The organism is Paracoccus contaminans (assembly GCF_002105555.1).
Taxonomy (GTDB): Bacteria; Pseudomonadota; Alphaproteobacteria; order Rhodobacterales; family Rhodobacteraceae; genus Paracoccus; species Paracoccus contaminans.
This window is the reverse complement of the sequence record NZ_CP020612.1, coordinates 2,398,025-2,454,306: the sequence shown is the minus strand read 5'-3', so window position 1 is coordinate 2,454,306 and position 56,282 is coordinate 2,398,025. Positions and strand designations below refer to the sequence as shown.

General features: G+C 69.6%; 48 protein-coding genes, 1 tRNA gene, 3 pseudogenes and 2 riboswitches (2 of these 54 running past the window's edge). Of the genes and pseudogenes, 33 read left to right on the top strand and 19 right to left on the bottom strand.

All coding sequences use genetic code 11. The features are described from left to right. A protein-coding gene (glmU, locus tag B0A89_RS11680) for a bifunctional UDP-N-acetylglucosamine diphosphorylase/glucosamine-1-phosphate N-acetyltransferase GlmU (RefSeq protein WP_085378300.1) crosses the window boundary here: on the bottom strand, positions 1–869 show its 5' portion. The gene continues 472 nt to the left of window position 1, outside the view; 869 of the gene's 1,341 nt are visible here — the first part of the coding sequence; the start codon lies at positions 867–869; the stop codon falls past the left edge of the window. 99 nt (positions 870–968) lie between these two features. Here glmU and B0A89_RS11675 point away from each other — a divergent pair, with 99 nt between their 5' ends. After that, positions 969–1,664: an HAD-IA family hydrolase gene (locus B0A89_RS11675; RefSeq protein ID WP_085378299.1), complete on the top strand. Its 696-nt coding sequence runs from the start codon at positions 969–971 to the stop codon at positions 1,662–1,664. Here B0A89_RS11675 and nagZ read toward each other — a convergent pair. Together nagZ and B0A89_RS14715 are read right to left on the bottom strand one after the other, a co-directional pair. After that, the gene (gene nagZ, locus B0A89_RS11670; protein WP_240558704.1) at positions 1,648–2,679 is read right to left on the bottom strand and encodes a beta-N-acetylhexosaminidase; all 1,032 of its coding nucleotides are present in this window, start codon (positions 2,677–2,679) and stop codon (positions 1,648–1,650) included. The genes B0A89_RS11675 and nagZ overlap by 17 nt on opposite strands. 2 nt (positions 2,680–2,681) lie before the next feature. After that, the gene (locus B0A89_RS14715) at positions 2,682–3,218 is read right to left on the bottom strand and encodes an SPOR domain-containing protein (RefSeq protein ID WP_157115332.1); all 537 of its coding nucleotides are present in this window, start codon (positions 3,216–3,218) and stop codon (positions 2,682–2,684) included. A 57-nt stretch (positions 3,219–3,275) separates the two neighbouring features. On the opposite strand from B0A89_RS14715, the gene B0A89_RS14710 reads away from it, so the two are divergent. Then, entirely contained in the window at positions 3,276–3,569 is a 294-nt protein-coding gene (locus B0A89_RS14710) for a hypothetical protein (protein ID WP_157115331.1), read from the top strand. A 371-nt stretch (positions 3,570–3,940) separates the two neighbouring features. Here B0A89_RS14710 and argS read toward each other — a convergent pair whose 3' ends face one another. After that, positions 3,941–5,689: an arginine--tRNA ligase gene (gene argS, locus B0A89_RS11660; protein ID WP_085378298.1), complete on the bottom strand. Its 1,749-nt coding sequence runs from the start codon at positions 5,687–5,689 to the stop codon at positions 3,941–3,943. Positions 5,690–5,916: 227 nt separating this feature from the next. Between argS and B0A89_RS15465 the strand changes: the two are divergent. The 3 genes and pseudogenes from B0A89_RS15465 to metK form a co-directional block, all read left to right on the top strand. Continuing rightward, positions 5,917–7,575 (top strand): annotated as a pseudogene (locus B0A89_RS15465) (DEAD/DEAH box helicase); the annotation flags it as partial. A gap of 1,020 nt (positions 7,576–8,595) precedes the next feature. Next, entirely contained in the window at positions 8,596–10,167 is a 1,572-nt protein-coding gene (gene lnt / locus B0A89_RS11650) for an apolipoprotein N-acyltransferase (protein ID WP_085378297.1), read from the top strand. 36 nt (positions 10,168–10,203) lie between these two features. After that, a riboswitch (SAM-SAH riboswitch) is annotated at positions 10,204–10,255 on the top strand. A 3-nt stretch (positions 10,256–10,258) separates the two neighbouring features. Continuing rightward, positions 10,259–11,425: a methionine adenosyltransferase gene (gene metK, locus B0A89_RS11645; protein ID WP_085378296.1), complete on the top strand. Its 1,167-nt coding sequence runs from the start codon at positions 10,259–10,261 to the stop codon at positions 11,423–11,425. Positions 11,426–11,675: 250 nt separating this feature from the next. Here the strand turns inward: metK and B0A89_RS11640 are convergent, their stop codons facing one another. Further along, positions 11,676–14,183, bottom strand: a complete 2,508-nt coding sequence (locus B0A89_RS11640; RefSeq protein WP_085378295.1) for a penicillin acylase family protein — start codon at positions 14,181–14,183, stop codon at positions 11,676–11,678. 120 nt (positions 14,184–14,303) lie between these two features. Here B0A89_RS11640 and B0A89_RS11635 point away from each other — a divergent pair, with 120 nt between their 5' ends. Continuing rightward, positions 14,304–15,170: an NAD(P)-dependent oxidoreductase gene (locus tag B0A89_RS11635; RefSeq protein WP_085378294.1), complete on the top strand. Its 867-nt coding sequence runs from the start codon at positions 14,304–14,306 to the stop codon at positions 15,168–15,170. A gap of 426 nt (positions 15,171–15,596) precedes the next feature. Here B0A89_RS11635 and B0A89_RS11630 read toward each other — a convergent pair. Next, positions 15,597–15,673, bottom strand: a tRNA-Arg gene (locus B0A89_RS11630). A 383-nt stretch (positions 15,674–16,056) separates the two neighbouring features. Between B0A89_RS11630 and rpsB the strand changes: the two genes are divergently transcribed. Both rpsB and tsf read left to right on the top strand, forming a co-directional pair. Further along, entirely contained in the window at positions 16,057–16,839 is a 783-nt protein-coding gene (gene rpsB / locus B0A89_RS11625; RefSeq protein WP_085378293.1) for a 30S ribosomal protein S2, read from the top strand. A 73-nt stretch (positions 16,840–16,912) separates the two neighbouring features. Then, the gene (gene tsf, locus B0A89_RS11620) at positions 16,913–17,800 is read left to right on the top strand and encodes a translation elongation factor Ts (RefSeq protein WP_085378292.1); all 888 of its coding nucleotides are present in this window, start codon (positions 16,913–16,915) and stop codon (positions 17,798–17,800) included. 677 nt (positions 17,801–18,477) lie between these two features. Here the strand turns inward: tsf and phoB are convergent. From phoB to B0A89_RS11590, 6 genes are all read right to left on the bottom strand, one after another. Continuing rightward, positions 18,478–19,167 (bottom strand): phosphate regulon transcriptional regulator PhoB, encoded by a 690-nt coding sequence (gene phoB / locus B0A89_RS11615; protein WP_085378291.1) that lies wholly within the window; start codon positions 19,165–19,167, stop codon positions 18,478–18,480. Then, positions 19,164–19,919, bottom strand: coding sequence for a phosphate signaling complex protein PhoU (phoU, locus tag B0A89_RS11610; protein WP_085378290.1), 756 nt, complete (start codon positions 19,917–19,919; stop codon positions 19,164–19,166). The genes phoB and phoU overlap by 4 nt, the downstream gene beginning before the upstream one ends. Positions 19,920–19,945: 26 nt before the next feature. Next, entirely contained in the window at positions 19,946–20,749 is an 804-nt protein-coding gene (gene pstB / locus B0A89_RS11605) for a phosphate ABC transporter ATP-binding protein PstB (protein ID WP_085378289.1), read from the bottom strand. 20 nt (positions 20,750–20,769) lie between these two features. Then, positions 20,770–22,149 carry a phosphate ABC transporter permease PstA gene (gene pstA, locus B0A89_RS11600; RefSeq protein ID WP_085378288.1) on the bottom strand — a complete coding sequence of 460 codons (1,380 nt, stop codon included), beginning with the start codon at positions 22,147–22,149 and terminating at the stop codon, positions 20,770–20,772. Then, complete coding sequence (gene pstC, locus B0A89_RS11595; RefSeq protein ID WP_085378287.1) at positions 22,146–23,600, bottom strand: phosphate ABC transporter permease subunit PstC; 1,455 nt, start codon at positions 23,598–23,600, stop codon at positions 22,146–22,148. The genes pstA and pstC overlap by 4 nt, the downstream gene beginning before the upstream one ends. A gap of 96 nt (positions 23,601–23,696) precedes the next feature. Next, a complete protein-coding gene (locus tag B0A89_RS11590; protein WP_085378286.1) occupies positions 23,697–24,734 on the bottom strand; it encodes a substrate-binding domain-containing protein in 1,038 nt (345 codons plus the stop codon). 174 nt (positions 24,735–24,908) lie between these two features. Here B0A89_RS11590 and B0A89_RS11585 point away from each other — a divergent pair, with 174 nt between their 5' ends. The 4 genes from B0A89_RS11585 to B0A89_RS11570 all read left to right on the top strand — a co-directional run bounded on the left by B0A89_RS11585 (position 24,909) and on the right by B0A89_RS11570 (position 28,647). After that, entirely contained in the window at positions 24,909–25,571 is a 663-nt protein-coding gene (locus tag B0A89_RS11585) for a glutathione S-transferase family protein (RefSeq protein ID WP_085378911.1), read from the top strand. Between the two features lie 87 nt (positions 25,572–25,658). Beyond that, entirely contained in the window at positions 25,659–27,623 is a 1,965-nt protein-coding gene (gene parE, locus B0A89_RS11580; protein ID WP_085378285.1) for a DNA topoisomerase IV subunit B, read from the top strand. Further along, a complete protein-coding gene (locus B0A89_RS11575) occupies positions 27,616–28,308 on the top strand; it encodes a gamma-glutamylcyclotransferase (RefSeq protein ID WP_085378284.1) in 693 nt (230 codons plus the stop codon). The genes parE and B0A89_RS11575 overlap by 8 nt, the downstream gene beginning before the upstream one ends. 63 nt (positions 28,309–28,371) lie before the next feature. After that, the gene (locus B0A89_RS11570; RefSeq protein WP_085378283.1) at positions 28,372–28,647 is read left to right on the top strand and encodes a hypothetical protein; all 276 of its coding nucleotides are present in this window, start codon (positions 28,372–28,374) and stop codon (positions 28,645–28,647) included. Positions 28,648–28,922: 275 nt separating this feature from the next. Here the strand turns inward: B0A89_RS11570 and B0A89_RS11565 are convergent. Together B0A89_RS11565 and B0A89_RS11560 are read right to left on the bottom strand one after the other, a co-directional pair. After that, positions 28,923–29,453 (bottom strand): annotated as a pseudogene (locus B0A89_RS11565) (ABC transporter ATP-binding protein); the annotation flags it as partial. Continuing rightward, a complete protein-coding gene (locus tag B0A89_RS11560) occupies positions 29,446–30,744 on the bottom strand; it encodes an ABC transporter permease (protein ID WP_085378281.1) in 1,299 nt (432 codons plus the stop codon). The pseudogene B0A89_RS11565 and the gene B0A89_RS11560, both read right to left, overlap by 8 nt. Before the next feature lie 194 nt (positions 30,745–30,938). Between B0A89_RS11560 and radA the strand changes: the two genes are divergently transcribed. From radA to B0A89_RS11540, 4 genes and pseudogenes are all read left to right on the top strand, one after another. Further along, positions 30,939–32,303: a DNA repair protein RadA gene (radA, locus tag B0A89_RS11555; protein WP_085378280.1), complete on the top strand. Its 1,365-nt coding sequence runs from the start codon at positions 30,939–30,941 to the stop codon at positions 32,301–32,303. 76 nt (positions 32,304–32,379) lie between these two features. After that, complete coding sequence (locus B0A89_RS11550; RefSeq protein ID WP_085378279.1) at positions 32,380–32,994, top strand: CvpA family protein; 615 nt, start codon at positions 32,380–32,382, stop codon at positions 32,992–32,994. Between the two features lie 138 nt (positions 32,995–33,132). After that, a pseudogene (gene purF, locus B0A89_RS11545) lies at positions 33,133–34,581 on the top strand (amidophosphoribosyltransferase); the annotation flags it as partial. Between the two features lie 512 nt (positions 34,582–35,093). Then, positions 35,094–35,810: a VIT1/CCC1 transporter family protein gene (locus B0A89_RS11540; protein ID WP_085378278.1), complete on the top strand. Its 717-nt coding sequence runs from the start codon at positions 35,094–35,096 to the stop codon at positions 35,808–35,810. A 72-nt stretch (positions 35,811–35,882) separates the two neighbouring features. Here B0A89_RS11540 and B0A89_RS11535 read toward each other — a convergent pair whose 3' ends face one another. Continuing rightward, positions 35,883–36,854, bottom strand: coding sequence for a glycosyltransferase family 2 protein (locus B0A89_RS11535; protein WP_169712165.1), 972 nt, complete (start codon positions 36,852–36,854; stop codon positions 35,883–35,885). Positions 36,855–36,864: 10 nt separating this feature from the next. Then, positions 36,865–37,353: an ureidoglycolate lyase gene (locus B0A89_RS11530; protein WP_085378276.1), complete on the bottom strand. Its 489-nt coding sequence runs from the start codon at positions 37,351–37,353 to the stop codon at positions 36,865–36,867. A gap of 119 nt (positions 37,354–37,472) precedes the next feature. Here B0A89_RS11530 and uraH point away from each other — a divergent pair, with 119 nt between their 5' ends. Together uraH and B0A89_RS11520 are read left to right on the top strand one after the other, a co-directional pair. Further along, complete coding sequence (uraH, locus tag B0A89_RS11525) at positions 37,473–37,829, top strand: hydroxyisourate hydrolase (protein WP_085378275.1); 357 nt, start codon at positions 37,473–37,475, stop codon at positions 37,827–37,829. Positions 37,830–37,832: 3 nt separating this feature from the next. Beyond that, positions 37,833–39,053, top strand: a complete 1,221-nt coding sequence (locus B0A89_RS11520; RefSeq protein ID WP_085378274.1) for a urate hydroxylase PuuD — start codon at positions 37,833–37,835, stop codon at positions 39,051–39,053. Here B0A89_RS11520 and B0A89_RS11515 read toward each other — a convergent pair. Then, the gene (locus B0A89_RS11515; RefSeq protein WP_085378273.1) at positions 39,050–39,946 is read right to left on the bottom strand and encodes a LysR family transcriptional regulator; all 897 of its coding nucleotides are present in this window, start codon (positions 39,944–39,946) and stop codon (positions 39,050–39,052) included. The two genes, B0A89_RS11520 and B0A89_RS11515, sit on opposite strands and share 4 nt — an antisense overlap. 96 nt (positions 39,947–40,042) lie before the next feature. Here B0A89_RS11515 and xdhA point away from each other — a divergent pair, with 96 nt between their 5' ends. The 15 genes from xdhA (at position 40,043) to B0A89_RS11440 (ending at position 55,244) form a co-directional block, all read left to right on the top strand. Further along, positions 40,043–41,494 (top strand): xanthine dehydrogenase small subunit, encoded by a 1,452-nt coding sequence (xdhA, locus tag B0A89_RS11510; protein ID WP_085378272.1) that lies wholly within the window; start codon positions 40,043–40,045, stop codon positions 41,492–41,494. 1 nt (position 41,495) lies between these two features. Continuing rightward, a complete protein-coding gene (gene xdhB, locus B0A89_RS11505; RefSeq protein WP_085378271.1) occupies positions 41,496–43,820 on the top strand; it encodes a xanthine dehydrogenase molybdopterin binding subunit in 2,325 nt (774 codons plus the stop codon). 38 nt (positions 43,821–43,858) lie between these two features. Beyond that, positions 43,859–44,602 carry a xanthine dehydrogenase accessory protein XdhC gene (gene xdhC / locus B0A89_RS11500; RefSeq protein WP_240558537.1) on the top strand — a complete coding sequence of 248 codons (744 nt, stop codon included), beginning with the start codon at positions 43,859–43,861 and terminating at the stop codon, positions 44,600–44,602. Next, complete coding sequence (gene guaD / locus B0A89_RS11495) at positions 44,599–45,903, top strand: guanine deaminase (RefSeq protein ID WP_085378269.1); 1,305 nt, start codon at positions 44,599–44,601, stop codon at positions 45,901–45,903. Before xdhC ends, guaD begins: the two co-directional genes overlap by 4 nt. A gap of 136 nt (positions 45,904–46,039) precedes the next feature. Then, positions 46,040–47,512 (top strand): Glu/Leu/Phe/Val family dehydrogenase, encoded by a 1,473-nt coding sequence (locus B0A89_RS11490; protein ID WP_420814389.1) that lies wholly within the window; start codon positions 46,040–46,042, stop codon positions 47,510–47,512. An 81-nt stretch (positions 47,513–47,593) separates the two neighbouring features. Next, positions 47,594–47,698: riboswitch (TPP riboswitch) on the top strand. 54 nt (positions 47,699–47,752) lie between these two features. Continuing rightward, positions 47,753–48,547 carry a bifunctional hydroxymethylpyrimidine kinase/phosphomethylpyrimidine kinase gene (gene thiD, locus B0A89_RS11485; RefSeq protein ID WP_085378268.1) on the top strand — a complete coding sequence of 265 codons (795 nt, stop codon included), beginning with the start codon at positions 47,753–47,755 and terminating at the stop codon, positions 48,545–48,547. Further along, entirely contained in the window at positions 48,544–49,530 is a 987-nt protein-coding gene (locus B0A89_RS11480) for an FAD-dependent oxidoreductase (RefSeq protein WP_085378909.1), read from the top strand. Before thiD ends, B0A89_RS11480 begins: the two co-directional genes overlap by 4 nt. Next, entirely contained in the window at positions 49,508–49,705 is a 198-nt protein-coding gene (gene thiS / locus B0A89_RS11475; RefSeq protein ID WP_085378267.1) for a sulfur carrier protein ThiS, read from the top strand. The genes B0A89_RS11480 and thiS overlap by 23 nt, the downstream gene beginning before the upstream one ends. 1 nt (position 49,706) lies before the next feature. Further along, a complete protein-coding gene (locus B0A89_RS11470) occupies positions 49,707–50,471 on the top strand; it encodes a thiazole synthase (protein ID WP_085378266.1) in 765 nt (254 codons plus the stop codon). Between the two features lie 82 nt (positions 50,472–50,553). Further along, complete coding sequence (locus B0A89_RS11465) at positions 50,554–51,189, top strand: thiamine phosphate synthase (RefSeq protein WP_085378265.1); 636 nt, start codon at positions 50,554–50,556, stop codon at positions 51,187–51,189. A gap of 27 nt (positions 51,190–51,216) precedes the next feature. Continuing rightward, on the top strand, positions 51,217–52,176 hold the full coding sequence (locus B0A89_RS11460) for a HesA/MoeB/ThiF family protein (protein ID WP_085378264.1): 960 nt from the start codon (positions 51,217–51,219) through the stop codon (positions 52,174–52,176). Further along, entirely contained in the window at positions 52,173–53,126 is a 954-nt protein-coding gene (locus tag B0A89_RS11455) for an ABC transporter substrate-binding protein (RefSeq protein WP_085378263.1), read from the top strand. The genes B0A89_RS11460 and B0A89_RS11455 overlap by 4 nt, the downstream gene beginning before the upstream one ends. After that, a complete protein-coding gene (gene tenA / locus B0A89_RS11450) occupies positions 53,123–53,803 on the top strand; it encodes a thiaminase II (RefSeq protein WP_085378262.1) in 681 nt (226 codons plus the stop codon). Before B0A89_RS11455 ends, tenA begins: the two co-directional genes overlap by 4 nt. After that, a complete protein-coding gene (locus tag B0A89_RS11445; protein ID WP_085378261.1) occupies positions 53,800–54,516 on the top strand; it encodes an ABC transporter ATP-binding protein in 717 nt (238 codons plus the stop codon). Before tenA ends, B0A89_RS11445 begins: the two co-directional genes overlap by 4 nt. Further along, positions 54,516–55,244 carry an ABC transporter permease gene (locus tag B0A89_RS11440; RefSeq protein ID WP_085378908.1) on the top strand — a complete coding sequence of 243 codons (729 nt, stop codon included), beginning with the start codon at positions 54,516–54,518 and terminating at the stop codon, positions 55,242–55,244. The genes B0A89_RS11445 and B0A89_RS11440 overlap by 1 nt, the downstream gene beginning before the upstream one ends. Here B0A89_RS11440 and B0A89_RS11435 read toward each other — a convergent pair. Then, entirely contained in the window at positions 55,241–55,957 is a 717-nt protein-coding gene (locus B0A89_RS11435) for a hypothetical protein (protein ID WP_085378260.1), read from the bottom strand. The two genes, B0A89_RS11440 and B0A89_RS11435, sit on opposite strands and share 4 nt — an antisense overlap. Then, positions 55,954–56,282 carry the 3' portion of a DUF4202 domain-containing protein gene (locus B0A89_RS11430; protein WP_085378259.1) on the bottom strand. It continues 244 nt past the right edge of the window, so 329 of the gene's 573 nt are visible here — the last part of the coding sequence; the start codon falls outside the window, past its right edge; it ends in the stop codon at positions 55,954–55,956. The genes B0A89_RS11435 and B0A89_RS11430 overlap by 4 nt, the downstream gene beginning before the upstream one ends.

The following is a 56,282-nucleotide window of genomic DNA, read 5'->3' as shown; positions in this document are numbered from 1 at the left end:
GCCCCGCTTTCGATCGTGACCCCCGGCCCGAAAACGACATTTTGCCCGATCACCGCATCGCGGCCGATCACGGTATCGGGGGCGAACCAGACGGTTGCGGGGTCGGCCAGCGTCACGCCCGCCTCGACCGCCTCGGCGCGGCGGCGGGCCTGAAAGGCGGCCTCGGCGGCGGCAAGCTCGGCGCGGGTGTTGATGCCCAGCGTCTCGGCCTCGGCGCATGTCACCACGGCGGCGCGCCGCCCCGCAGCCCGCGCAAGGGCCACCACGTCGGTCAGATAGTATTCGCCCGCCGCATTGTCGTTGCCCAGCCGCCCCACCAGATCGCGCAGCAGCCCCGCATCGACGGCCATCACGCCCGAATTGCAAAGCGTGATGGCCTGCGTCGCCTCGTCGGCGTCCTTGAACTCGACGATGCGGTCCAGATCGTCCCCCTTGACGACCAGACGGCCGTAACGGCCCGGGTCCGCGGCCTCAAAGCCCAGCACCGCCACATCGGCCGGATGCGCGGCCAGGGCCGCGAGCGTTTCGGCCGCCACGAAGGGGGTATCGCCGTAAAGCACGACGACCCGGCCCTCGAACCCGTCCAGCAGGGGCAGCGCCTGCGCAACCGCGTGCCCCGTGCCGAGCTGACGCTCCTGGATGGCGATCCGCGCCTCGGGGTCCAGACGGGCGACGGCACGGGTCACCGCCTCGGCCCCGTGGCCCGCGACGACGATCACCCGGCATGGCTCCAGCCCGCGGCCGGCCAGCAAGGCATGGCCGACCAGCGGCACGCCGCCCAGCCGGTGCAGCACCTTGGGCAGGTCGGACTGCATCCGACTGCCCTGCCCGGCGGCCAGCACCACCAGCGCCACCCCCTGTTTCGTCATCGCTCGGCCCCGCCTCGTTGATTTTTCCAAGCCTTCTAGCTAGGCGCCGGGTGCGGCGAAAGAGGCGGCGGGATCACAAGGTTTGACGGAAGGTTACGGATGATGAAGAACGATCCCGGCACGGTGGTGTTCGATCTGGACGGAACGCTGGCCGATACGGCGGCAGACCTGATCGCGGCGGCCAATGCCTGCTTCCGGGCGCGGGGCCTGGGCGACCTGCTGGATGCCAGGCATGACACCGGGATCGCCTTTCACGGCGGGCGGGCCATGCTGCGCGCGGGATACGGGCGGGCGGGCGCAGACAGGCTGATCCCCCCGGGCGCCGAGGATGAGGATTATCCGCGCCTGCTGGCCTTCTATGACGGCTGCATCGCCCGGTCCACGACGCTTTATCCCGGCGTGACCGCCGCGCTTGAGGCGCTGGCGGCGGATGGCTTCATCCTGTCGGTCTGCACGAACAAGCCGGGCGCGCTTGCCGAAAAGCTGCTGAGGGCGCTGGGTATCCGCGACCGCTTTGCGGCGATGGTCGCGGCCGATACGCTGCCCGTGCGCAAGCCCGACCCTCGATGCTATGCCGCGGCGGTGGAACGGGCCGGCGGGACGGTCGCCCGCTCGTTCCTGGTGGGCGATACGGAAACCGACCTGAGGACCGCGCGGGCCAGCGGGGTGCGGGTCGCGCTGGTCGGCTTCGGCCCCGAAGGGGATGGCGTTGCCCGGCTCGCGCCTGATGCGGTGCTGGCGGGGTTCGAGGCGCTGCCCGCGCTGGCGCGGGGGTGGCTCAGGCCCTTGGGGTAAGGGCGGCCAGCATGGCGCGCAGCTCGGCCGGCGGGCATGGGTCGGGGGGGCCGCGGCGCGCCAGCGCCGCCTCGCCCCGCGCCATCGCCGCGGGGGACATCCGGCCCGCCGCCCCGGCGACCGCTTCGAACTCTGCGCGCGTCAGGTTGCAGGCCAGCACCAGATCGCAGCCCGCCCCCAGCGCCGCCGCGGCCCGCTCGGCCGGCGTGCCGGTCAGCGCGTTCATCCCGATGTCGTCGGTCATCAGCAGCCCACCAAAGCCGATCCGGTCACGGATCAGCGCGATGGCCGCGGGCGAAGCGGTCGCAGGCCGCTGGTCCAGGGCCGTCAGGCGGATATGCGCCGTCATCCCCATGGGCAGGTCGGCAAGCGCGCGGAAGGGGGCGAAATCCGTCCTGTCCAGGGCTTCCAGGTCGATGTCCAGCACCGGCAGGTCGTGATGGCTGTCCACCCGCGTGCGGCCATGCCCAGGCATGTGCTTGACGATGGGCAGCACGCCCGCCGCCAGCAGCCCCCGTGCCGCCGCCCGGCCCATCTGCGCCACGCTGGCCGCATCGGTGCCAAAGCAACGATCCCGCAGAAACGGGTGGGTGGCCGCATCGGCGATGTCGAGGCAGGGGGCGGCATCGGCGTCGATTCCCACGGCGCGCAATTCCTGGCCCATCAGGCGGTGACGCAACTCGACCGCACGCGCGCCGTCTGCCGCCCCGTCAAGCGCCGGGGGCCAGTCGGTCCAGTGCGGGGCGCGCAGGCGCTGAACACGCCCGCCTTCCTGGTCGGTCATCACCACGGCGTCGCGCCCGACGGCATCGCGCAGATCGCCGGTCAGGCGGCGAAGCTGGTCGGGGCTGTCGACGTTGCGGGCGAAGAGGATGAAACCCCAGGGATCGGCCTCGCGCAGAAAGGACCGCTCATCCGCGCCCAGCGTCAGGCCCTCGACCCCCAGGATGGTGGCGCCGGGGGACGAGAAGGCCCCGCCCGTGGCGGGCAGGGCCGAGCCCGCAGAGGACGGCAGGCTCACTTGGCGACGGCCGGGATGCAGTCGGTTCCTGCGGCGATGAGGGCGGCGCAGAACTTGCGCGCATCCTCGCGTGATCCGAAGCCGGCGATGCGCAGGCGATAGAAGGTGCGCCCACCCGCCTTGTGTTCCTGCACGACCGGCGCCTTGCCCGCGAAAAGGTCGCTGTAGCGGCCGGAAACCCGGCTCCATTCGCTTTCGGCGATGGCGCCCGAATCAAAGGCCCCGATCTGAACAAGGGGTGCGCCCGTTTCCACAGGCGCCGTTTTGGCGAGGACGGCTGCGGGGGCGGGCACCGCCGCGGCATCCGGGGCAGCCGCTGCATCGGCGCTTGCGGCCATGGGGGCGAGGGCGGGCGGCGCGCTTGCCGCGGCCGCCGGCGCGGCGTTCGAGGCCGCGATGCGGCGCGGCCGCGGCAGGGGACGCGTCGGCGTCGTGACCGCCGGGGCGGCGCCCGCCTCGGCCAGCGCGGCGGTGATGGCCAGATCCTGGCTGCCTGCATCCGCCTGCCGGTCCGCCGGGGCGATCTGCGCCACCGGGGGGTGGCCGCGCGTGCCGCTTCGGCCGCCCGTTCGGCTGCCTGGCGATCTGTCATGGCGATGACCGGGGCCTGCGATTCGTCAGCCGGCGCCTCGTCGGCGATGACGGGCGGCTGGGCAGAGGCGCCCAGTTCACCCATGGCCACGTCCTGTCCGTCAAGGGCGGTCGGGGCCGGCGCGATCGCCACCCGTTCGGCGGGCGGGGCCTTTTCGCCCGCGGCGACATTGTTGACGGCAAGGCCGGTGCGGTCGGTCAGCTCTCCGCCCGGTTCCTCGGGGGCCACGCGGGCATCGCCCTCGACCGCGCGGATCACCGGAACGCCCGAGACATCGCGCACGACCAGTTGATAGCCCCAGATGGCCAGCGCCGCCATCAGCGCCACCGATACCAGCGCGCCGACATAATGGGTCAGCCGCGCCACGCCCGCCAGCATGCCGGGGCGGTCGGTCAGGCGGGCCGCATAGGCGCCGGCATGGCGCGAGTCGTCCCATTCGTCCTCGTCCTGCCAGTCCGGCGCGGCGGCGCGGCGAGAGGTCCAGTGGGCCGCATGCGCGTCATCGCCTTGCGCAGCATAGCCCTCGTGCGGGTCCGCATAGCGGCCAGAACGGAAGTCCAGCACCGTCATCGTTGTTTTCCTGCCTGTCCACCGGGTTGTCCCGGCTGTCATTGACCGCTCGTTCCTGCCGGCAGGCCGCGCCTTGTCACGCCTTGCGGCCCGTCAGCGCATTTCCGTTGCCGGAGTCACGCCCAAGATACCCAAACCCGCCGAAATGACAACGCCGACGGCCCGCGCCAGCGCGATTTTCGCCGCTGTTGCTGCCGGGTCATCCCCTTCGGTGACAAAGCGCAGCGCCGGCTCGTCATTGCCGCGATTCCAGAACCCGTGCCATTCCGAAGCAAGCTCGTACAGATAGAAGGCGATCCTGTGCGGCTCATGGGCGCGGGCGGCGATCTCGACGGTGCGGGGCCATTCGCCGAGCTTGCGGATCAGCGCCGCCTGGGCAGGATGGTCAAGGCCCGTCAGATCCGCCCTGCCCAGCGCCTCGTCGGACAGATCCAGCCCCGCCTCGCCCGCCCGGCGCAGGACAGAATGGATGCGCGCGCTGGCATACTGGACATACCAGACCGGGTTGTCCTTGGACTGTTCCAGCACCTTGTCGAAATCAAAATCCAGCGCCGCGTCGTTCTTGCGCGTCAGCATGTGAAAGCGCGTCACGTCGCGGCCGGCCTGTTCCACCACGTCGCGCAGCGTGACGAAGGTGCCCGCGCGCTTGGACATCTTGAACGGCTCGCCGTTCTTGAACAGCCGCACCAGCTGCACAAGCTTGATGTCCAGCGGCACCCGGCCGCCCGACAGCGCCTGCACCACCGCCGTCAGCCGCTTGACATAGCCCCCGTGGTCCGCACCGAAGATGTTGATGAGCTGGTCGAACCCGCGGTCGATCTTGTCCCAGTGATAGGCGATGTCGGGCGCGAAATAGGTCCAGCTGCCATCCGATTTCTTGACCGGGCGGTCAACATCGTCGCCGAAGGCGGTGGAACGGAACAGCGTCTGCTCGCGCGCTTCCCAGTCGTCGGGCAGCTTGCCCTTGGGCGGCTCGAGGGTGCCCTCGTAGATCAGGCCGGCCTCTTGCAGGCGGGCGATCCCGGCCTCGATCCGGCCGGTGCCATAGAGGGCCTTTTCCGAGGAATAGACATCCATCGTCACGCCCAGCAGGGCCAGGTCGTCGCGGATCATGTCCATCATCGCGGCGGCGGCGAAATCGCGCACCTGGGCCAGCCATTCGGATTCGGGCCGCTCCAGCAGGCTGTCGCCGTAACGCGCCTTGAGCGCCTGCCCGACCGGAATCAGATAGTCGCCCGGATACAGCCCCTCGGCGATCTGCGGATCGAAGCCATGGGCCTCGCGGTAGCGTTCATAGGCCGAGCGCGCCAGCACATCGACCTGCGCGCCGCCGTCGTTGACATAGTATTCGCGCGTCACCTCGTTGCCGGCAAAGGCCAGCAGGTTGGCCAGCGCGTCGCCAAAGACCGCGCCGCGCATATGGCCGACATGCATCGGCCCGGTGGGGTTGGCGCTGACGAACTCGACATTGATGCGCGCGCCCTGTCCTGCCGGAATGCGGCCGTAATCGGCGCCGGCGGCCAATGCCGCCCCGACCACCCCGCGCCAGAAATCACCGGCCAGGCGCAGGTTCAGAAAGCCCGGACCAGCCACCTCGGCAGAGGTGACGCGCGGATCGGCCGCCAGCCGCCCGGCCAGATCCTCGGCGATGTCGCGCGGCTTCATCCCGGCGGGCCGGGCCAGCACCATCGCCGCATTCGTCGCCATGTCGCCATGGGCCGCATCGCGGGGCGGCTCGACCGCGACGGCGGCGAAATCCAGCCCGCCGGGCAGGCTGCCGGCAGCGGTCATGGCGTTGAGCGCATCGAGGACGAGCGCGCGGATGTCGGCGAAAGGGTTCATGGCTCACTCTGTCAGCGGATGGCCCTGCGATAGCGAAGCGGGGCGCGCGCCGCAACCGCGGCGAATGGCGCGCCGGGCAAGCCGAATTGACGCCATCGTCATTTCGCGCTAGGGGCGCTGAGCCCGCATTCGGCGGGCAGCCGAGGGGCGCTTGGATCAGCTGCGTCCCGTGACCGCGCCCGGCCGGGCGCATCGGACCGCTACGTTCCCTGATGCGAAAGACCCTCATGACGAAATTCTCCGATCTCAAGCTCGACCCCAAGGTGCTGCAGGCCATCGCCGAGGCGGGCTATGAGAACCCGACGCCGATTCAGGCCGGCGCGATCCCCCCGGCGCTGGAAGGACGGGACGTGCTGGGCATCGCCCAGACCGGAACGGGCAAGACCGCCAGCTTCACCCTGCCGATGATCACCCTGCTGGGCCGTGGCCGGGCGCGGGCGCGCATGCCGCGCAGCCTTGTGCTGTGCCCCACGCGCGAACTGGCCGCCCAGGTGGCCGAAAACTTCGATGTCTATGCCAAGCACACCCGGCTGACCAAGGCGCTGCTGATCGGCGGGGTCAGCTTTGGCGAGCAGGACAAGCTGATCGACCGCGGCGTCGATGTGCTGATCGCCACGCCCGGCCGGCTGCTGGACCATTTCGAACGCGGCAAGCTGCTGCTGACCGGCGTGCAGATCATGGTCGTGGACGAGGCGGACCGGATGCTCGACATGGGTTTCATCCCCGATATCGAACGTATCTTCCAGCTGACACCCTTCACGCGCCAGACGCTGTTCTTTTCCGCCACCATGGCGCCCGAGATCGAGCGCATCACCAATACCTTCCTGCACGCCCCCGAACGGATCGAGGTCGCCCGCCAGGCCACCACCTCCGAGACGATCACGCAGAAGCTCGTCGAGCTGACCCCCACCCGCAAGGACCAGACCGCCAAGCAAAAGCGCGAGCTGCTGCGCGCGCTGATCGACGCCGAAGGCCCGGAGACGGAATCGGGGGGGCTGAAGAACGCTATCATCTTCTGCAACCGCAAGACCGAGGTGGACATCGTCGCCAAGTCGCTCAAGGCGCATGGCTATGACGCGGCGCCGATCCACGGCGATCTGGACCAGCGCGTGCGCATGCAGACGCTGGACGGGTTCCGCGAAGGCACGCTGCGGTTCCTGGTCGCCTCGGACGTGGCGGCGCGCGGGCTCGACATCCCGGCGGTCAGCCATGTGTTCAACTTCGATCTGCCCAGCCATGCCGAGGATTACGTCCACCGCATCGGCCGCACAGGGCGGGCCGGACGCCAGGGCACCGCATTCTCGATCGCGACCCCGTCGGACGAGAAATATCTCGCGGCCATCGAGGCTCTGGTCAAGCAGACCTTGCCCCGTGTCCCCCTGCCCGAGGGCTTCAGCCTGTCCGAGGCCGCCCGGTCGGCCCCGAGCGAGCGCGAAGGCCGGGGCGCGGAACGCGGCGGGCGCGAGCGCAGCCTCAGCCGGACCCGTTCGCGCAATCGCCGCGCCGATGCGGCGGCCCCTCCGGCCGCAACCGCGCCCACCGCTGCCGCCCAGACCGAGCCGGCCCCCCGCGCCGAACGGCCCACCCCCGAGGCGCGCCGCGATGATGGCGCAGCCGAGCGCCGCGACAGCCGCCGCGCAAGCGAACCGGCGATCCGCGCAGAACAGACCGCCCGTCCTGAACAGGCCGGCCGCGCCGAACAGGGCGCCGAGCGCCGTGAACGGGGCCGTGACCGCGACCGCGGCCCGGCCGTGGTCGGCTTTGGCGAGATGGTGCCCGACTTCATGACCAGCAGCTTTGCCCAGGCGCTTGCGGTGACCGAGGCGCGCGCCTCTGCGGCCGCGGCGCGGCCCGCGGGCGATGCCTCAAGCACCGATGGGGCGCCGGCCGAGGAAGGCACCGCCCCCCGCGGCCGCACGCGTCGCGGCCGGGGGCGCAGGTCCGGCGAGGGTCCTGCCGCCGAGGCAGGGCTTCGCCCCGCCAATGCGGATGATGCGGCATTGCCCCTGCAGGAGGCCGAGGGCGGCGGTGATGCCGATGCGACCGACGCACAGCCCGCCCGCCCCGACCCTGCCGATGCGCGCGGCGATGGCGCGATCGGCGACATGGCCGAAGCCCGGGATGAAGGCGGCGAAGCGGAAACGGAAGCAGCCGCAACGGGGCAGGCCTCGACCGATGCGCCTTTGGCGGGCGACAAGCCTTCCAAGTCGCGCGGTCCGCGCCGGCGCAGGAAGGAACCTGCCGCTTCCCTGCCCGAGGAAGCCGAGGCAGCACAGCCCGACATGACCCTGTCCCCCGCTGCCGAACCTGCGGTGCCGACAGAAGCCCTGCCGGCCGATGCCCTGCCCGAGGAACGTGACGCGGCTGCCGCGATCGAGGATGGCAGCCTTGGGCCCCTGCCCGACGCCGCCGAAGCAGAGGACAGCGCCGAAGGCGCGGCTGCCAAGCAGGCTCCCGCCAAGGGCCGCCGGGCGGCCAAGGGCGCGGCATCCCGCAAGGGGCCTGCCAAGGGCCGGGCAGCCAAGGCCGGAACGGCCAAGGCAGCCGCAGATGGGGCGGCTGCGGACATGGCGACGGCAGATGGCGCGGCGCTGGCCGCCGTGCCGCCAGCGGATGAGGGCGCCGCCCCCGCCCCCGCGCCCCGCCGCGCGCGCGCCCCGCGCAAGCCGCGCGCCGCTGCCGGCAACGCCCCGGATGCGCCCGCCCCGGATGCATCCGCGCAGGGCATCCCTGCCCCGCATCAACCCGCCGGCCAGCCCTCGGACCAGACGGTCGATCCTGCGGGCGATCCTGTGACGAAAGCGGCGCGCAAGCGGCGTGCCAAGGGCGAAGCCGCGGGCTTGCCCGAGGCGGAGCATGACCCCTCCGCTTCCGATCAGGCCTGAGGGGCAGAACCGGATCGCCGCATGACGGGCCGTCGCGCATCACGGCGCGCCGCGTTCCTGCCCCGCCTGGCGGCCGAGGTGGCGCTTGGCGCCTGCGCGGCGCTGGGGCAGGCGCCCTGGGGGCTGTGGCCGGTCACGCTGGCCGCACTGGCCGCGATGCTGTGGCGGGTTGCCGCCGCGCCCTCGCCCCGCGCGGCGGCGTTCCGCGCGCTGGCGATGGGCGCGGGCCATTTCGCCCTCGCCCTGTTCTGGATCATCCAGCCATTCCTGGTCGAGGCCGATATCTATGGCTGGATGGCGCCCTTTGCGCTGGTCCTGATGGCCATGGGGGGCGGGCTGTTCTGGGCCGCGCCTGCCTGGGTGGCGCATCGGCTGGGCGCGGATGCACCGGGCCGGGCCATGGCGCTTGCGCTGGGGATTGTCCTATCGGACTGGCTGCGCGGCTGGCTTTTCACCGGCTTTCCCTGGGCGCTGACGGGCCATGTCTGGATCGGAACGCCGGTGGCGCAGCTGGCTGCCTGGGGTGGCGCGCTGGGGCTGTCGGCCCTGACGATGGCGGCCGCCGTCCTGCCGGCCAGCGCGCTGCACGGCGGACACGGCCTGCGCGGCGGGCTGCGGGGCGCGGTTCTGGCCGCGATGCTGGTTGCGGCGGCGTGGTTCGCGGGGCTGGCCCGGCTTGCCGGGCCGCTGCCTGCTGACAACGGGCATATCATACGCCTGGTACAGCCGAACGCCGATCAGACCCTGAAGTGGAGCGCGCAATGGGCGCCCGTCTTCCACGCCCGCCTGCTCGAGCTGTCGGCCCTGCCGCTTGATCCCCGGCTGGGGACAGGGCGGCCGGCTGCCGTGATATGGCCGGAAACCGCCGTGCCCTTCCTGCTGAACGAGGCCGGTCCGGCCCTGCCCGAGATCGCCGCCGCCGCGGGCGCCCCGGTGCTTGCCGGCATCCAGCGGGGCGAGGACGGGCGCTGGTTCAACAGCCTTGCCGTGCTGACCCCGGACGCCGCCATCGGCGCGGTCTATGACAAGTTCCATCTGGTGCCCTTTGGCGAATATATCCCATGGGGCGATGCGCTGGCGCGGATCGGCATCGGCGCCTTTGCCGCCCGGCAGGGCAACGGCTACAGCGCCGGCGCCGGGCCGCAGGTGCTGACGCTGCCCGGCCTGCCGCCGTTCCAGCCGCTGATCTGCTATGAGGCGATTTTCGAGCATGATCTGGCACGCGGCCGCGGCCTGCCCCGGCCGGCCTGGCTGGTGCAGATCACCAATGACGCCTGGTTCGGAACCTGGACGGGGCCTTATCAGCATCTGGCGCAGGCCCGGCTGCGCGCGATCGAGACCGGGCTGCCGCTGCTGCGGGCGGCCAACACCGGCATCTCGGCGGCGATTGACGCCCGCGGGCGGGTGCGCGGCAGCCTGCCGCTGGGCCAGGCGGGGGTGATCGATGCGCGCCTGCCCGCGGCGCTGGCGCCGACGCTGTGGTGGCGTTGGGGCGATGCGCCGGCCCTGGCGCTGCTGGCCCTGGCGCTGGGGGGATTGATGCTGCGCCGCGGGCGGATCAGGCGGGCCCTGCCGGGCGCCCGCAACCCTTGATTGACGCGCCCTGCCCCGTGGCCTAATGCCACGCTTGCGCCCCCACAACGGCTTCCTGGCGTGGGTTGGCGTTAACCTTATCGGAGCGCTCATGTCCCGCAAGAACTACGTCTTCACCTCCGAGTCCGTCTCGGAGGGGCATCCCGACAAGTTGTGCGACCAGATCTCGGACGCCGTCCTGGACGCCCTGCTGACCGAGGAGGAACAGGCCCGCGTCGCCTGTGAAACCTTCGCCACATCGGGGATGGTGGTCATCGGCGGCGAGATCGGCCTCAAGGACAAGGACCGCCTGACGGCGATGATGGGGCGCATTCCCGAAATCGCCCGCAACGTCATCCGCGACATCGGGTATGAGCAGGAAAAGTTCCACTGGAACACCTGCCATGTGATGAACTTCCTGCACCAGCAGTCGGCCCATATCGCGCAAGGCGTGGACAAGGACGGCGCCGGCGACCAGGGGATCATGTTCGGCTATGCGGTGGACGAGACGCCCGAGCTGATGCCCGCGCCGATCCAGTATGCCCATGCGATCCTGCGCCGACTGGCCCAGGCGCGCCATGCGGGGGCCGAGCCGACGCTGGGCCCCGACGCCAAATCGCAGCTGTCGGTGCGCTATGAGGACGGCAAGCCGGTGGGCGTCACCCAGATCGTCGTCAGCCACCAGCACCATGACGAGACGCAGACATCGGAGGACATCCGCGCCATCGTGGAGCCTTATGTGCGCGAAGTGCTGCCCGACGGCTGGCTGACGGATGAAACCGTCTGGCACGTCAACCCGACGGGCATCTTCGTGATCGGCGGGCCGGACGGGGATGCGGGGCTGACGGGCCGCAAGATCATCGTGGACACCTATGGCGGGGCCGCTGCCCATGGCGGGGGCGCCTTTTCGGGCAAGGACCCGACCAAGGTGGATCGTTCGGCCGCCTATGCGGCGCGCTATCTGGCCAAGAACGTGGTCGCGGCCGGGCTGGCGCAGCGCTGCGTGATCCAGCTGTCCTATGCGATCGGGGTGGCTGCGCCGCTGTCGATTTATGCCGACACCTTCGGCACCGGCCAGGTGCCCGATGCGGTGATCGAACATGCGCTTGGCACGGTGATGGACCTGACCCCCCGCGGCATCCGCGAGCATCTGAACCTGTGCCGGCCCATCTATCGCCGCACCGCCGCCTATGGCCATTTCGGCCGCGCACCCGAGGCGGATGGCGGCTTTTCCTGGGAACGCACCGATCTGGCCGAGGCGCTGAAAAAGGCGGTCTGAGGCAGGCAGCCAGCACCGTCCGGCCGCCTTGCGGCTGCGGCCGGGCGCGAATCCCCGCAAGGCCGGCCTGCCTCGATGAGGGCAGGCCGTGCCCGCTGGTGCTAGGGAAGGCTGCCTTTCCGCCTGACCGGCCGGGCAGGCCCTGTCTCTGGCGGTGCCGCACGGCGCGCCGCCAGGGGCGCCCCCACCCGCACGGAACCGGCGGCCATCGACACACCGTCCGGCCCCGGCGGGGCGGCATCGGGCGCGCCTATTGCTGCGCGGGCTCCAGCCAGGTCACGCCCAATGCCCCGGCCCGCGCCAGCGTCGGGTCCAGCGACATGGTGATGTATTCGCCGCGCCGCCACCGTTCCGCCAGATCATCGTAATGGCGCGAGAGCGGGTGGCCTGACTGACCGGTCGAGATGATGAACACCGAACTGTCCGGGTCGGACAGGTCATAGACGCCGCGAAAGCCCGCCCCCGTCACCGCCCGCCATGGATCGCGCCCGGTGCCGATGGTGCCCGCCCGTGCAAGGCTTGAGCCGTCGCCCGAGATCGACTGCACCAGGCTGACCGCCCAGCCCAGCACCGGAACCCGCCCCAGGGCAGGATGTTCGTGCCGGGCCATGTGCGCATCGCCCCAGCGCCAGCTGGCCACATCCGGTCCGAAACGGGCGGTCAGCTCTACCAGCGCGCCATCCAGCGCCATGCGGGCGATGGTCGTGCAATCCTCGACGGGCGCGGACTGCACCACATCGCACCAGATGCCGGCATTGCCGGTGTTGCGAAACACCCGGTCGATGAAGGCGGGCCGAAGCTGCCCGGCGACCGCGTCGGCAGCCACGCCCAGCTCGTCCCGCACCAGCCGATCCTGAAGCTGGCCCATCCATGCGGAATAGATCAGCGGCTCGGGCAGATGCTCGCCCATGTCGCCGTCCCATTGCGCCAGCAGCGCAAGCGCATCCTGGCGCTGGCGCTCGGGGGTGCCGGGGGCGGCAGGCTCGCCCGTGAACCACAGATTCGCCCCGATCAGCGGCAGCAGCGCGCGCGCCGCCGGGCTGACGGTGTCAAGCTGGGCGTCGATGAAGCTTTCGCGGGAATGGATCTCGCGGGCCGCCAGCAGACGCTGCAACCGCGCCAGGCGCAGCGGCTCGTCGCGGTCATACCCGATCTGCAAGCCCGCGCCCTTGGGCGAGACACCTGCACCCGCCTCCTCTGCGCCCGGCGCGGCCCCTGTCGCAGCGCCGGTCGCAGCCACGATCCCCTCGGCCGGCGCCGTGATGCGGGCAGGATCGGAGGGGGGCAGGAAACCGTCCCAGCGGGCCGCAGCGCTGCGGCCAGGGGCCGGCATCCGCCCGCTCGTGGGGTGATCGGCCGGCCGCAGCGGCACCGCCCCTGCCAGGACCTGCGCCACACCCCCCCGCTCGGCCAGCGTCAGCTCGACAGCCGGGGCGATGATGCCCTCCGACGCCCGGATCGCCGCGGTGCGATCGGGGGCCGCCATCAGGGCGATCAGCGCGCTCATCGTCGTGTCGGTGCCCGACAGGCCGGTCCAGCGCAGCGCCGGCACGAAACCCGCAGGCGTCACCGCGGCGAGGCCCAGATGCGCCGGCGGGATCACTGGCCCGGCCTCGCTTTCGCGCAGCGTGATCCGGTGGGTGCCGCCGTCGCGCACGCGGATCACCTCTTCGGCGGTGGTGAAATCGCGCCATCCGCCGCTGGAGAGATAGCGTTCCGGTGCGCCGGGCTGCACCTCCTCCATCACCAGATCCTGGTCATCCACCCAGGCAGGGGTCAGCCCCCAGGCCAGGGTCGGATTGCGGCCCGAAAGGATCGCGGGGATGCCCGGTATCGTGCCGCCGATGACGCTGCCGGACCGCAGGTCCAGACGCGCCAGATACCACAGCGACGGCGCGGTCAGCGCGACATGCGGATCATTGGCCAGGATTGGCGCCCCGGCGGCGGTGCGTTCGGCCGCCGCGGCAAAGCCGTTGGCCGAGGCGCCTGCCTCGGGCGCGACATAGCCCAGCAGGCGGTCCGCAAAATCAGTGTCCACCCCGGCCTGCTGCGGCGCAAAGCGCGCCTCGGGTCCGAACAGCCCAGCGTAGCGGGGCAAGGGCGGCTCGTCAGGTGCGTCCACCAGATCGCCCGCCCTTTGCGGCACGGCCAGCGATACCTGCGCGCGCAGCACCTCGGCCTGCGCCTGCGCGCTGGTTCCGGCCGCCACCAGCTTGAGGATGGCCAGCGAATCGGCGGGCTGCCAATAGGCGATGTCGCCGGGCAGGATGAAGAATTCGGGCGCGCCGCGCCCGCGCGCCCCGGCATTGACCTGTTCGACCCAGGCATTCACCCCGTCCGCATAGGCCGTCAGCGCCGCACGGGTCGCGGCGTCCTGCGCCGCCAGCGAGGCCTGGGCATTGCGCCACAGCCCCAACCGGCGGGCCAGGTCGTCGCCGGCATAGGCGCGCTCTCCGAACATCTCGGCCAGGCGGCCCTGCGCGGCCCGGCGCAGGACGACCATCTGGAACAGCCGGTCCTGCGCATGGGCAAATCCCAGCGCGAAAAAGGCGTCATGGTCGGTCGCGGCGAGGATATGGGGCACGTCCTCGGTGGTGCGGACGATCTCGACCCGCTGGTCCAGACCGGGCAGGCTGATCGTCGCATCATAGTCGGGCAGCGAGCGGACGGCGAAATACCACGCCAGCGCCGCAGCCGCGACCAGCCCGATCATCAGCCCGATCGTCAGCCTGACGAGCCAGCGAAACAGCGTCAGCATGAAGAGAGTATCATCCTCGGATGGGCGGGGGCGGGGCCGGATCGGCCCGAAGGGCATGGATTGTGTCAGGCTGATAGGGCAGCTTGGGCGGCAATTCAACGCAGCGATGGATGAGAGCGCATGGCAAGGGTGGCGTTTGTGGGACTGGGGGTCATGGGCTTTCCCATGGCCGGGCATCTGGCTGCGGCGGGCCATGCGGTAGCCGTCTATAACCGCACCCCTGCCAAGGCCGCGGCATGGGTCGGCCTGCATGGGGGCACCGCCGCCGCCGCCCCGCGCGAGGCCGCGCAGGGGGCCGATTTCGTCATGGCCTGCGTGGGCAATGATGACGACCTGCGGCAGGTCTGCCTTGGAGATGACGGCGCCTTTTCGGGCATGCGGGCCGGGGCGATCTTCGTCGATCACACGACGGTGTCGGCCCGCGTGACGCGCGCGCTGTCGGACACCGCCCGCGAGCAGGGCCTGGGCTTTGTGGACGCGCCCGTATCGGGCGGCCAGGCGGGGGCCGAGAACGGGCAGCTTTCGGTGATGTGCGGGGGGACCGAGGCCGACTATGCCGCGGCCGAGCCGGTGATCGCCGCCTATGCCCGTATCTGCCGCCGCATGGGCGATAGCGGCGCAGGGCAACTGGCCAAGATGGCCAACCAGATCGCCATTGCCGGGCTGGTCCAGGGGCTGGCCGAATCGCTGAACTTCGCCGAGCGTGCCGGCCTGTCGATCCCGGCCGTGGTCGAGGTCATCAGCCAGGGTGCCGCCGGCAGCTGGCAGATGCAGAACCGCCACGCCACGATGGCCGAGGGCCGGTTCGACTTCGGCTTTGCGGTGGACTGGATGCGCAAGGATCTGGGCATCTGTCTGGCGGCCGCAGACGAGAACGGCGCAGCCCTGCCCGTTACCGCCCTGGTTGATCAGTTCTACAAGGACGTTCAGGGCATGGGCGGCGGGCGCTGGGACACCTCGTCCCTGATCGCGCGGCTGCGGCGCTGAGCCGTCCGCCCGCATCGGGGCCGGCAGGCGTTCCGCCGCGCGGCAGAGATCGTTCCTTGCGGCGGGCAGGCTGCGCCGCGGCAAGGGAACAGCTTGCCCGCCCTGGCCTTCATCAGCCGGCGCCAGGGCAAGGAAGCCAGCCCGCGCCGCCCTGTCAGCTGAAGCGCAGCCAGATCATCCGCCGGCCAAGGCGGGCGGTGCTGGCACAGCGAGGATGGCCCCGGCCCGGACGGTAAGCACCTGACCACCCGCTTGATCGACGGCACCCCCGCCGCAACAGCGCATGGCGGGGCAGTCTTGCGGGAACCAGGGCCAGCCCAGCCTGCGGGCATGCCGCCGGCACGGTGCTGTGGCTGGGGATAATGACTGATGATCGGCCAGCCCCGGCAAGGACCGGGCGGCGAGAAGGGCCATGGCAAATGGGGATGGCGCGCCCGACACGATTCGAACGTGTGGCCTCCACCTTCGGAGGGTGGCGCTCTATCCAGCTGAGCTACGGGCGCATCGCGGACCAGATAGTCGTTGAGACGGGACAGGGTCAATCCCCAATCAGTCGATCATGCCGACTGACGCCGGCAACGGGTCTGCCTAGGGCGCCATGATCGTTCCGCGCCCCTGCCCCGGACAAGGTGCAGCACCATGCGCATGGCCCCTGAGCTCGCCCCAAGGACCCTGCCCTGATGGCCACAGCGCGCTCCACCGGCCTGCAGCCCCAGCCGCCGGCCGTCCGTTCCCCCTTGCATCGGCGCGCGCCAGCGCCTATCTGGCGCGCACTTCACAGGCGGGGGCGGGCCTTGGGCGGGAGACATCCGTTCAGGTCCACCGGTTGGGGATCGTGCCGATCCCTGAAACCCCTGCCCCAGGCGCAAACCGGAAAGGAAAAGGCATGGCGCTTCCCGATTACTCCATGCGTCAGCTGCTGGAAGCTGGCGTTCACTATGGCCACCAGACCCAGCGCTGGAACCCGCGGATGGCGGAATACATCTACGGCGAACGCAACGGCATCCACATCCTGGACCTGACCCAGACGGTCCCGCTGCTGGACCAGGCCCTGCAGACGATCCGCGACACCGTTGCCAAGGGCGGGCGCGTGCTGTTCGTCGGCACCAAGCGGCAGGCGCAGAAGGCCGTTGCCGACGCGGCCGAGAAATCGGCGCAGTTCTACATGAACCACCGCTGGCTGGGCGGCACGCTGACCAACTGGAAAACGGTGTCCCAGTCGATCCAGCGGCTCAAGGCGATCGACGAGGCGATGGCCTCGGGCGCCGAGGGGCTGACCAAGAAGGAACGCCTGGGGATCGAGCGCGAGCAGGCCAAGCTGCAGGCCAGCCTGGGCGGCATCCGCGACATGGGCGGCCTGCCCGACCTGCTGTTCGTGATCGACGTGAACAAGGAAGACCTGGCGGTGCAGGAGGCCAACAAGCTGGGCATCCCGGTTGTCGCCGTGGTCGACACCAACTGCTCGCCCAAGGGGATCGACCATGTCATCCCCGGCAATGACGACGCGGCGCGCGCCATTGCCCTTTACTGCGATCTGGTGGCCCGTGCGGCGCTGGACGGCATGTCGGCCCAGATGGGGGCGGCGGGTGTCGATCTGGGCGCACTGACCGAGGCCCCGGCCGAGGATCTTGACGGCTTCGAGACGGCCGACGAGACAGCCGACGCCTGAGCCGCGCCATCACGGGACTTTCATCAGGCGGGGCTAATCCCCGCCTGACGCATTGGACAACAAGGAGAAGACCATGGCTATCACGGCCGCGATGGTGAAAGAGCTGCGCGAATCGACCGGCGCGGGGATGATGGACGCCAAGAAGGCGCTTGAGGAAACCTCGGGCGACATGGAGGCCGCCGTCGATTGGCTGCGCACCAAGGGTCTGGCCAAGGCCGCCAAGAAATCCGGCCGTGTCGCCGCCGAAGGGCTGGTTGCCGTGGCTGTCCAGGACGGCAAGGGCGTGGCCGTCGAGGTGAACTCGGAAACCGACTTCGTGGGCAAGAACGAAGAGTTCCAGTCGATGGTCCGCGCCATCGCGGAAGCGGCGCTGGATGTCGATTCGGTCGAGGAGCTGAACAGCGCGCAGCTGAACGGCAAGCCGGTCACCGAAGTGCTGACTGACGCCATCGCCCGTATCGGCGAAAACATGACGCTGCGCCGCATGGTCGCCACCACGGGCGAGACGGTGGTGTCCTATGTCCACAACGCCGCCGCCCCCAACATGGGCAAGATCGGCGTGCTGGTGGCGCTGAAGGGCGATGCTGCCAAGGCGCAGGAAATCGGCAAGCAGATCGCCATGCATATCGCCGCGACCTCGCCCGCCTCGCTGTCCGAGGCCGATCTGGACCCGGCGCTGATCGAGCGCGAGAAATCCGTCCTGACCGAACAGGCGCGCGAATCGGGCAAGCCCGATGCGGTCATCGAAAAGATGATCGTCGGCCGGATGGCCAAGTTCTTCGAGGAAGTGACGCTGCTGGGGCAGAAATTCGTCATCAACCCCGACGTGACCGTGGCCCAGGCCGCCAAGGACGCGGGCCTTCAGGTGACCGGCTATGCCCGTGTCGCTGTCGGCGAGGGCATCGAGAAGAAAGAAGAAGACTTTGCCGCCGAGGTCGCCAAGACCCTGCGCGGCGCCTGATCGCCTTTTTTCCAAAGCACAGGCCGAGGGGCCGGTCCTTGCGGGCCGGCCCCTTGCTTGCCGCAGGCGCGCAGCGACGCGCATGAGGCAGGCTCCGAAGGCGCGGGGCCGCCGATCCTTGGCCATGGAAGGCCAGGGCGGCGCAAGCTGCCTTGGGCAAAGGCGCCGACGACTGGCCCGCCACGAGCGGGCCATGATAAAAGCGCGTTTGCATTGCTCCGCCGGTCTGGCGATAGCGCCTTTCCTGGCTGCTGACGGCGGCCGCGCCTTGGCGCCGGGCCGTTCGATGCATTGATCCCCGCAAACGGAACGCAAGCCTGTTGCAAAGGACCGGTGCAGATCAGAACTGCCCTGCTCAGGCGACGGCGTTACATGCGCTGCCTGATTCGGCCGATCTTGATCCCGCGGCTAGCAAGACGCCGCCCCATTGCGGCCGATGCTCCGCGCTTTTGCCCATGCCGCGTCACGCCGAGGCGCCCCTGTGAGATGAGGCGCCCGGATCAAGCGGATGCAGCAGAAGCTGCATCCCACCTGCGAAGATGCGGGGCTTTGGGCGTGCTGCTGCGCTTTGCCCGTCCTGCGCCCATGCCGCGCCTGCGGCCTGCCTGCAGGGCCTGGATCGCTTGTCCCCTGCCCGGCCTGCGTGCCCAAGGGATGCAACGCGGATGCGCCGCGCCTTATCCCAGGGCGTAGCCGGTGCCGCGGACGGTGCGGATCGGGTTCACACCGCCATTCGTCATCAGCGCCTTGCGCAGCCGGCCGACATGAACATCAATGGTGCGGCTGTCCACATAGATGTCGCGCCCCCAGACGCGGTCCAGCAACTGCTCACGTGTCCAGACGCGGCCGGGGCGTTCCATCAGCGTGGAAAGCAGACGGAACTCGGTCGGGCCCAGATGCAGGGCGCGGCCGTCGCGGAAGACCCGGTGTTCGCCCGAATCAAGGATGATGTCTTGGAAACTCAGCCGCTCGCCCATCGTGGTGGGGCGCGAGCGGCGCAGCTGGGTGCGGACCCGCGCCATCAGCTCGATCACCGAATAGGGCTTGACGACATAGTCATCCGCCCCGGTTTCCAGCCCCCGCACCCGGTCATCCTCGTCCGAACGGGCAGACAGCATGATGATCGGAATGTGCCGGCTTTCCGGGTCTGCCTTGATGCGGCGGCAGATCTCGATCCCCGAGACATTGGGCAGCATCCAGTCGAGCAGGACCAGATCGGGGGATTCCTCGGCCACCAGCAGCAGCGCCTCATCCCCCGTTTCGGCCGACACCACGCGGAAGCCCTCGGCATCAAGGTTGTAGGTCAGGACTTCGCGTTGAACGCCCTCGTCCTCGACCAGCAGCACGCAGGGTTGCTGCGCGCTCATCCCATGGCCCCCCGGTCAGCCGCCGCGCCCCCCGGCTCGCTCGGGATGGAGGGGCGGATGACGCTCTCGCTTTTGGGCCGCGGCTCTTCGGGCAGCGCGCCCGAGACGAGATACAGCACCTGCTCGGCGATCGAGGTCGCGTGATCGCCCATCCGCTCGATGTTCTTGGCGATGAAATGCAGATGCATGCAGGTGGTGATGTTGCGCGGATCCTCCATCATGTAGGTGAGGAATTCGCGGAACAGCGCGTTATACATCTGGTCCACTTCCAGATCGCGCGCCCGCACATCGGCAGCCAGCGCCGCGTCGCGGTGGACATAGCTGTCCAGCGCATCCTTCATCATCTTCTCGACGGTGCTCGACATCCGCCGCAGCGCCATGCCCGCGCCATCGATCACCGGCATATGCGCCAGCACATTGGTCCGCTTGGCGATGTTCTTGGCGTAATCGCCGACCCGTTCCAGGCTGCCCGCAATCTTGATGACGGTCAGCACGACGCGCAGATCGGTGGCGTTGGGCGCGCGCAGGGCGATCAGCCGGGCCGCCTCCTCGTTCACCTGCGCCTCGAGCGCATCGACCGCGCGGTCGCGGCGGCGCACATCCTCGGCCAGCTCGTCATCGCGCGCCTCAAGCGCGGTGGCCGCATCCACGATGGCAGTCTCGACCAGACCGCCCATCTTGATGACAAGCGCCTGGACGGTTTCAAGATCCCGGTCAAAGGCCGAGGCGATGTGGCGGTCCGATGTCGACATGGGTGTTTCCCCCAGGTGGTGGCGGCTCAACCGATGCGGCCGCTGATGTAGCTTTCCGTCCGCGGGTCCTGCGGGCGCGTGAAGATGTCGTCGGTGTTGCCGTATTCGACCAGGTTGCCGAGGTGGAAAAAAGCGGTCTTCTGGCTGACGCGGGCGGCCTGCTGCATCGAATGGGTGACGATCACCACCGAAAAATGCGAACGCAGCTCGTCGATCAGCTCTTCCACCTGGGCGGTGGCGATGGGGTCAAGGGCCGAACAGGGCTCATCCATCAGAAGGACCTCGGGCGAGGTTGCCACCGCGCGGGCGATGCACAGGCGCTGCTGCTGGCCGCCCGAAAGGCCGGTTCCGGTTTCGCCCAGGCGGTCCTTGACCTCGTCCCACAGGGCCGCGCCGCGCAGGGCCTTTTCGACGATCCCGTCCAGGTCGGCCTTGCTGCGGGCCAGGCCGTGAATGCGCGCCCCATAGGCAACGTTGTCATAGATCGACTTGGGGAAGGGGTTGGGCTTCTGGAACACCATGCCCACCTGCGCGCGCAGCTGGACGGGATCGACGCGGCGGTCATAGATGTCCTCGCCGTCCAGCAGCATCCTGCCCGCGATGCGCGCAACAGGGATGGTGTCGTTCATCCGGTTCAGGCAGCGCAGGAAGGTGGACTTGCCGCAGCCAGACGGACCGATGAACGCCGTCACCGTCTTGTCCAGCAGATCGACATTCACATCCTTGATCGCGTGCTTTTCGCCATACCAGACCTGAACGTCGCGGCACTGGAACTTGATTGCCTTCGCGTCGGTGTCCACGGTTCTCTCCGCCAGTCGCATGTCGTTCATTTTGCCGTTCCCTTGTTTGCTTACCAGCGCCGTTCGAACTTGCGGCGCAGGTAGATCGCGAGCAGGTTCATTGCCAGCAGGAACACCAGCAGCACGATGATGGCACCCGAAGCGCGCTCGAAGAAGGCCGGATCGGCGCGGCGTGTCCAGTTATAGACCTGCACCGGCAGGGCCGAGGCGGGATCGAAGAAACCTGCGGGCGGGGCCGAGGGGTATTCGCGGACAAAAGCCACCATCCCGATCAGCAGCAGCGGGGCCGTCTCACCCAGGGCATGGGCGAGGCCGATGATCGTCCCGGTCAGCACCCCCGGCATCGCAAGCGGCAGGACATGGTGGAACACCGTCTGCATCCGGCTTGCGCCGACGCCCAGCGCCGCGTCGCGGATCGAGGGGGGCACCGCCTTGAGCGCGGCGCGCGTCGCGATGATGATCGTGGGCAGCGTCATCAGTGTCAGCACCAGCCCCCCCACGATGGGCGCCGATCGCGGCAGCCCCATGAAGTTGATGAAGGCCGCCAGGCCGAGGATCCCGTAAACGATCGAGGGAACGGCCGCGAGATTGGCGATGTTCACCTCGATGATGTCGGTCAGCCGGTTCTTGGGGGCGAATTCCTCGAGATAGATCGAGGCAGCCACCCCGATGGGCAGCGCCAGCACCAGCACGATCAGCATCATGTAGAACGAGCCGAGGATCGCCACGCCCAGGCCCGCCGCCTCGGGGCGCGTTTCCGAGCTGTCGGGATTGGTGATGAAGTCCGCGTTGAAGCGCGTCACCAGCGATCCGTCGGCGGCCATGGCGCGCGCCAGCGCGATCTGCGCAGGGCTGGTCTTGATGTCGGATGCGGCGCTTTCCTCGGTGACGCGGCCCTTGAAGAACCCGTCGATGCGCGATGAGGTCAGCGCCGGGGTCGTGACCACCTGCCCGATCAGGTCGGGATTGCGCAGCACCTGATCGCGCAGGTTGGCCTGCGCCTGATCGGACAGGAAGGACTTGAGATCGGCATCGCTCAGCCCCTCGATCTGGATGTTCTTGCTGGCGACATAGTCCTTCATCCCGTCCAGCAGCAGCTTGCCGTAGCTGAGCGTGAGCACCTTGGCCATCTCGTCGAGATTGCGGTTCCCCTTGGGGTCCACCACCGCGGCATCCAGCCTGACCGGGATGGTCGCATAGGTCTGGCGGAACGCGCTGGCCCCGCCGCTGAAGATCGAGAACAGCAGCCAGGCAAGCGCCGCGATCGCGATGGCGATGGCGATGATGCCATAGGCTCGAAAGCGCGTTTCGGCGGCATTGCGCCGGCGGGTGCGCGCATCGGGCACCAGCAGCGACTTGTGCGCCTGCCGCGCGGAACCGCCCGAGGGGCTGCCCACCGGCTGGGGCAAGGGGGATGCGGTGTCGCTCATTCGTACTGCTCCCGGTATTTGCGCACAATGAACAGCGCAAAGATGTTCAGCCCCAGCGTGATGACGAACAGCGTCAGGCCCAGGGCAAAGGCGACCAGCGTCTCGGGGCTGGCGAAATCGTTGTCACCCGTCAGCTGGCCGACGATCTTGACGGTGATCGTTGTCATCGCCTCGAACGGGTTGGGGCTGATCCGGGCCATCGCGCCTGCCCCTAACACCACGATCATCGTCTCGCCGATCGCGCGGCTTGCGGCCAGCAGGATGGCGCCGACGATCCCCGGCAGGGCGGCGGGCAGGACCACGTTCTTGATCGTTTCCGAGGGCGTCGAGCCGAGGCCCAGAGAACCGTCGCGCAGCGACTGGGGCACCGCGTTGATGATGTCATCGGACAGCGAGCTGACGAAGGGGATCAGCATGATGCCCATGACCAGCCCCGCCGTCATCACCGACGAGTTGGAATTGCCCAGCCCGGTCGGGATCGCCAGCCAGTCGCGGATCAGCGGCCCCACCGTGACCAGCGCGAACAGGCCATAGACGATGGTGGGGATGCCGGCCAGCACCTCGATGAGCGGCTTGACCAGGGTGCGAACCCGCGGGGTGGCGTATTCGGACATGTAGATCGCCGCCAGCAGCCCGATCGGCACCGCCACGATCAGCGCGATCATCGAGATATAGAGCGTGCCCCACAGCAGGGGCAGCATGCCCAGCCTGGAGCCGCCGCCGAACGAGGGCGTCCATTCCGTCCCGAAGAAGAAATCCTGCCAGGGATAAAGCCGGAAGAAATGGGCCGATTCAAAGACCAGCGACAGCACGATGCCGACGGTGGTGGCAATCGCGATCATCGAGCACAGGATCAGCAGCCCGCGGATGACCTGCTCGACCACGTTGCGGGCGCGGAACTCGGGCCCGGTGCGCGCCAGCGCAAAGCCGAGGCCACCCAGCGACAGCAGCAGCGCCGCCCCGGTCAGCAGCCAGCCGGCCGATCGGTTGACGCGGCGCAGTTCCTTGGCGGCGGACAGCACCACCGGATCGGCCGAGACGGTTATCCCGGCGGCCGAAAGGCGCGCCTGCGCCTCGGCATCGCCCGGCTGCAGACCCTCGGCGCCCTCTGCATCCAGAACGCCGCGCGTCACGGCAGCCGACAGGCCGCGGGCCGTGCGCTGCACGTCCGACATGATGGTGCCGCGTTGCTCGCCATCCTGCATCACCTCGGCGGGCAGATAGCCGCTGACGATGCGGTTCACGACCAGCGGCTGGGCAAGGGTCCAGACCAGCAGCAGCAGCAGCGCCGGCACGCTGGCGTACAGCGCCGCGTTCCAGGCGTAATAGTTCGGCCGCGAATGCAGGCGGCGGGTGTTGCCTTCGACGCTGGCGATGGCACGCGCGCGGCCAAGAAAAAAGCCGGCCGCGGCCAGCGCAAGGACGGCGATCAGGATCCAGAAAGGCGACATCGTCACTCGCTAGGTTGGGCGCGGCGCGTATGGCCGGGCGGAACGACGGATGAGGCTGCGGCGCGGGCATCCACCCGCGCCGCAACGGTCGTCAGCTTACTTCGCGGCGATCGTCGTGCCGGCCGCAACGGCCTTCTGCACGTCGGCCAGCTTGGGATCGGGCACCAGGCCATAGTTGGCCAGCGGGCCGCCCGGGCCGGCGATCGCATCCGACACGAAGAAGTCGGCATACTCCTGAAGGCCGGGGACCACGCCGATATGCGATTTCTTCACATAGAAGAACAGCGGGCGCGACACCGGGTATTCGCCCGAAGCGACGGTGTCGATCGAGGGCGCCACGCCGTTCACCGTGGCGACCTTCAGCTTGTCGGTGTTGTTCTCGTAGAACGACAGGCCGAACACGCCCACGCCGTCCTTGTTCGAATTGATGCGCGCCAGCGTCTCGGTGTAGTCGCCGTCGATGTCCACGGCCTTGCCGTCGGTGCGCACGGCCTTGCAGGCGGCCTCGCCCTTCTTCTCGTCCGCGCCGTTGGCGGCGGTCAGCGCTTCCAGCGCGCCGGCGTCCTTGCAGCCCTGCAGCAGGACCTTTTCCTCGAACACTTCACGGGTGCCGTGCTTGGTGCCGGGGATGAAGGCGACGATGGGCTGGTCGGGCAGCGCGTCGTTCACGTCCTTCCACTTGGCGGCGGTGTTGGCGGCAACCTTGCCGTCCACGACCACGTCCTTGGCCAGCGCCAGGAACACGTCCTTGGGGGTCAGCGCGAAATCGGCGCCCGCCTTGTCCGAGGCGAAGACGATGCCGTCATAGCCGAACTGGACTTCCATGATGTCCTTCACGCCGTTGTCGGCGCAGGCCTTCAGCTCCGAATCCTTGATCTTGCGCGAGGAGTTCGCAACGTCGATCGTGTTCTCGCCCGCGCCCTCGCAGAACTGCTTCAGCCCGGCCGAGGAACCGCCGCCCTCGACCACCGGGGCGGGAAAGCTGGTGTTTTCGGCAAAGGCCTGGGCAACGATGGTGGCATAGGGCAGCACGGTCGACGAGCCGGCGACCTGGATATTGTCACGGGCCGCCGCGGCGGTGGCGGACAGTGCCACCAAGGCCAGCGCCGAGGCAGAGAATTTCATCACATTCATGGCAGGCTCCTGCGGTTTGCGGCTGTGTCAGCCTTGTCAGGCGTCTAGACGCGCTGTGCGACGATTCCGTGACACTTGTTTTACAATTTGGATAAGCGCGCGGCTCGCCGTGCTTTCTTGACGGGCGGCCCGTGAAAGGTCTTGCTGCGGGGGGAACTCATCAGGGAAAATCCGATGCTCACCATCCATGGTGTCACCCGCTCGCGCGCCTCGCGGCTGGTCTGGCTTTGCCACGAACTGGGACTAGCCTTCGACCAGGTCCCGGTGATCCAGGCCTACCGCCTGGCCCGGCCCGAGGCGGCGGATGCCCCCCTCAATACCCGGTCCCCGTCCTTCCTGGCCCTTTCGCCCATGGGCGCGATCCCGGTGCTCGAGGATGACGGGCTGGTGCTGGCGGAATCGCTGGCCGGGACGCTGTATCTGGCGCGCCGATACGACCGCGACGGCATCGGCCCGCAGGACGCGGCCGAGGATGCGCTGATGATGCAGTGGTCGTTCTACGCCGCCACCGCGATCGAGCCTGACGCCCTGACGATCCTGTTCCTGCACGGCCCAGGCCGCGTCCAGTCGGGCGATGACGCGGCGCTGGTCGCCAATGCCGCCGAACGGCTCGTGCGGCCGCTCAAGGTGCTGGAGGACCACCTGTCCGTCCACAGCCACCTGACCGGCGGCCGCTTTACCGTAGCCGACCTGAACATGGCCGAAATCCTTCGCTATGCGCAGGGGCATGGCGAACTGATGGGCCAGTTTCCTGCGGTCGGGGCATGGCTGGCGGGCTGTCAGGCGCGGCCCGCCTTTCAGGCGATGTGGCAGGCCCGCATGGCCGAGCCGGAATGAGCCGCCCCGGCGGCCCATCCATCGGCAGGCTTGCCCCGCTCCTGCCCGGCGTGGAATAACGCCGCGAACCAGAAAACGAGCAGTCTCATGTCCGACGACCTTCTTTCGGGCGCGTCCGCCGCGCCCGACAGCTATTCCGCCGCCTCGATCGAGGTCCTCGAAGGGCTGGAGCCGGTCAGGAAGCGCCCCGGCATGTATATCGGCGGCACGGACGAACGCGCGCTGCACCATCTGGTCGCCGAGATCCTCGACAACGCCATGGACGAGGCGGTGGCGGGCCATGCCAGCCGCATCGAGGTCGAGCTGCTGGCCGACCAGACCGTGATCGTGCGCGACAACGGCCGCGGCATCCCGGTCGATCCCCACCCCAAGTTTCCGGGCAAGTCGGCGCTCGAGGTCATCCTGTGCACGCTGCATGCAGGCGGCAAGTTCACCGAGGGCGCCTATCAGACCTCGGGCGGGTTGCACGGCGTCGGCGCCTCGGTGGTGAACGCGCTGTCCGACCGCATGGTGGTCGAGGTCGCCCGCAACCGCGAGCTTTGGCGGCAGTCCTTTTCCCGCGGCATCCCGCAGGGGCCGGTGGAAAAGATCGGCCCCGCCCCGAACCGGCGCGGCACGACCGTGAGCTTTCATGCCGACGAGCAGATCTTCGGCCATAACCGGCTCAAACCCGCCCGCGTCATGCGGATGGTGAAATCCAAGGCCTATCTGCATTCGGGCGTCGAAATCCGCTGGCGCACCGGGATCGACGACGGCGAAACGCCGACCGAGGCGATTTTTCACTTCCCCGGCGGGCTGTCCGACTATCTGAATGAGCAGCTCGGCACCGCCTCGACCTATGCCGACCGGCCCTTTGCCGGGCATGTCGAGTTCCGCGAACGCTTCGGGGTGCCCGGCAAGGTCGAATGGGCCATCAACTGGACGCCCGCTCGCGACGGCTTCATCCAGTCCTACTGCAACACCGTCCCCACGCCCGAGGGCGGCACCCACGAATCCGGCTTCTGGACCGCGATCCTCAAGGGTATCCGCGCCTATGGCGAGCTGACCAAGAACCGCAAGGCCGAGAACATCACCCGCGACGACCTGCTGACGGGCGGATGCGCGCTGGTGTCCTGCTTCATCGCCGAGCCCGAATTCGTCGGCCAGACCAAGGACCGCCTCGCCACGACCGAGGCGGCCCGGCTGGTCGAGGGCGCCGTGCGCGACCATTTCGACAACTGGCTGGCCGCTGACACGAAATCGGCGGGCGCGATCCTCGATTTCCTCGTGCTGCGGGCCGAGGAGCGCCTGCGCCGCCGGCAGGAAAAGGAAACCCAGCGCAAATCGGCCACGAAAAAGCTGCGCCTGCCCGGCAAGCTGGTCGATTGCAGCGCGACCAGCCGCGAGGGGACCGAGATCTTCATCGTCGAGGGCGATTCGGCCGGCGGCAGCGCCAAGGCCGCGCGCGACCGCACGACCCAGGCCCTGCTGCCGCTGCGCGGCAAGGTGCTGAACGTGCTGGGCGCGGCCTCGTCCAAGCTGTCCCAGAATGCCGAGCTGTCCGATCTGTGCCAGGCGCTGGGCGTCGGGATGGGCAGCCGCTTCAACATCGACGACCTGCGCTATGACAAGGTCATCATCATGACCGACGCGGATGTGGACGGCGCCCATATCGCCAGCCTGCTGATGACGTTCTTCTTTACCCAGATGCGGCCGCTGATCGACAAGGGGCACCTGTATCTGGCCTGCCCGCCCCTCTATCGCCTCACGCAAGGCGCCGCGCGCGTCTATGTGGCCGACGACGCCGAAAAGGAGGCGTGGCTGGCCAAGGGGCTGGGCGGCAAGGGCAAGATCGACGTGCAACGGTTCAAGGGCCTGGGCGAGATGGACGCCAAGGACCTCAAGGACACGACGATGAATGCCGCAACCCGCAAGCTGATCCGCGTGCGCATCGCCGACGAGGAAGGCGGCGAGACGGCCGATCTGGTCGAGCGGCTGATGGGCAAAAAGCCGGAACTGCGATTTCAGTATATCAGCGAAAACGCCCGCTTCGTCGAGGAACTGGATGTTTGACACCGCCCTGTCGCTGACCGCCGACCACGTGGCCCGCGCGACCCGCGAAACGGACGGGCCGCGACATGACCCAAACTGGCGCCTTCTGGACGATGACGACCTGCGGCAGCTGAGCGCCGCCCTGCTGCAAGGCCGGCCCCGGCCGGTGCCGATCTTCGCCTACGGCTCGCTGATCTGGAACCCCGGCTTTGCGGTGCAGGCCAGCCGCCGCGCCACGGCACATGGCTGGCACCGCGATTTCTCGATCCTGCTGAATCATTTCCGCGGCACGCCCGAACAGCCCGGATTGATGCTGGCATTGGCCGAAGGCGGATCCTGCGAAGGGCTGGTGCTGGACATGGCCGAAGGGACCGAGGCCGAGGCGATGATCGAGGTGCTGCGCCGCGAGCTGGTCGCGCAGGAACTGGCCCGCAACGCCTGCTGGATCACGGTTGAAACGGAACAGGGCACCCAGGAGGCGCTGACCTTCTATGCGCCGCCGGTCGCCACCACGGCGGCCGGGCTGTCGATCGAGGGGCAGGCCGCGCTGCTGGCCCGCGCGAACGGGCCGGCGGGGTCGGGTGCGGACTATCTGCACCGCACGGTGCAGGCCCTGCAGGATCACGGCCTGCGCGATGGCTACATGTGGGAACTGCAACGGCTCGTCGCGGACGAGATCGACAGGCTTTATCCGGCAGGCGGCTGAGGCACGGGAACAGCTTCCCGGCTGCGGCGTTCGTGGCCTGAACCCATCCCGAAAGGCGTCCCCATGTCATCGAGCGAAACGACCACCGACCATGACGTGATCCGCGAGTGGATCGAAAAGCGCGGCGGCGTGCCCACGGTCGTCAGGGGCACCGAGGGCGAGGATGGCGAGGGCATCCTGCGCGTCGATTTCGGCGAGCGTGATGACGCGCTGGACGAAATCCCGTGGGAGGCATTCTTCGAGACATTCGAGGATCGCGGCCTTGCCTTCCTGTATCAAGACGAAACCAAGGACGGCGAGGAAAGCCGCTTCTTCAAGTTCGTCAAGCGCGAAGGCTAGACCGGCGCGGCCTGCCGCCGGCCCTGCGGGCAGGGAATCGCGGCTGCGATGCCCCTTTGTCGCAGGGCCGATCCTTTGGGGCGCCGGCCCGGCGTCCTGCGCCTGCCAGGCAAGCGCCGGGGCAGCCGTCATGGACTGGCGACGATCTTGTCCATCCGCATCACCCTGTCCATCCGCCCCGCCAGGTCCATGTTGTGCGTGGCGATCAGGGCCGACAGTCCGGTTTCGCGCACCAAAGCCATCAGCATATCGAACACCCGGTCCGAGGTGGCCGGGTCCAGGTTCCCCGTCGGCTCGTCCGCCAGCAGCAGCGCCGGCGCATTGGCCAGCGCCCGGCAAAAGGCCACCCGCTGCTGCTCGCCCCCCGACAGCGCGGCGGGGCGGTGACCGGCGCGCGCCGACAGGCCCACACGGTCGAGCAGGCCCGCTGCCCGCGCCTGTGCGGCCCGCTCGGCCACGCCGTTGGCCAGCTGCGGCAGGACGATGTTTTCCAGCGCCGAAAACTCGGGCAGCAGATGGTGGAACTGATAGACAAAGCCCAGCTCGCGCCGTCGCGCCTCGGTCCGCGGCTTGTCGCCAAGGCCGGTCATGTCGCGCCCGTTCAGCACCACGCGGCCGGCATCGGGCGTGTCGAGCAGCCCCGCGATATGCAGCAGCGTCGATTTCCCCGCGCCCGATGGGGCGATCAGCGCCACCACCTCGCCCCGCGCCACGGTCAGGTCCAGCCCGCGCAGCACCTCGACGGCGCCCGGGGTGCCGGGGTTGTAGGTCTTGGCGATCCCTTCGAGCCGCAGAACGTCATTCATAGCGCAGGGCCTCCACCGGGTTCATGCGCGCCGCGCGGCGGGCCGGAAAGATCGTCACGATGAAGGACAGCGCCAGCGACAGCCCCACCGCGCGCCCGATATCCCAGCCGCGCAGCTCGGCCGGCAGGCGATAGATGCCGCGCACCGCCGGATCCCATGCGCCGCCCCCCGTGAACCAGTTGATCCCGGCCATGATGCCGTCGATGTTCAGCGCCAGCAAAACCCCCAGCACCAGCCCCGCCAGCGTGCCCAGGATGCCCGTGAAGGCCCCGCACAGAAAGAACACCCGCAGCACCGCCCCTTCGGTCAGGCCCATGGTCCGCAGGATGCCGATGTCGCGGCCCTTGTTCTTGACCAGCATGATCAGGCCGCTGGTGATGTTCATGGACGCGATCAGCACCAGCACCGACAGGATGACGAACATCACGTCATCCTCGATGTCCAGCGCCGACAGGAACGAGCCAGAGGCATCGCGCCAGGTCCAGGCGATGCTGCCGGGCAGCGCCTGCGTCAGCGCAGGCGTCAGCGCGTCCACCGCTTCCGGGCGGGCGGCAAAGACCTGGATCTCGTCCACCGCACCCTCGCGGTCGAAATAGGACTGCGCCTCGGGCAGCGGCATATAGATGCGCGTGCGGTCGATGTCATAGCGCCCGGCGGTGAAGATATAGACCACCTCATAGCTGGCGATCCGCGGCGTCGTGCCCAGCGCCGTCTGCGCCCCGCGGGGCGAGATCAGCTGAACCCGGTCGCCGACGCTGATGCCCAGCTCGCGCGCCATGCCCGATCCTATGGCGATGCCCCGGTCAAAGGCGGCGATGTCGCCCGCGCCGGCCGCCGGGTCGGCAACACGCGGGATCGCCTCGAGATCGGCCAGCGTCAGGCCGACCACCTCGGCGACATTGGCCCCGTCATTCGCTGTCGCCATCACCTGCCCCTTGACCACCGGATCGGCGCGGGTGACGCCGGGGATCGCCTCGATCCGCTGAACGGCGGCTGCATAGTCGGGGATGGTGCCCGACACCGTATAGACTTCGTCGGTCAGATCATTCGTGATCTGCTGGGGCGGCATATAGACGGTCGTGTGCGCGTTTGCGCCAAGGATCGTGTCGACGAACTCGGTCCTGAAACCCGCGCGCACGGCCAGCGTCGCGATCAGCGCCATGACGCCCAGGGCAATGCCGACCAGGCTGATCCAGGTCATCACCGACACGCCGCCCTCGGCCCGCCGGGCCCGCAGATAGCGCCAGGCGATCATGAATTCATAGCGCGAGAACGGGGGCGGGTTCGCCATGCGATGAAAGCCTTCCGAAGGGTCGCGGCAAACTGGCCTTGCGGGCCGGGCTTGGCAAGCCGACAACCGCGTGAGGCGCGCCCATCTTCTGCACGGAAATATCCCGCGGGGGTCCGGGGGTGCGAAACCCCCGGACCGGCAGCGCCGCCCGGCTGGCCGCTTGCCCCCTGCCCCCGGCCCTGCCACAAGGCCCCATGGCCAAATCCGTCACCGCCTTCACCTGCACCGCCTGCGGCGCGACGCATCGCAAGTGGTCGGGCCGCTGCGATGCCTGCGGCGAATGGAACAGCATCGTCGAAGAGGCGCCCCTGTCCCAGGGCCCCGGCCGCGGCCTTGGCGCGCAGCGCGGCAGGCTGATCCCGCTGGCCGGCCTGTCGGCGGACGAGCCGCCCCCCCCGCGCCTGCCCTCGGGCATTGCCGAGCTCGACCGGGTGCTTGGCGGCGGGCTGGTGCCGGGCAGCGCCATCCTGGTCGGGGGCGATCCGGGGATCGGCAAGTCCACGCTGATGCTCCAGGCGGCGGCGGCCTTTGCGCGCGCGGGCACCCGCGCCGTCTATCTCAGCGGCGAGGAGGCTGGCGCCCAGCTGCGCATGCGCGGCCAGCGGCTGGGCCTGGCCGACGCGCCGGTGCGGCTGGGCACCGAAACCGCGCTGCGCGATATCCTGACGACGCTGGATGCCGAACGCCCTGATGTGGCGGTCATCGATTCGATCCAGACGCTGTGGAGCGACACGGTCGAGGCCGCCCCCGGCAGTGTCGGGCAGGTCCGCGCCGCCGCGCATGAGCTGGTGACCTTTGCCAAGCGCACGGGCGTTGCCGTCATCATCGTCGGCCATGTCACCAAGGACGGCCAGATCGCCGGCCCGCGCGTCGTCGAACACATGGTCGATACGGTCCTTTATTTCGAGGGCGAGCGCGGCCACCAGTTCCGCATCCTGCGCGCCGTCAAGAACCGCTTCGGCCCGTCGGGCGAGATCGGCGTCTTCGAGATGACCGGCGGCGGGCTGGCCGAGGTCGCCAACCCCTCGGCCCTGTTCCTGTCCGAACGCGGCGAGCCGACCCCCGGATCGGCCGTCTTTGCCGGGATCGAGGGCACGCGGCCCGTCCTGACCGAGGTGCAGGCGCTGGTCGCGCCCTCGACGCTCGCCTCGCCCCGGCGCACGGTCGTCGGGCTGGACGGGGGGCGGGTGTCCACGATCCTGGCGGTGCTCGAGGCGCGCTGCGCGGTGCCCTTTGCGGGGCTGGACGTGTTCCTGAACGTCGCGGGCGGCATGCGCGTTGCCGAACCCGCCGCCGATCTGGCCATCGCCGCCGCCCTGCTGAGCGCGCGCGAGGATCACGCCCTGCCCGCCGAGACGGTGTTTTTCGGCGAGATCAGCCTGTCCGGCGCCTTGCGGCCGGTGGCGCAGGCGGAAAACAGGTTGAAAGAGGCGCAGAAACTTGGTTTTTCGCGCGCAATGCTGCCCGAGGTCCAGAAGGTCGAGGGCATGCGCGGCATCCGCCTGTCGCGGGTCGCCGACCTGACGAGTTTCACGGGCGAGACCTTCGGCGCCGGTTGAGGGGCCGGGCGCCGCCTTGCAGCACAGGCCCCAAGGGGCGCAGAACGGGCGCAAGCCCGCAACGAGGGCGGACGATATGAACGGTTTCACCCTGATCGACGGCATCGTCGCCGCGGTCATCATCCTATCGGCGATCCTCGCCTATTCGCGCGGCTTCGTGCGCGAATCGCTGGCCATCCTGGGCTGGATCGGCGCGGCGGTGCTGGCCTTCATCTTCGCCTCGGCCGTCAGGCCGCTGATCGCGCAGGTGCCCTATCTGAAAAGCCTGATCGCCGACAACTGCGAGCTTGGCACCATCGCCGGCTTTGCCGTGGTCTTTGCGCTGGCGCTGGTCCTGTTCTCCATCCTGACGCCGCTGTTTTCGTCGGTCGTCCAGCGTTCCGCGCTGGGGGGCGTCGATCAGGGCATGGGCTTCCTGTTCGGGGTGGCGCGGGGCATCCTGCTGGTCGTGATCGCCTTCATCGTCTATGACCGGGTGATGGCCACGCAGCGCGTCGCGCAGGTGGACAATTCGCGCTCGGCCCAGGTCTTCCGGCAGATGAGCGGGCGGCTGAACCAGCAGATCCCGCAGGATGCGCCCGGCTGGCTGGCCGGCCGCTTTGAACAGCTCGTGCGCGACTGCGCCGTGACCGGCGCCGCGGTCGCGCCTGCCGGCCCGGGCGCCGCGGCCCGCACCGCGCCGGCCAACTGACGCGCCCTTGCCCCCGGCGCAGGCCCCGCCGCATGGCGGGGTTGCCTCTCCGGGGGCGTGACTTTCCGCGCCGCAGACCCTATCTGTCGGCTGTTCCACACAGCGCCCATCATCGCCGCCCCAGTCCAAGGCCCGTTCATGCAGCCCTTTCTGTCCCATCCCTTCGACAGCGACCGGCTGCACGAGGAATGCGGCGTCTTCGGCGTCCACGGTGTCGCCGATGCCGCGAACTTTGTTGCCCTTGGCCTGCATGCCCTGCAGCACCGCGGGCAGGAGGCGGGCGGCATCGTCGCCTTCGACCCCGAGACCGGCTTCAACAGCGCGCACCGCTTCGGCTATGTGCGCGACAACTTCACCAAGGCCTCGCTGATGGAAACGCTGCCCGGCGAGCTGGCGATCGGGCATGTGCGCTATTCCACCGCGGGCGCCAAAGGGCCGGCGATCCGGGATGTCCAGCCGTTCTTCGGCGAATTCGCCATGGGCGGCTGCGCGATCGCCCATAACGGCAACATCACCAACGCGGTAGCCCTGCGCAAGGAACTGATCGAGCGCGGTTCCATCTTTCAGTCGGGCAGCGACAGCGAATGCATCATTCACCTGATGGCCCGCTCGATCCAGCGCAACATCCCCGAGCGGATGAAGGATGCGCTGCGCCGGGTCGAGGGCGCATTTTCCGTCATCGCCATGACCCGCACCAAGCTGATCGGCGTGCGCGATCCCTTGGGCGTCCGCCCGCTGGTGCTGGGCAAGCTGGCCGGCGAGGGCTATGCGCTGGCATCCGAAACCTGCGCGCTGGACATCATCGGCGCCGATTTCGTGCGCGAGATCGAGCCGGGCGAGATGGTCGTCATCTCGAAGGGCCTGGTCGAAAGCTCGCGCCCCTTCGGGCCGTCCACGGGGCGGTTCTGCATCTTCGAGCATGTCTATTTCAGCCGTCCCGATTCGATCATCGGGGGGCGGTCCGTCTATGAAACGCGCAGCCAGATCGGGGTCGAGCTGGCGCGCGAGGCGCCGGTCGAGGCCGATCTGGTCTGCCCCGTCCCCGACAGCGGCACCCCCGCCGCCATCGGCTATGCGCAGGAAAGCGGCATCCCCTTCGGCATGGGGATCATCCGCAACCAGTATATGGGCCGGACCTTCATCGAACCGACCGAACAGATCCGCAACATGGGCGTGCTGCTGAAGCTGAACGTCAACCGCGCGCTGGTCGCCGGCAAGCGGGTGGTGCTGGTGGACGATTCGGTCGTGCGCGGCACCACCAGCCGCAAGATCAAGGACATGATCCTGGATGCGGGCGCGGCCGAGGTGCATTTCCGCATCGCCTCGCCCCCCACCGCCTGGCCTTGCTTTTACGGCGTGGACACGCCCGACCGTGACAAGCTGCTCGCCGCGCAGATGACGCCCGAGGAGATGCGCGACTGGATCGGGGTCGACAGCCTTGCCTTCGTGTCCCTGGACGGGCTGTATCGCGCCGTGGGCGAGGCGGGCGGGCGCAACGATCGCTGCCCGCAATATTGCGATGCCTGCTTTTCCGGCGATTATCCGGTCGCGCCCCTTGACCAGCTGGAGCGCGGCTTTCGGATGAAGACCGATCCGCTTTCCGGCGATGCGGAGGCCTTGGAAGATCAGTCGGGCTATCAGCCCGTCGATCATACCCTGCCCCCCAACAACGCCATCCGCGCGGCGGAATGACGGGCGCGGGCCGCGCTGCCGGCGCGCCCTGATCCTTGATATCGACCGGCTCGCCCGCTTTGTCCGCGGGCGCGTGCCCCGTCTGCCTGGCAAGGGCTTCCCTCCTGCGCACCGCGCCAAAGGGTTGCAGGCCCGTCGCGATGCGGGGGCGCGCAGGCCGCGCGCCCAGCCCTGCCCGGCCATCCTCCGCCTGCCCCGCCGCCAACAGCGCCGGCCATCGCCCGCGTGAACGATCCGTGCCGGGCGGCCCCCTGGCTTGCGGCGCAGCCAGGCACCTGCGCCGCAACGCAACGGCACGGCAAACTGCCGCTGTTGCCGGCCGCGGCTTGCCGGTAGTGTAAGGGCTCCTGCGGCTGCGGCGCACCCCCGCGGCTGCCCGCGCCGTCCCCTGATGACGGATGCGACACATGACGGAATATTCGGACCCCTCCTTCGCCCACCATGAAGAGCCTCACATGATCAACCGTGCCAACTGGCTGCGCGCGGCGGTTCTGGGGGCGAATGACGGTGTCGTGTCGGTCAGCGCCCTGATCGTGGGCGTGGCCGCGGCCGACCCCTCGCGCCAGGCGATCCTGGTCGCGGGCATGGCGGGGCTGGCAGCGGGCGCGATGTCGATGGCGGCAGGAGAATATGTCTCGGTTTCAAGCCAGTCGGACATCGAGCGGGCCGATCTTGAACGCGAGCGCGTGGCCCTTGTGCAGATGCCCGATGAGGAGCTTGCCGAGCTTGCCATGATCTTTGAAGGCCGCGGGATGAGCCGGGCCACCGCCATGCAGGCCGCCCGCGAGGTGACGGAACACAATGCCCTGGCCGCCCATGCCCGCGAAGAGCTTGGCATCTACGACATGAACCAGGCCAACCCCTTGCAGGCGGCCCTGACCTCGCTGGCAACCTTTGCCGTTGCGGCGGCGGTGCCGGTCATCGCTGCGGTGCTGGCGCCCGCGGGAATGGTGATTCCCGTGGTGCTGACGGTGACGCTGATTGCGCTGGGGGCGCTGGGGGCGATCGGCGCGCGGGCAGGCGGGGCACCGGTATGGCCCGCGACGATCCGCGTTCTCGTCTGGGGCGGCTTTGCGATGGGCGTCACGATGGGGGTGGGGCGCATCTTCGGCGCCACGGCCTGACGGCGCGGAGCCGGGCCGACGCCCCGGCCCGAGACCATCACAGGGGCGCAAGCCCCGGCCGCGCGCCGCGCGTCACAGCAGGGCCTTGATCAACGCACCATAGCGCCGCTCGGCCTCGGCCTGGGCCGCCGCGACACCGGGCAGCGCCAGTAGCCGATCATATTCCGCGCGCAGCGCCGCGCCATAGCGCCGCACAAACCGCAGGTCGCGCTGGTCGGCCGCGGCGAAGCCGTCGAAATAGCGATCGGTGTGGCGCTGGTTGGGTTCGGCCAGGGGCGCGGCGCCCCGGCCGCGATCCTGGCGCAGGCAGAACGAGGACAGCGACTTGATCGCATAGTGGTTGTAATGCGCCAGATCGTGGTGGATGTGCCGCGGCAGCACATTGCGCAGGAAATCCCAGATGCTGCGATCGGGCGGGATGAAAAACAGGCTGCCATCACCGCGCATGACCTGCAGCGGCGCCTTGCCGCCATAGCGGACCATGCTGTGATTGTGGATGTCCTGAAAGCGCCCGATGTCGCGCGCCAGCGACTTGACCGGGCCGTTCAGCGGATGGCGGGCGCGCAGGCGCAGGGTGAACTGTTCGGTCACCAGGCCCCGATGCCAGCGCGGATCAGGCGTGGTGCCGAAGCTGCGGGCGTTCAGCGCGATGATGTCGGTGCCGGGCGGGGCCGCTGCGGTCAGATCCTGCACCCGGCCCGCGCCGGTGCTGACATGCAGGAATTCATCCGCATCAAGCACCATCAGCCAGTCTGCCCGGTCAAGGCCGTGCAGCGCCCGCATGGCCGCATAGGCACGGTGCTGGGGCTTGTCGCCCGGCCCGGGAACGCTCCGATGATGCGTGATCGCCCCGACCGCGTCCAGCGCGTCGAGCAGCACATCCGTGCCGTCGCGGCAGTCGTTCGAGGCGATGAACAGCCTGTCGAACCCGATCGCGCGATGATGGGCCACGAATTCCAGCGCGAAAGGCCCCTCGTCCCGCATCGAGGACAGCAGGACATGGCCCAGCCCGCCCGAAGGCGCGCCGGCAGGCAGCGGCGTCATCCCCCTTGCCTCATCCCGCCACGGTCCAGCCCCGGTCATAGCGGTATTCTTCCAGATTGGTCCCCTCGCCGCAGCGGTCGATCACCGCGAACAGCCCCGGTTCGGCCAGCGGCGTCAGCACCCCATGCCAGGCGCCCCGCGCCAGGTTGATCCCCTGCCCCGGCGCGGTCATGAAGGCGCGCGGCCGGCCGGGCACCCCGTTCTCGTCAGGGGCGACGATGACCAGGAAGGGATGCTCGGTCATCGGGACGAAGGCCTGCGATCCAAGGGGATGGCGCTCGACCAGGTTGAAGGCATGGGGCAGCCGCACGGGGGCAGAGCGGAACAGCGACAGGCCGAGGCGGTCGGCATCCAGCCGCGCGCGATCGTGCCAGCGCCCGCAGCGCCCCTCGTTGATCAGCCGGTCCGGCTCGCCCCCCGTGTCCAGCACCTCGCCCCAGGGGGCAAAGGCTTCGGCCGTCAGCGGCTCGGGATGCAGGATGCGGTCGGCGTCCGTCATGTCGTTCCCTTGATCTTTCGGCAAAACGATAGGCTGCCTGTCGGTTCGCCATATTGTGCGCCCGCCATCCTGCGCTATCACCGGGCGAAAGCAAGGGGATGGCGAGCCATGGGGGAACGATGCCCGGATTTCTGACAACGCATGTGCTGGACACGGCGAATGGCCGGCCGGCGGCAGGCATGCGCATCACTCTTTACGCGCTGAGCGAAAACGGCGAACGCCGGCAGCTGGCCGAGGCGGCGACCAATGCCGACGGCCGCACCGATGGCCCGATCCTGCCCCAGGGCCAGTTCCGCACCGGCCGCTATGAACTGCTGTTCCATGTGGGCGCATGGCTGGATGCGCAGGGGCACGAGGCCCCGGGCCCCCGGTTTCTCGATGAGGTGCCGATCCGCTTCGGCATGGCCGAGGACGATCACTATCACGTCCCTCTGCTCGTCTCGCCCTATGGCTTTTCGACCTATCGGGGAAGCTGAGCGATGGACCCGATCATCCTGCACGACTGGGCGGCGCTGGCGATCCGCTGGGTCCATGTGATCACGGCGATCGCCTGGATCGGCTCGTCGTTCTATTTCATCGCGCTCGACCTCGGCCTGCAAAAGGCGCCCGGCCTGCCCGCCGGGGCGCATGGCGAGGAATGGCAGGTCCATGGCGGCGGCTTTTACCACATCACCAAATATCTGGTGGCGCCCGAGCGGATGCCCGAGCATCTGACCTGGTTCAAATGGGAAAGCTATGCCACCTGGCTCAGCGGTTTCGCGATGCTGGGCGTTCTTTACTGGGCGCAGTCCGAACTGTTCCTGATCGACCCGGCCAAGATGGCGCTGCTGCCCTGGCAGGCGATCCTGATCTCGGCCGGCTCGCTGGTCATCGGCTGGGTCATCTATGACTTCCTGTGCAAGAGCGCGCTTGGCGAGAACCCGACCACGCTGATGCTGCTGCTGTTCGTGCTGCTGACGCTGATGGCGTGGGGCTATGACCAGGTGTTCACGGGGCGGGCCGCGCTGCTGCATCTGGGCGCCTTCACGGCGACGATCATGACGGCCAATGTGGCCATGGTCATCATGCCCAACCAGCGCATCGTGGTGGCCGACCTCAAGGCGGGGCGCCGGCCCGATCCGAAATACGGCAAGATCGCCAAGCTGCGCAGCACCCACAACAACTATCTGACGCTGCCGGTCGTGTTCCTGATGCTGTCGAACCATTATCCGCTGGCATTTGCGTCGCGCTACAACTGGCTGATCGCGGCGCTGGTGTTCCTGATGGGCGTCACGATCCGCCATTTCTTCAACACCAAGCACGCCCGCAAGGCGTGGCCGTGGTGGACCTGGGGCGTCACGGCGGCGCTGTTCGCGGCCTGCGTCTGGCTGTCCTCGCTGGGCACCCAGCAGCTGCCCGAGGATGAAACGCTGACGACTGCGCAGGCGCGGCTGACGCAGGACCCGCATTTCGAACAGGTCCGCGACATCGTCGCGGGCCGCTGTTCGATGTGCCACGCGGCCGAACCCGGCTGGGACGGGATCGCGACGGCACCGCGCCGGATCGTCCTGGAAACCGACGCGCAGATCGCCCGCACCGCGCGCGACATCTATCTGCAGGCCGGGCTGACCGACGCGATGCCCCCCGCCAATGTCAGCTTCATCGAACCCGAGGAACGCGCCGTCATCCGCGCCTGGTTCCAGGGCGCGGGGCACAGCTAGGCGGCCGCCCCCTTCAGCGCGCGGGCGGCAAAGTCGATGAACAGCCGCACCTTGGGGTCCTGGAACCCGCGATGCGGGGTCAGGATGCCGAATTCGGCAGGCATCGGGGGCGTGTCTGGCAACAGCGCGATCAGCCGCCCGGCGGCAAGATCGTCTGCCACCTCGTATCGCGGCCGGTTGGCGATGCCGGCCCCGGCCAGCGCCCAGTCGGTCAGCACCGCCCCGTCATCGGTGTCATAGCGTCCCGCCACCATCATCTTGATCGGTCCCTGCGGCCCATCCAGCACCCAGTAGTATTCGGGCGAACGCGGAAAGCGCAGCAGCAGGCAGTTGTGATGCTTGAGATCCTCGGGGCGCGCGGGCGATCCGTGTTCGGCCAGATAGCCGGGCGAGGCGACCAGCACCCGGCGGCAGTCGTCGATCTTGCGGCGGATCAGCGCCGAATCCTCGGGATGGCCCAAGTAAAAGGCCAGGTCGATGCCTTCCTCGACCATGTTCACCGCACGGTCGGAAAGGCGCAGGCGCACCTCGACCTCGGGGTTTTCGGCGCAAAAGCGCGGCACCAGCGGCGCGACCAGCCGCCGCCCCGCGACCAGCGGCGCCACGATGCGCACGATGCCCTGCGGCGTGCCCGAGGCGCTGGCGACGGCCGCCTCGGCCTCGTCCAGCGCCGCCAGGACGCGGCGGGCATTGTCATACAGCACCTGCCCGATCTCGGTCATGGTCAGCGTGCGGGTGGTGCGGTTCAGCAGGCGCGCGCCGAACCGCTCCTCGAGGTCGCGGATGCGGGCCGAGGATGCGGCGGGCGACAGGCGCATGTCGCGCCCGCCTGCGGTGATCGAGCCCAGCTCGACCACCCGCACGAAGACCCGCAGGCTTTCCAGATAGGACATCGTCGCCTTTCTTTCGCAATCGCGTAAACTGTTCACGCGCGCAGGGGTTTTGCGCAAGCGCCCATCCTGCGCCACAGTGGCGGGAAGGAGAGTGACATGACCGACGCCCCCATCCGATTCCTGCTCAACGACACCGAGATCGTGCTGACCGAGGCAGGGTCGGGCGATACCCTGCTTGATTTCCTGCGCCTGGGCCGGCGCCTGACCGGCACCAAGGAAGGCTGCGCCGAGGGCGACTGCGGCGCCTGCACGGTGCTGGCGGGGCGGCTGCACGGGGGCGCGCTGATCTATGAGCCGGTGAACGCCTGCATCCGCTTTCTGGCCGCATGCCATGGCTGCCACATCGTCACGATCGAACATCTGAAGGGGCCCGATGGCGGCCTGCATCCCGTCCAGCGGGCGATGGTCGAACAGCATGGCAGCCAGTGCGGCTTCTGCACCCCCGGCTTCGTCATGGCGCTCTATGGCCTGTGGATGACCAATCCGCATCCGGACGTGGTGCAGATCGAAACCGCGTTGCAGGGCAATCTGTGCCGCTGCACGGGATATGAACCCATCGTCAAGGCGGCGCTGGCGGCGGGCCGCGCGGGCGGGCAGATGCACGACGCGCTGGCGGTGGAACGCGCGGCGATCGCGGCCAGGCTGGCCTCGATCCCCGCCGGGGCGGATGTGTCGCGGGGCGATGACCGGGCTGTCGTTCCGGCCGATACGGACGCGCTGGCTGCGGCGTTGATGGACCAGCCGCAGGCCACCATCGTCGCGGGCGCCACCGATGTGGGGCTGTGGGTCACCAAGATGATGCGCCCGATCTCGCCCGCCCTGTTCATCGGCCACCTGATGAAGGACATCGAGGACGGGGCCGAGGAGATCCGTATCGGCGCCGGCGTCACCTATTCCGAATTCGCCCCCGTGATCGAGGCGCATTTCCCCGAGGTGCAGGATTATTTCCTGCGCATCGGCGGCTGGCAGGTCAGGAACGCAGGCACCATCGGGGGCAACATCGCCAATGGCTCGCCGATCGGGGAAACCCCGCCGCTGCTGATCGCGCTGGGCGCGCGGATCGTGCTGCGCCGCGGGGATGCGCGGCGCGAACTGCCGCTCGAGGATTACTTCATCGCCTATGGCAAGCAGGACCGCGCACCGGCCGAGTTCGTGGAAACCATCGTCATCCCCAAGAAGGGGACGGCGCTGATCGCGGCCTACAAGCTGTCCAAGCGGGCGGCGGCCGACATCTCGGCCGTGGCGGCGGGCTTTCGCATCGAGGTCGCCGAAGGCGTCATCACCGCCGCCCGCATTGCCTTCGGCGGGATGGCGGGCACCCCGATGCGGGCGCTCAACGCAGAAAAAGCCTTGGCCGGGCAGCAGTTTGCCCGCGACACCTTCGAAGCGGCCGCAACCGCGGTCGAGGCGGATTTCCAGCCCCTCAGCGACTTTCGCGCCAGCCAGGGTTATCGCCGCGCCATCGCGGGCAATTTCTTCCGCCGCTTCTGGCTGGACCATGCCGGGCTGGACGTGCCCGTCCGCCTGAACCGCGCGGTAGGAGAATGAGATGAAGCACGACCACCCTGCCCTGGCCGCCGCGGCCGAGACGCGCCACGAATCGGCCGAGCTGCATGTGACGGGCCAGGCCGACTATACCGACGATCTGGCCCTGCCCGAGGGGGCGCTGCATGCCTGGCTGGGGCTGTCGACTGTCGCGCATGGAACGATCCGCAGGCTTGATCTGGACGCGGTGCGCGCCGCGCCTGGCGTCGTCGGCGTGCTGACCGCCGCCGATATCCCCGGCCGCAACGATGTCAGCCCGATCGGCCGGAACGACGATCCGATCCTTGCCGATGGCGCCGTGATGTTCCACGGCCAGCCCATCTTTGCGGTGATCGCCGAGACGCGCGATCTGGCGCGGCGCGCGGCGGCGCTGGCGCGGGTCGATTATAACGCGCTGCCCCTGGTGCTGGATGCCGAGGCGGCGATTGCGGCTGGCGGCGATCTTGTCGTCGAGGGCATGACCCTGCGCCGGGGCGATCCCGAGGCCGCCATGGCCGCCGCACCCCGGCAACTGGCCGGGCGATTCGCCATCGGCGGGCAGGATCATTTCTATCTGGAAGGGCAGATCGCGCTGGCCATTCCCGGCGAGCGGGACGAGATGACCATCTTCACCTCGACCCAGCACCCGACCGAGGTGCAGCACATGGTCGCCCATGCGCTGCATGTGCCGGCCAATGCGGTGGTGGTCAATGTGCGGCGCATGGGCGGGGGCTTTGGCGGCAAGGAAACGCAGATGAACCTGTTCTGCTGCGTTGCCGCCATCGCCGCGCGCAAGTGGCGGCGGGCCGTCAAGCTGCGCCCCGACCGCGACGACGACATGATCGCCACTGGCAAGCGGCATGATTTCCTGGTCGATTACACCGTGGGCTTCGATGACGGGGGCCGCATCCACGCCGTCATCGGAGACTGGCATGCGCGCTGCGGCTTTTCGGCGGATCTGAGCCAGGCGGTGACGGACCGGGCGCTGTTTCACGGCGACAATGCCTATTACTATCCGGCGGTCCGGCTGCGCTCGCACCCCTTGCGCACCAACACGGTGTCGAACACCGCCTTTCGCGGCTTTGGCGGGCCGCAGGGCGTGATCGTCGCCGAACGCATCATCGAGGAAATCGCCTATGCGACCGGGCAGGACACGCTGGCGGTGCGGCGGGCCAATCTTTACGAAAACGGCCAGCTGACCCCCTATCACCAGACGGTCGAGGACATGATCCTGCCCCGTCTGCTGGACGAGCTGGAGTCGTCCTGCGGCTATGGCGCGCGGCGGCAGGCGGTGCTGGATTTCAACGCCCGCATGGACGCCGCCGGCAGCCCGATCCGCCGCGGCATCGCCCTGACCCCGGTCAAGTTCGGGATCAGCTTCACGGCCACGCATTTCAACCAGGCGGGCGCGCTGATCCATGTCTATGCGGACGGCTCGATCCAGGTGAACCATGGCGGGTGCGAGATGGGCCAGGGCCTGCATACCAAGATCGCCCAGATCGTGGCCGAGGCGCTGGGCGTGGACATCGCCCGAATCAGGGTGACCAGGACCACCACCGAAAAGGTTCCCAATACCTCGGCCACCGCCGCCTCGTCGGGCACCGACCTGAACGGCATGGCGGCGCTGGACGCGGCCGAAACGATCAAGGCGCGGCTGACGGAATTCCTGTGCGCGGCCCGAAAGGTCACGCCCGATCAGATCCGCTTCGCCGGCGACCGCGTCACGGCCGGGGAGGATGTGATCGCTTTCGAGGACCTGGCGCAGCTGGCCTATCTGGCGCGTGTCCAGCTGTCGGCGACGGGGTTCTATGCCACGCCCAAGATCCATTGGGACCGCAAGGCGGGGCGCGGGCGGCCGTTCTTCTATTTCGCCTATGGGGCGGCCTGTTCCGAGGTGTCGGTCGATACGCTGAGCGGCGAATACGTGATTGAACGGGTGGATGTGCTGCATGACGTGGGCCGGTCGATCAACCCGGCGCTGGACAAGGGGCAGGTCGAGGGCGCCTTCGTGCAGGGGACCGGCTGGCTGACATCCGAGGAACTGGTCTGGGATGATACGGGCCGCCTGCGCACCCATGCGCCATCGACCTACAAGATCCCGCTGGCATCGGACCGGCCCAAGGTCTTCAACGTCAGGCTGGCCGAGTGGTCGGAAAACCCCGAGGCGACCGTCAAGCGGTCCAAGGCGGTGGGCGAGCCGCCCTTCATGCTGGGCATTTCGGTGTTCGAGGCGATCGGCCATGCCGTTGCCTCGGTCGCCGGCTATCGCATCGCCCCGCGGCTGGATGCGCCGGCGACGCCGGAACGGGTGCTGATGGCGGTGGGCCGGCTGCGGGGCGCGGCGGCATGATCGGGCCGCCGGTTCCGGCGGCGCCGCCGGATGGGTATTTGGACCAGGAAGAAATCCTCGTGCGGGTGCGGGTCGCCGAGGCACGCGGCTCGACCCCGCGCGAGAGGGGGGCCGAGATGATCGTCGGTGCGGCTGGGGTCACCGGCACCATCGGCGGCGGCGCGCTGGAATACATGGCCATCGACCGCGCGCGCCGGATGCTGGCTCGCGGCGAGGCGGCGGCGATCATGGACATCCCCCTTGGCCCCGAGATCGGCCAGTGCTGCGGCGGGCGCGTCACGCTGAGCCTCGACCGTCTGCCCGCAACGCCCGCGCCGCCGGGGCCGGAGGTGCTGATCTTCGGCGCCGGCCATGTCGGCCGGGCGCTGGCCCATGCGCTGCTGCCCTTGCCGCTGCGGCCGCGGCTGATCGACAGCCGGGCCGAAGAACTGGCCCTGGCGGCCGGTCTGCCCGCCATTCTCTCCCCCATCCCCGAGGCCGAGATCCGCCGCGCCGGGCCCGGCGCCGCCTTTGTGGTGATGACCCATGACCACGCGCTGGATTTCCTGATTGCGGCCGAGGCGCTGGCACGCCCGGACGCGGCCTATGTCGGCATGATCGGCAGCCGCAGCAAGCGCGCCGGCTTTGCCCGCCATGCTGCCCGCATGGGCGTCGATCCGGCGCGGCTGGCCTGCCCGATCGCGCCCGGCGCCCCGCGCGACAAGCGCCCTGCCGTCATCGCCGCCTTTGCCGCGGCCGAGATCATGGCCGCCCTTCTTGCCCATCAAACGGTTTGCGCATGACCGATACCCTGATCCGCGGCCGCCTGCTGACGTTCCACGCCGACCCCGAGGACAGCGCGGACAGCCACCGCTATATTGAGGATGGCGGGCTGCTGATCCGCGAGGGGCGCATCGCCGCCATCGGCGAGGTGCCGGCCCTGGCACGGGCCAATCCCGATGCCTTGCAGATCGACCACCGCCCGCATCTGATCCTGCCGGGCTTCATCGACCCGCATATCCATTTTCCGCAGACGCAGATCGTCGCCAGCTATGCCGCCGAATTGCTGGACTGGCTGAACGATTACACCTTTCCGGCCGAGGCGGCCTTTGCCGGCCCGGCGCATGCCGCGCGCCTTGCCGGCGCGTTCCTCGACCTGCTGACGGCGCATGGGACCACGACGGCCTGCGCCTTCGGCTCCAGCCATCCGGCATCGGTCGATGCGCTGTTTTCGGCCGCCGAGGCGCGCGGCATGGCGATGCTGGGCGGCAAGGTGATGATGGACCGCAATGCCCCGGCGGGCGTGCTGGACACCGCGCAGTCGTCCCATGACGACAGCCGCGCCCTGATCGACCGATGGGCGGGGCGCGGGCGGCTGACCTATGCGATCACCCCGCGCTTTGCGATCACCTCGACCCCGGCGCAGCTTGAGGCGGCGGGGGCGCTGGCGGCGGCCTATCCGCATCTGCCGGTCCAGACCCATCTGAGCGAGAACCGGGCCGAAATCGACCTGACGCTGAGCCTTTACCCCCAGGCGCGCGACTATCTGGACATCTATGACCGCTACGGCCTGCTGGGTCCGCGCAGCCTGATGGGCCATGCCATTCACCTGACGCCGCGCGAGATCGCGCGGATGGCGGAAACCGGGACGCGGGCGATCCACTGCCCCACCTCGAACCTGTTCCTCGGATCGGGGCTGTTCGACCGGGACGGGCTGCGCGCCGCCGGGGTGGTGACAGGCATTGCGACCGACATCGGCGCGGGCACGTCCTGGTCGATGCTGCGCACCCTCGACGAGGGCTACAAGATCAGCCAGTTGCGCGGCCAGCGCCTGACCCCGCTGGCGGCGTTCCACTGGGCGACGCGGGGCAATGCGCTGGCGCTTGGGATGGCAGACCGGATCGGCACGCTGGATGCTGGGACCGACGCCGATCTGGTGGTGCTGGACGCCCGCGCGACCCCGGCCATGGCGCTGCGGGCCGAAACGATCGGGACGCTGGCCGAGGAACTGTTCCTCCTTCAGACGCTGGGCGACGACCGGGCCGTGGCGCAGACCTATGTCGCAGGCCGGCCGGTCAAAAAGACGGATCGCCGGGCAGAATGACGGGCCATGGGCCCGGCGGCGCTGCAAGTTGCCCGATGACCTTGGCGCTGTGCAGGGACTAGGCTCGGGCAGTCATTCCGGCCGCGCACCGTCCCCGGCGGATCATGCGCGGCGCCACCGAAAGGACCGCTCTGCCATGACCGCCACACCCCCCGCCCCCCGGCCGGCCCCGCATGCGCCGGCGGGCGCCCCGCAGGGATCGTTCAGGGATTCGGTGGACCGGATGTTCACCCAGGCCGCGCAGCTGATGGACCTGGCGCCGGGGCTTGAGGAAAAGATCCGCGTCTGCAACTCGACCTATGTCGTGCGCTTCGGCGTGCGGCTGCGCGGGCAGATCCATACCTTCACCGGCTATCGCTCGGTCCATTCGGAACATCACGAACCCGTCAAGGGGGGCATCCGCTATGCCCCCAATGTCGATCAGGACGAGGTCGAGGCGCTGGCCGCGCTGATGAGCTACAAATGCGCGCTGGTCGAGCTGCCCTTCGGCGGGTCCAAGGGCGGGCTGACCATCGACCCGCGCGCCTGGGACGAGGCGGAACTGGAACAGATCACCCGCCGCTTTACCTACGAGCTGTCGCGGCGCAGCCTGATCTCGCCGTCCCAGAACGTCCCCGCGCCCGACATGGGCACCGGGGAACGCGAGATGGCCTGGATGGCCGACGCCTACAAGCGCCTGCACCCCGAGGACATCAACGCCCGTGCCTGCGTCACCGGCAAGCCGCTGAACTTCGGCGGGATCGCGGGGCGGGTCGAGGCAACCGGCCGGGGCGTTCAGTATGCGCTGCGCGAGGTGTTCCGCACGCCCGAGGTGCTGCGCCGCGCCGGGCTGACCGGCAGCCTGGACGGCCAGCGGATCGTGGTGCAGGGCCTGGGCAATGTGGGCTTTCACGCAGCCCAGTTCCTGTCGGCCGAGGATGGCGCGCGGATCGTTGCGGTGGCCGAACGCGACGGCGCCGTGATGAACGAGGCCGGCCTGGACATCGCCGCGCTGCAAACCCATCTGCGCGCCACAGGCGGGGTCAAGGATTTCCCCGGCGCGACCTATGAACCCGATTCCGCCAAGGCGCTGGGGCTGGACTGCGACATCCTGATTCCCGCCGCCATGGAAGGCGTGATCCACGCCGGCAATGCCGCCGCCATCCGCGCGCGGCTGGTCATCGAGGCCGCCAACGGCCCGATCACCGCCGAAGCCGACGCCATGCTGCGCGAGCGGGGCGTGGTCATCGTCCCCGATCTTTATGCCAATGCCGGGGGCGTCACGGTCAGCTATTTCGAATGGGTCAAGAACCTCGGCCATATCAGCTTTGGCCGGATGGAGCGCCGGCAGGAGGAGGCGCGCCACCGCCTGATCATCGACGAGCTGGAACGGCTGTCGGCCGACAAGGGGCTTGGCTGGACGCTGTCGGAAGGCTTCAAGCAGAAATACCTGCGGGGCGCGGACGAGCTGGAACTGGTGCGCTCGGGGCTGGATGACACCATGCGGGGCGCGTTCCAGCAGATGTTCGCCGTGATGGAGGATGATGGCCGGGTGCCCGATCTGCGCACCGCCGCCTACATGGTGGCGATCGGGCGGATCGCCGCATCCTATCGGGCGCTGGGGCTCTAAGCGCCGCGCAGCGGCGCCGATCCGCTGCCCGGGCGGGCATGCCCCTCTTGCATCCCCTGCGGGGGATGCTACCTTTCATGGTAATGCTCGTTGGGGCGCCCCGCGCGGGGCTGAGATGTGCCAGGCACAGCACCCATCGAACCTGATCCGGGTCATGCCGGCGAAGGGAACGGGCCATGTCGCGCGGACGCGCGGCCCCCCTGCCCCCATCCGCCTGACCCACTGGCTGTGGGGGACGACATGGCGATAGCCCTGACCATCGCGGGGTCCGACAGCGGCGGCGGCGCCGGCATCCAGGCCGATCTCAAGACCTTTTCGGCGCTTGGGGTCTATGGCGCCAGCGTGCTGACCGCGGTGACGGCGCAGAACACCCGCACAGTCGCGGCGGTCCATGCCATTCCCCCGCAGATGATCCATGCCCAGATCAGGGCGGTGCTGGACGATCTCGATGTGCGCGCGGTCAAGATCGGGATGCTCGGCTCGGCCGAAGCGGCACGGGCGGTCGCCGACGCGCTGGCCGGGCGCGGGCTGCCCGTGGTGCTGGACCCGGTGATGATCGCCAAGTCCGGCGACCCGTTGATCGAGGACGAGGCCATCGCCGCCCTGAAGGACCGCCTTCTGCCGCAGGCCACCGTCCTGACCCCGAACCTGCCCGAGGCCGCCAGGCTGCTCGGCCGCGCCCCCGCCGAAGATGAGGCCGAGGTGCTGGCGCAGGGAAAGGCGCTGCTTGCGCTCGGCCCGCGATGGGTGCTGATGAAGGGCGGCCATGCCGGGGGGGCGATCTGCACCGACCGGCTGGTCGGCCCGGAACGCCGCGACCATGCCGCCCCCCGCCTCGCCACGCGCAATACCCATGGCACCGGCTGCACCCTGTCCTCGGCCATCGCGGCGGGGCTGGCACAGGGGATGGCGGTCCCGGCGGCGGTGGAACGCGCGCATGGCTGGCTGCATGGCGCCATCCTTGCCGCAGACCGGCTGCGCATCGGCAGCGGCCACGGGCCGGTTCATCATTTTCATCAGTGGTGGCCGGCATGAGCCGCGTGACCATCCTTGGCGCGGGCGTTCTGGGCCTGGCCTTGGCAACCGAACTGGCGGCGCGCGGTGCCGATGTCCACCTGGTCGATCCCCACCCCGTCCCCGGCGGGCATGGCTGTTCCTGGTGGGCGGGCGGCATGCTGGCCCCCTGCTGCGAATTCGAGAATGCCGAGGAACCCGTCCTGCGCTACGGCCGCGCCGCGATCGACTGGTGGGACCGCCATGCAGGCGGCGTCACCCGCGCCGGCACGCTGGTCGTGACCCCGGCCCGCGACCGGCGCGAGCTGGACCGCTTTGCCCGCCGCACCGAAGGGTTCGAGGTCATCGGCGCGGACCCGCTGGCGGCGCTGGAGCCTGATATGGCCGGCCGCTTTGACCGCGCCCTGTTCTTTCCGGCCGAGGCGCATCTGGACCCGCGCGCGGCGCTGGCGGCGCTGCATGGCGGGCTTGCGCGGCGCGGCATCACCGTGGCCGCAGCCCCGCCCGCCGGCCCCGGCCAGGTCATCGACTGCCGCGGCCTTGCCGCGCGCGACATCCTGCCCGACCTGCGCGGCGTCCGGGGCGAGATGCTGGTCCTGCGCTGCCCCGAGGTGACGCTGTCGCGGCCCGTCCGCCTGCTGCACCCGCGCGTGCCGATCTATCTCGTCCCGCGGGGGGGCGGCCTTTACATGCTGGGCGCGACGATGATCGAATCAGACCGGCGCGGCGTCGTCACCGCCCGTTCGGTGCTGGAACTGCTCAGCGCCGCCTATGCGCTGCATCCCGCATTCGGCGAGGCCGAGATCGTCGAGCTGGGCGCCGACGCCCGGCCCGCCTTTCCCGACAACCTGCCCCGCATCGGCCGCGCGGGGGGGCGGCTCTACGCCAACGGGCTGTACCGCCATGGCTATCTGCTTGCCCCGGCGGTTGCGATGCAGATGGCCGATCACATCGAAACAGGCGCAAAACCGGAGTTCTGGCATGAAACTGACGATCAACGGTGAGCGGCGCGAGATCGAGGCCGCGACCGTGGCCGAGGCGCTGGCGGCCGAGGGGCTGGCCGAGGCGCGGGTCGCCACCGCGCTGAACGGCGCCTTCGTCCCCGCCGCCGCCCGCGCCGGGACCGCGCTGTCGCCGGGCGACGCGCTGGAAATCGTCGCGCCGATGCAGGGGGGCTGAGATGCCGGTCTTTTACGGAACCGAGATCGCCTCGCCCCTGATGCTGGGCACGGCGCAATATCCCAGCCCCGCGATCCTGGCCGAGGCGTTCCGCGCCTCGGGCGCGGGGATCGCGACTGTATCCCTGCGCCGCGAGGCGGGGGGCGGGCAGGATTTCCTGCGCCTGATCGAGGGGCTTGGCGTCCCCCTGCTGCCCAACACCGCAGGCTGCCATACCGCGCGCGAGGCGATCACGACCGCGCAGATGGCGCGCGAGCTGCTGGGCACGCCCTGGATCAAGCTCGAGGTCATCGGCCATACCGACCTTTTGTCCCCCGACCTGTTCGGGCTGGTCGAGGCGGCGCGCGAATTGACGGCGCAGGGCTTCAGGGTCTTTCCCTACTGCACCGAGGATCTGTCCGTCTGCGGCCGCCTGCTGGATGCGGGCTGCGAGGTGCTGATGCCCTGGGGCGCGCCCATCGGCTCGGGCCTGGGCCTGAACAACCCGCATGGGCTGCGGGCCTTGCGGGCAGCCTTCCCCGACGTGCCGCTGGTCGTGGATGCAGGCATCGGCCTGCCCAGCCATGCGGCTGCGGCGATGGAGCTGGGCTTTGACGCGATCCTGCTGAACACAGCGGTCGCCCGTGCGGGCGATCCGGCGGCGATGGCCCGCGCGATGGCGCTGGCCGCCGAGGCGGGCCGCGCCGCATTCCTCGCCGACCCGATCGAGCCGCGGCAGATGGCGACACCCTCGACCCCCGTGATCGGCAAGGCATTCCTGACATGATCCCATTCTTCTGCACGCAAATATCCTCCGGGGGTGCGGGGGTGGAAAACCCCCGCTGCGGCGGCGCGGCCGGGTGCGCCCGATGAGCCTGCCGCGCTTTTATCCTGTCTTTGACTCTGCCGGCTGGGTGGCGCGGGCGCTGGCGGCCGGGGTGCGGATGGTGCAGCTGCGCATCAAGGACGCCGACGAGGCGACCTTGCGCGCCGAAATAACCCGCGCCCGCGACATGGCCCGCGCCGCCGGGGCGATCCTTGTCGTCAACGACCACTGGCAACTCGCGATCGATCTGGGCTGCGACTGGCTGCATCTGGGACAAGAGGATCTGGACGGCGCCGACCTGCCCGCCATCCGCGCCGCAGGGCTGCGCCTGGGGGTATCCACGCATGATGACGCCGAGTTGGAAAGGGCGCTGTCGGTGCGGCCCGACTATGTCGCGCTGGGGCCGGTCTGGCCGACGATCCTGAAACAGATGCCCTGGGCGCCGCAGGGGCTTGAGCGCGTCACGGAATGGAAACGCCGCATCGGCGACGTGCCGCTCTGCGCCATCGGGGGGCTGACGCCCGAGCGGGGCTGTGCGGCACTGGCCGCCGGGGCCGATCTGGTTGCCGCCGTCACCGACATCACGCTGAACCCCGATCCCGAGGACCGGATGCGCGCCTGGCTGGCTGCCGTGGGCGAGGCCGGACCGGGGCGCTGCCCCGGACCCCGGGATATTTGAGTGCAGAAGAATGCAGGGACCGGCTCGATGACTGAACGCCATACCCGCCAGATCGCGCTGCCCGAAGTGGGGCCGCAGGGGCAGGCCCGCCTTGCCCGCGCCCATGTCCTGATCGTCGGTGCGGGCGGTCTGGGATCGCCGGCGATCATGTATCTGGCCGGTGCGGGCATCGGGTCGCTGACCATCGTCGATCCCGACCGGGTCGAGCCGGGGAACCTGCACCGCCAGCCCATCCATGCCGGCCGGGTCGGATGGGGCAAGGCGCAGTCCGCTGCCGCCTTCGTCGCCGCGCTCGACAGCGCGGTGCAGGTCGATGCGCGTGCCGAATGGGTGCGTCCGGGCAATGCCGCGGCCCTTGTCGCGGGCAAGGATGTGGTGCTGGACTGCGCCGACAGCTTTGCCGTCAGCTATATCCTGTCGGACGCCTGCCGCGATGCGGGGGTGGCGCTGCTCTCTGCCTCGGCGCTGGGGCTCGGGGGCTATGCAGGGGGGTTCTGCGGCTCCGCGCCCAGCCTGCGGGCGGTGTTTCCCGATCTGCCCGACCGTGCCGCCACCTGCGCCAGCGCCGGGGTCATGGGGCCGGTCGTGGGGATGCTGGGCGCGGCGCAGGCGCAGATGGCCCTGGCGGTGCTGCTGGGGCTGGCCCCTTCGCCGCTGGGGCAGCTGGTCACGCTGGGGCCGGGGCTGCGCTGGGGCGGGTTCCGCTTTGACGGCGCAGCCGAAGCCGGGGGCGGCTTTACCTTCATCGACGCCGCCGCCATCGGCGCGGATGACTGGACGCTGGACCTGCGCGGCACCGACGAGGCGCCGGCCCCCGTCCATCCCGCGGCCCTGCGCGCCAGCGCCGATGCCCCGCCCGACCCGCCGCCCGGACGGCGCGTCGTGCTGGCCTGCCGGTCGGGCCTGCGCGCCTGGCGGGCCGCGCGCGCCATTGCCGCGCGCCATCCCAACGACATCGTCCTGATCGCCACCGGAGAGACGCCATGAAACATCTTTTGACCGCGGCGCTGATCGCGCTCGCCTCGCCGGCGGCAGCTGCCGACAAGCTGACGCTGATGCTCGACTGGTTCGTGAACCCCGATCATGCCCCCATCGTCATCGCGCAGGACAAGGGGTTCTTCCGCGATGCCGGCCTTGATGTCGAAATCGTCGCGCCTGCCGATCCAGCCGACCCGCCCCGGCTGGTGGCGGCCGGCAAGGCCGACCTGGCGGTGAGCTATCAGCCGCAGCTGCATCTGCAGGTGCATGAGGGCCTGCCGCTGGTGCGCGTGGGCACGCTGGTGGGTACGCCGCTGAACTGCCTGATGGTCAGGGCGGACGGGCCGGTGAAATCCATCGCCGACCTCAAGGGGCGCAAGATCGGCTTTTCCGTCGCAGGTGTCGAACAGGCCATCGTCGCGGCGCTGCTGGACAGGGCCGGCCTGACGCTGGATGACGTGCAGATGGTCCATGTCAACTGGTCGCTGACCCCGGCGCTGCTGAGCGGGCAGGTGGACGCCACCATCGGCGGCTATCGCAACTTTGAACTGACGCAGATGCGCATGGCCGGGTCCGAGGGGCGCTGCTTTTATGTCGAGGAAGAGGGCCTGCCCGCCTATGACGAACTGATCCTGATCGCCAACCGCGACAGGCTGAAGGCCGAGGGCCCGGAACGGGACAGGATCAACCGTTTCATGGCGGCGCTCGAGCGGGGGACGCAGTTCATGCTGAACCATCCCGAGGAGGCGCGCAGCCTGTTCGCCGCCCACGCGCCCGATCTGGGGGACGAGCTGAACACCGCCGCATGGAAGGACACCTTCGGGCGTTTCGCGATCTCGCCCGCGGCGCTGGACAGTGGCCGCTATGCCCGCTTCGAGGCGTTTCTGGTCGATGCCGGGCTGGTGCCCGAGGCGCTGGCCGTCGACCGGCTGGCCATCGACCCTGGCGCGGCGCCATGAGCGGCCCCGATTACGGCCGCAGCTTTGCCGCCTGGCGCGCGGCCTGCCCCGGCCCGTGGCGGGCCTATACCCGCCATGCCTTCGTCGAGGGGATGGCCGACGGCACCCTGCCCCGCCCGGCCTTCCTGCGCTATCTGGTGCAGGATTACCTGTTCCTGATCCATTTCAGCCGCGCCTGGGCGCTGGCAGTGGTCAAGGCCGGCACCCTGGACGAGATGCGGGCCTGCGCCGGGACGGTGCATGCGCTGGTGGAGGGGGAAATGGCCCTGCATGTGCGCATCTGCGCCGAGGCGGGCATCGCCCAATCCGAACTGACTGCGGCCGAGGAGGCCCCCGAGAACCTCGCCTATACGCGCTATGTCCTCGAGGCGGGGTATTCGGGCGATTTTCTCGACCTGCTGGCGGCGCTGGCCCCCTGCGTGCTGGGCTATGGCGAGATCGGGCTGCGGCTGGCCGGCGCGGCGGCGCCGGGCACGCCCTATCGGGACTGGATCGAGGCCTATGCGTCGGCAGACTATCAGCAGACCTGCCGCGCGGTCGGCACGCTGATCGACGAGGCCGTTGCCGACCGGCTGGGCGAGGGGGCGCGCAAGCTGCCGCGCTGGGATGCGCTGGCCGCCCGCTTTGAAACCGCCACCCGCCTCGAGGCCGCGTTCTGGGGGCTGGGGCGGGCATGAACGGCTCGGCCCATGCCTCCGGCGGGGATATTTCAGGACCGAAGATCGGCGTGCGCGGCACCGTGCCGGGCCTATTCGCCCCCCTGTCGCTGATGCTTGAAAAGGGGCGCGTGAGCTGCCTGCTGGGCGCCTCGGGGGCGGGGAAATCGACACTGCTGCGGCTGCTGGCGGGATTGCCGACCGGCGTTGCCTTTGACGGCGAGGTGTTGAGCGCACCCGCGGCCCTGATGGGCCAGGATGCCGGGCTGTTCCCCTGGCTGGACGTGGCCGCCAATGTGGGCCTTGGCGCGCGGCTGCGGGGCGAGGCGGCAGAGCCTGCGCGCATCGCGGCGCTGATCGGCGCGGTCGGGCTGACCGGGCTCGAGCGGCGCCTGCCCGCGCAGCTGTCGGGGGGCCAGCGCCAGCGGGTGGCCCTGGCCCGCACCCTGGCCGAGGACCGGCCGCTGGTCCTGCTGGACGAGCCGTTCTCGGCCCTCGATGCGCGGCTGCGGCTGGATATCGGCGACATGGCCGTGCGGCTGCTGGCGGGCCGGACGGTGCTGGTCGTCACCCATGATCCGGCCGAGGCGGCGCGCCTGGGACAGCGCATCGTGGTGCTGACCCCGGCCGGGCTGTCTGACCATCCGCCGCCGCCCGGTCCCGTCCCGCGCCCCCATGACGCCCCCGAGGTTCTGGATGCCCAGGCCGCCCTGATGCGCCGGCTGATCGGATGATGCGGGCGGTGCTGGGGATCATTGCCGCGCTGGCCTTGTGGCAGGGGGCGGTGTGGCTGACGGGGCTGCCGCCCTATCTGCTGCCCGGCCCGCTGCGCGTGGCCGGGGCGCTGTGGGCAAGCTGGGCGGAAATCGCCGCCGCCGCCGCCCTGACGGCCGGCGAGACGCTGGCCGGCCTCGCGCTGGGCGCGGCACTCGGGGTCGGGGTGGCGCTGGCGATGGGGGCCTGGCGGGGGGTCGGGCGTGCGCTGTCGCCGCTGCTGATCGTCAGCCAGGTGATCCCGGTCTTTGCGCTGGCGCCCATCCTGACGCTGTGGCTGGGTTTCGGCCTTGCGCCCAAGGTGGCGATGGTGGTGCTGATCGTCTTTGTCCCCGTAGCGCAGGCCCTTTACGACGGGCTGATGTCGCCGCCGCAGGCGCAGATGGACGTGGCGCGGGTAATGGCCGCGGGCCGCTGGGCGATGCTGCTCCATCTGCGCCTGCCCGCGGCGCTGCCGCGGCTGGCATCGGGGCTGCGGCTGGGGGCGATCTATGCGCCGGTCGGGGCGGTGATCGGGGAATGGGTCGGGGGCGCGCGCGGGCTGGGCGCGCTGATGATCCAGGCGAATGGCCGGATGAAGACCGACCTGATGTTCGCCGCGCTGATCGTCGTGGTCGCGCTGTCGCTGGCGCTTTATGCGGCGATCGACCGGGCGCTGGCGCGGATGCTGGCGCGGCGGGGCTTTTAGGCGCGCAGGGCCGCCGCGATCAGCGCCGGGATGGGATCGGTGGTCCCGATCGCCGGGGCGATCGGCCCCGGCGCGCCGATCCGCTGCCAGCCCTCGGGGATGTCGCAGGTCATGTGGCTGCCGTTGGTGGCGAAGAAGGGCAGGCAGACCGCCGGGCCGTCCGGCGCCAGATCGTGCAGGAAGGGCGCCTCTTCCAGAAAGCCGGTCAGGACGCGCGCAAAGCCGTGCGGGATCGCCGCGGCAAAGGCGCGCGTCGCATCGGCCGAGGCGCCGGACCTGGACGAGCCATGCCCGACCACGACCAGCGTCGCGCCCGCCGGGTCGATGCCGGCGGCACAGGCCGCTTCCTGCGCCAGCCGCGCCCCCAGCGCGGGCAGCGCCGCATCCGCGCCGAGGGGGGGCAGCACCCCATAGCCCTCGACCCCCGCGGCGCGCAGGCGGCGGGGCATTTCGGAACTGACGAACCAGCCGCCCGCCATGAACAGCGGATAGACCGCCTGCACCCCCCGCAGCGCCGACAGGCTGCGCGGGCAGGCCAGCGTCGCCCCGGCCACCGGCGCGCCCAGTTCGGCCGACACCCGCGCAGCCAGCGATTCCAGCGCCGGTTGCAGCGCGCCGGGATCGCCCGGCTGGCCATGGGCGATGACGGCAAAGCGGGCGCCGATGACCGGCAAGGGGCCGCAGGCGCAGCCGCCGCAGCGCGGCGCGCTCATGCGTCCGCCTCGCGGAAGGCGGCGGCGAAGGGTTCGGGCATGGCGAATTCGTCCAGGACGCGGGCCCGCGCGGCGGGCGACATCTTGCGCGCCGTCTTCTGCACGATGCGCAGCAGCGCATCGGGTTCCTGCGTGGCGGCAAAATCGCCGAGGTAATGGCGGATGAAGGTGAAGCAGGCCACATCCTCGAGCGCCTGCACATCGGGATCGCGCTTGATCCCTTCCTTGCGCAGCATCCGGCCGGCGTGATCCGCCTGGTCGGCGGAATAGCCGGCCTCGCGCATCACGGCCATCACCCGCTCGGCATGGCGGCGGCCCTGCTCGC

What these genes read in the sequence shown, in the direction of transcription:
- tenA (WP_085378262.1), top strand. Translation starts at nt 53,123, where the DNA reads ATGAGCGGCCCCGATTACGGCCGCAGCTTTGCCGCCTGGCGCGCGGCC.
- B0A89_RS11530 (WP_085378276.1), bottom strand. Translation starts at nt 37,353, where the DNA reads ATGACGGACGCCGACCGCATCCTGCATCCCGAGCCGCTGACGGCCGAA.
- B0A89_RS11560 (WP_085378281.1), bottom strand. Translation starts at nt 30,744, where the DNA reads ATGGCGAACCCGCCCCCGTTCTCGCGCTATGAATTCATGATCGCCTGG.
- rpsB (WP_085378293.1), top strand. Translation starts at nt 16,057, where the DNA reads ATGGCGCTTCCCGATTACTCCATGCGTCAGCTGCTGGAAGCTGGCGTT.
- B0A89_RS11455 (WP_085378263.1), top strand. Translation starts at nt 52,173, where the DNA reads ATGAAACATCTTTTGACCGCGGCGCTGATCGCGCTCGCCTCGCCGGCG.
- B0A89_RS11470 (WP_085378266.1), top strand. Translation starts at nt 49,707, where the DNA reads ATGCCGGTCTTTTACGGAACCGAGATCGCCTCGCCCCTGATGCTGGGC.
- B0A89_RS11440 (WP_085378908.1), top strand. Translation starts at nt 54,516, where the DNA reads ATGCGGGCGGTGCTGGGGATCATTGCCGCGCTGGCCTTGTGGCAGGGG.
- B0A89_RS11590 (WP_085378286.1), bottom strand. Translation starts at nt 24,734, where the DNA reads ATGAATGTGATGAAATTCTCTGCCTCGGCGCTGGCCTTGGTGGCACTG.
- B0A89_RS11550 (WP_085378279.1), top strand. Translation starts at nt 32,380, where the DNA reads ATGAACGGTTTCACCCTGATCGACGGCATCGTCGCCGCGGTCATCATC.
- thiS (WP_085378267.1), top strand. Translation starts at nt 49,508, where the DNA reads ATGAAACTGACGATCAACGGTGAGCGGCGCGAGATCGAGGCCGCGACC.
- B0A89_RS11635 (WP_085378294.1), top strand. Translation starts at nt 14,304, where the DNA reads ATGGCAAGGGTGGCGTTTGTGGGACTGGGGGTCATGGGCTTTCCCATG.
- xdhA (WP_085378272.1), top strand. Translation starts at nt 40,043, where the DNA reads ATGACCGACGCCCCCATCCGATTCCTGCTCAACGACACCGAGATCGTG.
- B0A89_RS11460 (WP_085378264.1), top strand. Translation starts at nt 51,217, where the DNA reads ATGACTGAACGCCATACCCGCCAGATCGCGCTGCCCGAAGTGGGGCCG.
- pstA (WP_085378288.1), bottom strand. Translation starts at nt 22,149, where the DNA reads ATGAGCGACACCGCATCCCCCTTGCCCCAGCCGGTGGGCAGCCCCTCG.
- B0A89_RS11640 (WP_085378295.1), bottom strand. Translation starts at nt 14,183, where the DNA reads ATGCTGACGCTGTTTCGCTGGCTCGTCAGGCTGACGATCGGGCTGATG.
- radA (WP_085378280.1), top strand. Translation starts at nt 30,939, where the DNA reads ATGGCCAAATCCGTCACCGCCTTCACCTGCACCGCCTGCGGCGCGACG.
- B0A89_RS11675 (WP_085378299.1), top strand. Translation starts at nt 969, where the DNA reads ATGATGAAGAACGATCCCGGCACGGTGGTGTTCGATCTGGACGGAACG.
- phoB (WP_085378291.1), bottom strand. Translation starts at nt 19,167, where the DNA reads ATGAGCGCGCAGCAACCCTGCGTGCTGCTGGTCGAGGACGAGGGCGTT.
- B0A89_RS11515 (WP_085378273.1), bottom strand. Translation starts at nt 39,946, where the DNA reads ATGTCCTATCTGGAAAGCCTGCGGGTCTTCGTGCGGGTGGTCGAGCTG.
- argS (WP_085378298.1), bottom strand. Translation starts at nt 5,689, where the DNA reads ATGAACCCTTTCGCCGACATCCGCGCGCTCGTCCTCGATGCGCTCAAC.
- B0A89_RS11575 (WP_085378284.1), top strand. Translation starts at nt 27,616, where the DNA reads ATGTTTGACACCGCCCTGTCGCTGACCGCCGACCACGTGGCCCGCGCG.
- xdhB (WP_085378271.1), top strand. Translation starts at nt 41,496, where the DNA reads ATGAAGCACGACCACCCTGCCCTGGCCGCCGCGGCCGAGACGCGCCAC.
- pstB (WP_085378289.1), bottom strand. Translation starts at nt 20,749, where the DNA reads ATGAACGACATGCGACTGGCGGAGAGAACCGTGGACACCGACGCGAAG.
- parE (WP_085378285.1), top strand. Translation starts at nt 25,659, where the DNA reads ATGTCCGACGACCTTCTTTCGGGCGCGTCCGCCGCGCCCGACAGCTAT.
- B0A89_RS11540 (WP_085378278.1), top strand. Translation starts at nt 35,094, where the DNA reads ATGACGGAATATTCGGACCCCTCCTTCGCCCACCATGAAGAGCCTCAC.
- B0A89_RS11490 (WP_420814389.1), top strand. Translation starts at nt 46,040, where the DNA reads ATGACCGCCACACCCCCCGCCCCCCGGCCGGCCCCGCATGCGCCGGCG.
- B0A89_RS11585 (WP_085378911.1), top strand. Translation starts at nt 24,909, where the DNA reads ATGCTCACCATCCATGGTGTCACCCGCTCGCGCGCCTCGCGGCTGGTC.
- thiD (WP_085378268.1), top strand. Translation starts at nt 47,753, where the DNA reads ATGGCGATAGCCCTGACCATCGCGGGGTCCGACAGCGGCGGCGGCGCC.
- B0A89_RS11535 (WP_169712165.1), bottom strand. Translation starts at nt 36,854, where the DNA reads ATGACGCCGCTGCCTGCCGGCGCGCCTTCGGGCGGGCTGGGCCATGTC.
- B0A89_RS11480 (WP_085378909.1), top strand. Translation starts at nt 48,544, where the DNA reads ATGAGCCGCGTGACCATCCTTGGCGCGGGCGTTCTGGGCCTGGCCTTG.
- pstC (WP_085378287.1), bottom strand. Translation starts at nt 23,600, where the DNA reads ATGTCGCCTTTCTGGATCCTGATCGCCGTCCTTGCGCTGGCCGCGGCC.
- B0A89_RS11520 (WP_085378274.1), top strand. Translation starts at nt 37,833, where the DNA reads ATGGACCCGATCATCCTGCACGACTGGGCGGCGCTGGCGATCCGCTGG.
- lnt (WP_085378297.1), top strand. Translation starts at nt 8,596, where the DNA reads ATGACGGGCCGTCGCGCATCACGGCGCGCCGCGTTCCTGCCCCGCCTG.
- tsf (WP_085378292.1), top strand. Translation starts at nt 16,913, where the DNA reads ATGGCTATCACGGCCGCGATGGTGAAAGAGCTGCGCGAATCGACCGGC.
- B0A89_RS11435 (WP_085378260.1), bottom strand. Translation starts at nt 55,957, where the DNA reads ATGAGCGCGCCGCGCTGCGGCGGCTGCGCCTGCGGCCCCTTGCCGGTC.
- phoU (WP_085378290.1), bottom strand. Translation starts at nt 19,919, where the DNA reads ATGTCGACATCGGACCGCCACATCGCCTCGGCCTTTGACCGGGATCTT.
- uraH (WP_085378275.1), top strand. Translation starts at nt 37,473, where the DNA reads ATGCCCGGATTTCTGACAACGCATGTGCTGGACACGGCGAATGGCCGG.
- B0A89_RS11465 (WP_085378265.1), top strand. Translation starts at nt 50,554, where the DNA reads ATGAGCCTGCCGCGCTTTTATCCTGTCTTTGACTCTGCCGGCTGGGTG.
- guaD (WP_085378269.1), top strand. Translation starts at nt 44,599, where the DNA reads ATGACCGATACCCTGATCCGCGGCCGCCTGCTGACGTTCCACGCCGAC.
- metK (WP_085378296.1), top strand. Translation starts at nt 10,259, where the DNA reads ATGTCCCGCAAGAACTACGTCTTCACCTCCGAGTCCGTCTCGGAGGGG.
- B0A89_RS11445 (WP_085378261.1), top strand. Translation starts at nt 53,800, where the DNA reads ATGAACGGCTCGGCCCATGCCTCCGGCGGGGATATTTCAGGACCGAAG.
- B0A89_RS14710 (WP_157115331.1), top strand. Translation starts at nt 3,276, where the DNA reads ATGGCGATGACCGGGGCCTGCGATTCGTCAGCCGGCGCCTCGTCGGCG.
- B0A89_RS11570 (WP_085378283.1), top strand. Translation starts at nt 28,372, where the DNA reads ATGTCATCGAGCGAAACGACCACCGACCATGACGTGATCCGCGAGTGG.